This window comes from Mycobacterium sp. NGS16, from assembly GCF_059813225.1.
Map to the genome: position 1 here is coordinate 57,001 of NZ_JCALEE010000009.1, position 56,232 is coordinate 113,232.

Genomic DNA, 56,232 nt, shown 5'->3' on the forward strand with positions numbered 1-56,232 from the left:
GCCCAGCTGGCCGCGACCCTCGAGGAGCTCGACGCCGAGCGCGGCACCGGCGGCAATCACGCCTTCTATCTGTCGATTCCGCCGGCCGCCTTCCCGGTGGTGTGCGAGAAGCTGCACGCGTCCGGGCTGGCCCGCCCGCGGGAGGGCCGCTGGAGCCGGGTGGTGATCGAGAAGCCGTTCGGACACGACCTGGCCAGCGCGGTCGAGCTCAACAGCGTGGTCAACAGCGTCTTCCCGGAGGAGTCGGTGTTTCGCATCGACCATTACCTGGGCAAGGAGACCGTCCAGAACATCCTGGCGCTGCGGTTCGCCAACCAACTGTTCGACCCGATCTGGAACGCGCACTACGTCGACCATGTGCAGATCACCATGGCTGAGGACATCGGTCTGGGCGGCCGGGCCGGCTACTACGACGGCATCGGCGCCGCCCGCGACGTGATCCAGAACCACCTGCTGCAGTTGCTGGCGCTGACCGCGATGGAGGAGCCGGTCAGCTTCTCCCCCGCCGAGTTGCAGGCCGAGAAGATCAAGGTCCTCTCGGCGACCAAGCTGGCGCTGCCGCTGGATGAGACCACCTCCCGGGGGCAGTACACCGCCGGCTGGCAGGGCGGCGAGCACGTCGTCGGTCTCCTCGACGAGGAGGGCTTCGCCCACGACTCCCGGACCGAGACCTTTGCGGCCATCACCTTGGAGGTCGATACCCGGCGCTGGGCCGGCGTGCCGTTTTACCTGCGCACCGGAAAGCGGCTGGGCCGGCGGGTCACCGAGATCGCGCTGGTGTTCAAGCGGGCGCCGCACCTGCCGTTCGACGACACGATGACCGACGAGCTGGGCAAGAACGCCCTGGTGATCCGGGTGCAGCCCGACGAGGGCATCACCTTGCGGTTCGGGTCCAAGGTGCCCGGCCATCTGATGGAGGTCCGCGACGTCAACATGGACTTCTCCTACGGCTCGGCGTTCTCCGAGGATTCGCCGGAAGCCTACGAACGGCTGATCCTCGACGTGCTGCTCGGTGAGCCGTCGCTGTTCCCGGTCAATGCCGAAGTCGAATTATCTTGGGAGATCCTGGATCCGGTGCTCGAGAACTGGGCGGAGCACGGCGGACCTGAGCCGTACGTGGCCGGCACCTGGGGTCCCCGGTCGTCGTTCGAGATGCTGGCGCGCTCCGGGCGGGAATGGCGGCGGCCCTGATGATCATCGACCTGCCGGACACCTCCACCAACGCGATCAACAAGAAACTCGATGAGTTGCGCGAGCAGGTCGGTGCGGCCACAACCGGCCGGGTGCTGAGCCTGATCATCGCCTTGGGAAGCACCGAGAACGACCTGCTGCTCGACGAGTCCATCGCCGCGGCCAACATGGCCAGCCAGGAGCATCCCAGCCGGGTGATCGTGGTGATGACCGACGACACCGAGGCCCGCCACGCCCGGCTGGACGCCCAGCTGCGGATGTTCGGCGACGCCGGCGCCGGCGAGGTGGTGGTGCTGCGGCTGTCCGGCCCGCTCGCCGGGCACGCCGACGCGGTCGTGGTGCCGTTCCTGTTGCCCGACATCCCGGTGGTGGCCTGGTGGCCCGAGATCGCCCCGGCGGCACCGGCCGAGGACCCGCTGGGTGCGCTGGCGGTGCGGCGGATCACCGACGCCACCAACAGTCCCGATCCGCTGGCGGCGATCAAGGGCCGGCGCAGCGGCTACACCGCCGGAGACACCGATCTGTCGTGGAGTCGCATCACCTATTGGCGGGCGCTGCTGGCCTCGGCGATGGATCAGCCGCCGTATGAGCCGATCCGCTCGGCGCTGGTGTCCGGACTGCCGACCGAACCGGCGTTGGACATTCTGGCCGGCTGGCTGGCCAGCCGCATCGACGGGCCGGTGCGCCGCGCGGTGGGCGAGCTCAAGATCGAGCTGGTGCGCGACAGCGAGACCGTGGTGCTGAGCCGGCCGCAAACCGGGGTGATCGCCACCTTGAGCCGCACCGCTACTCCGGATGCGCTGGTTCCGCTGCCACGCCGGGTGACGGCCGAGTGCCTGGCTGAAGACCTGCGCCGGCTGGACCCCGACCCGATCTACGGCTCCGCGCTGGGCGGCCTCGAGGAAGTGGAGTACCTGTGACCGTAGCGACCTACCGCGACACCGATGAACTCATCGCCGCCGCCGGCGATCGGCTGGCCGATGCGATCGAGGCGGCCGTCGCCGCCCGGGGCCGCGCGCTGATCGTGCTGACCGGCGGCGGCAACGGTATCGCGCTGCTCAAGCGCCTCGGCGAGCACGCGGCACGGATCGACTGGACATGCGTGCACCTGTTCTTCGGCGATGACCGGTTCGTCCCGGCGGACGATGCCGAACGCAACGACAAGCAGGCCCGCGAGGCGCTGCTGGGCCGCATCGAGATCCCGGCCGCCAATGTGCACGCCATGCCGGCCAGCGACGGAGAATGCGGCGACGACCTCGACGCCGCCGCGCAGGCGTATCAGGAGGTGCTCGCCGCCAACGCCGAACCCGGCCAGCCCGCACCGGATTTCGACGTTCACCTGCTGGGAATGGGCCCGGAGGGCCATATCAACTCGCTGTTCCCCGACACCCCCGCGGTGCGCGAAACCACCCGCCTGGTGGTCGGGGTGCCTGACTCCCCCAAGCCGCCGCCGCGCCGTATCACGCTGACGCTGCCCGCCGTGCGCCGCTCCCGCCAGGTGTGGCTGGTGGTGTCCGGGGCGGCCAAGGCCGAGGCGGTGGCCGCGGCGATCGGCGGTGCGGACCCGGTCTCGGTGCCCGCCGCCGGCGCGACGGGGCGCGAGCAGACGGTGTGGCTGCTCGATCAGGCCGCGGCCTCGCAGCTGCCCGCGCAATCTCGCTGACCGGGACTCGACGCTGTTTGCCACCACGTCATAATGAGCGACATGGCAGACAGAGGGTCGAACACCGGGGAACGCAAGCGGCTCAAGACATTGGCGCAGGCGGCGTTGAACGCCGACGTGACCGTCGGGCAGCTCGAGGATGTGCTGGGTGGCCTGGGCAACACGATGAACGCCTTGAACAGTTCACTGGCCGGCCTCAACGCCACGGTCGAACGCCTCGGTGACGGCCTGGACCATCTTGACGAGACCATGGCCAGTCTCGACGACCTGGCCCGCCGCCTGGTTGCCCTGATCGAGCCGGTGGAGACCATCGTCAGCCGGATGGACTACCTCGTCGCCGTCGGCGAGACGGCGATGTCGCCGTTGGCGGCGACCGAGAACGCGGTGCGCGGCATGTTCAACGCGATGCGCAACCGGGTGGTGCGCTAGCCACCGCCTGCGCGGCGCCCGGCCGGCTCAGGCGTACTTGATCAGCAGGCCCACCGCGATGATCGAGGTCAGCCAGATGGCGATGACGAAGTAGGTCAGCCGGTCGAGGTTCTTCTCCACCACCGTCGAGCCGGACAGGCTGGACTGCACGCCACCGCCGAACAGGGTCGACAGGCCGCCACCCTTGGCGCGGTGCAGCAGCACCAGCAGAATCACCAGCAGGCTGGTGATCACCAAGAGGATCTGCAGCGTCAAGATCATGCCGCTACCCTACCGGTCGCCGCGCCGCATCAGGGCAGGGGCCCGCCGGCGGCCAGCGCGGCCAGCATGGCGAACTGCTCGCCGTCCAGCGACGCCCCGCCGACCAGCCCGCCGTCGACGTCGGGCTGGCCGATCAGCTCGCCGATGTTCTTGGCATTGACCGAACCGCCGTAGAGCACCCGGACCGTGTCGGCGATTTTGGGCGAGGCGAGCTTGCCCAGCTCCGCGCGCACCTCCGCACACACCTCCTGGGCATCGGCGGCACCGGCGACCCGGCCGGTGCCGATCGCCCACACCGGCTCGTAGGCGATGACACTCTGGGCGATCTGGTCGGCGGACAGGCCGGCCAGCGAGCCACGCAACTGGTCCAGGCAGTGCTCGACATGGCCACCGGCCTCCCGGATCTCCAGGTGCTCGCCGATGCAGATGATCGGGGTCAGGCCGTGTTTGAGCGCGGCGGCCGCCTTGGCGGCCACCAGCGCGTCGTCCTCGCCGTGGTAGCTGCGCCGCTCGGAGTGCCCGACGACGACGTAGCTGCAGCCCAGCTTGGCCAGGAACGCCCCGCTGATCTCACCGGTATAGGCACCGGAGTCGTGCGGCGAGAGGTCCTGGGCACCGAAGGTCAGCCGCAGCTTGTCCCCGTCAACCAGAGTCTGCACGCTGCGCAGGTCGGTGAACGGCGGCAGCACCGTCACGTCGACCTTGTCGTAGTACTTGTCCGGCAGCGAGAACGCCACCTTCTGCACCAGCGCGATCGCCTCGAAATGGTTGAGGTTCATCTTCCAGTTGCCGGCGATCAGCGGTTTGCGACTCATTGCGCCCCTCCGGTCTCCAAGGCCTGCAGGCCCGGCAGTGCTTTGCCCTCAAGGTATTCCAGCGACGCCCCGCCTCCGGTGGAGATGTGCGAGAAACCGTCTTCGTTCAGACCCAGGGCTCGCACCGCCGCGGCGGAGTCCCCGCCGCCGACGACGCTGAACGCGCCCTTGCCGGTGGCCGCCGCGATCGCCTCGGCCACGCCCTTGGTGCCGGCGGCGAATGCCGGGAACTCGAACACCCCCATCGGGCCATTCCAGAAGATGGTCTGGGCGTTCGACAGCAGCGCGGCGAACCGCTCCACCGAGCCGGGACCGATGTCCAGGCCCATCTTGTTCTCGCCGATGGCGTCCGCCGCGACGACCTCGCCGGTGGCGGCGGCGTCGAACTTATCGGCGACGACGATGTCCACCGGTAGCCGCAGCACGTCACCGTAGTCCTCCAACAGCTGGCGGCAGGTGTCGACCATGTCGGCCTCCAGCAGCGAGGTGCCCACCGGCAACCCCTGGGCCGCCAGGAAGGTGAAGCACATGCCGCCGCCGATGACGATGGAATCGGCCTTGGTCGCCAGCGACTGGATCACACCCAGTTTGTCGGAGACCTTGGACCCGCCCAGCACCACCGCGTAGGGGCGCTCGGTCGACTCGGTCAGCTGCTGCAGCACCTGGATCTCCGCGGCCACCAGTGTCCCGGCGTAGGACGGCAGCAAGGTGGCGACGTCGTAGACCGAGGCCTGCTTGCGGTGCACCACCCCAAAACCGTCGGAGACGAACGCCCCCGGTGAACCGTCCGGGGCGGCGACCAGCTCGGCCAGTGCCCGGGCCAGCGCGAGGCGCTCGTTGTCGTCCTTGCTGGTCTCGCGGGGGTCGAACCGGATGTTCTCCAGCAGCAGCACGTCACCGTCGGTAAGGCCTTCGGCGCGGGCCAGCGCATCGGTGCCGACCACATCACCGGCCAGCTGGACGTGGCGGCCCAGCTGCTCACCGAGCGCCTTGGCGACCGGCGCCAGCGACAGCTTCGGGTCGGGCTGGCCCTTGGGGCGGCCCAGGTGCGCGGTCACCACCACCTTGGCGCCGGCCTCGACCAGCGCGCGCAGGGTGGGCACCGAGGCGGTGATCCGGCCCGGGTCGGTGATCGTGTCACCGTCGAGGGGGACGTTCAGGTCGGAGCGCACCAACACGCCCCGACCCGAAACTCCCTCGGCGATCAGTTCTGAAACAGCCTTGACCGAAGACACAGCCACGATCGCGTTACAGCGACTTGCCGACGAGGGAGACCAGGTCGACCAGCCGGTTGGAGTAGCCCCACTCGTTGTCGTACCAGGAGACCACCTTGGCCTGGTTGTCGATCACCTTGGTCAGCCCGGCGTCGTAGAGCGAGCTGTGCGGGTCGGTGACGATGTCGCTGGAGACGATCGGGGCGTCGTAGTACTTCAGGATGCCCTTCATCGGTCCGTCGGCGGCGGCCTTCATCGCCGCGTTGATGTCGGCGATCGAGGCAGACTTGCTCAGCTCGGCGGTCAGGTCGGTGACCGAGCCGGTGGGGATGGGCACCCGCAGCGCGTAGCCGTCCAGCTTGCCCTTCAGCTCGGGCAGCACCAGGCCGATCGCTTTGGCGGCGCCGGTGGAGGTGGGCACGATGTTGACCGCGGCCGCCCGCGCCCGGCGCAGGTCGGAGTGCGGACCGTCCTGCAGGTTCTGATCCTGGGTGTAGGCGTGGACGGTGGTCATCAGGCCCTTGACGATGCCGAACTCGTCGTTGAGCACCTTGGCCAGCGGGCCCAGGCAGTTCGTGGTGCACGAGGCGTTGGAGATGATGTTCTGGCTGCCGTCGTACTTGTCGTCGTTGACGCCCAGCACGATGGTGATGTCCTCATCGGTGGCCGGCGCGGAGATGATCACCTTCTTGGCCCCGGCGTCCAGGTGACCCTTGGCCTTGGCGGCGTTGGTGAAGATGCCGGTGGACTCGACGACGACGTCGACGCCCAGGTCGCCCCAGGGCAGCGCGGCTGGGCCTTCTTTGACCTCCAGCGCCTTGATCTTGGTGTTGCCGACGACGATGGTGTCGTCGCCCTCGAGGCTGACGTCGTGGGGCAGCCGGCCCAGGATGGAGTCGAATTTCAGCAGGTGCGCCAGGCTGGCGTTGTCGGTCAGGTCGTTGACCGCGACGATCTCGATGTCGGTATTGCTGCCCTGGGCTTTCTGCGCGTCCAATGCCCTGAAGAAGTTGCGCCCGATGCGGCCGAAGCCGTTCACGCCTACCCGGACCGTCACTGGTCTCTCCTCGTGTCGCCTAGTTTGCTGGTGTACTCGACGCCAGCCTAGTGCGTGATGGAACCCACAGGTCCTTCGGTACGCCGGACCGGGAACTCGTCGCCGGGTTCGGGCCAGGGTTGGCGGCTGAGCATGTCGGCCACCGCCACGTAGCCGGCTTCGATCAGCCCGGATTGGGCGTCGAGGATGCGGTAGGCCTGCTCCTTGCGGTGAATGGGTTGGCCCTCCAACACGATCACCCGCAGGTCGCCGTCGGCGAAGCGGCAGCGGCGCTGCACCGCCGCCAGCAGCTGCTCGTTGTGCAGGTGACCCTCCCCGAAGTTCCACCCGATCAGCGGCCCGGCGATGATCTCGCCGTCGCGGATGCTGTAGTCGGCTTCGTTCTCGAGTGCTCGCGGCAGCAGCCCGTTGAGCGCGCGGCCGTGCAGGTGCATGGCGCGGAACGCTCCTGCGACCTTGTCGCCCACCAGCTCGGCGGTGGACCGGTCATAGAGCTTGGCCAGCTGGTTGATGACCAGCGCTGAGCTCTTGACGACGTTGGCTTCCAGGATGTCCTCGGCACCGGCGCGGAAGCACCACAAGCTGGTCGCCCAGTTCCCGGCGTAGTAGCGCATCGCCGGCAGGAACGAAATCTGCTGCGGGAACAAGTTTCCCGCGATCGGGAGGACCACCAGGCCGGTGAGCAACAGGGCTAGCAGCAGTGGCGAATGCAGGTCGTACACGCTGATTTCGGCGTGTTGGCCGAACAGGAAGAACAGCGAGAACAGAAAGAACACGTTCCATTCCAACGGCACTCCCATCGGGAGGTTGGAGATGATGTTGAGGTGAAAGATCACCATGAACGCGATCAGCAACCAGCGCCACGGGTGATCTGCGGCGACGAACACCAGCAGCGCCGGCACGATGAACTCGGCGGTGGTGCCCCCGACGTGCGCCATCAGCTGCGGAATCCGGGTGGGCCGCAGGTCGTTCACGTGATCGCGGTAGAGCAGCTGCTTGAAGCGGGTGAAGATTCTCGGCCGCAGTAGAGCGTTATTGCTCATCATCACCGCCACCACGTACGGGAAGTGATGGTTGAGCTTGGATGTCGCGGCGCCCCACCACAATCCGAGGAGGACGATCTTGAACGCGGCCATCTGATCGACGTAGGGGAACAAGAACACCAGCAGCGTCAACCCGTAGTGCTCGGCGCGGGCGGCCAGGAAGATGGTCTTGTCTCGCAGACCCAGCAGAACCAGGGCAACGATCAGCGGGACCACCAGTGTCGGGTTCAGCAGGCCCACCGGCCCGGGATCACCCTGTCCCGGTGACAGCAGCAGCCAGGTGCCGGCGACCAGCACGCTGGCATACAGCGCCACATCGGCGGCGCTGCGGGTGTCCCCACGGGTCAACGGCACCTTGCCCGGCCAGGGCGGCAGCCGGATCGTGTTGGGCCGCAACCAATACAACACACCACCGATCGGTGGCCAGAATCGGCCGGTCAGTGGTCCCGATCCGCAGCCCAGACCCAGGATCTCGAACAGCAGGCTGAAGACGACGGCCTTCTGATACACGATCGGCTGCGTCCACCATTCGGTGATCCGGCCCAGCCCGCCGAGGCCCGGGGTCACCGCGATGACCGCCGCCGCGCCGGCGGTGTAGGCCGCGATCTTGAGCAGGTAGAGCAGATAGACCGCAGACGGGGTGCCGAAACCCTGTTCGGCCCAGTGCCGGCTGCAGACCTGCACCCGGGCCGGCCACGGGGTGGTACGCCATGTCGCGGGGTCCACGTCGGGAACCGACGGTGCGATGAATCCCATGTTGGCCTCACTCCCCTGACTGGTACTTGTTCAGTTATAGCGATACGCGTCCGACGGTGAGGGCGATTCATTCACCGATCGGACCGCACCCGACCCACTGGTCACGCCGCCAGACGGCAGGGTGTTTGCCCGCCTTTCAGCGACAACTCCGACCAGTTCGGTTCCAGCACAGCAGTTGTCGCTGAAAGCCGGGCAATCACCACATAGTCGAGCCGCCCGGCCGCTCGTCACCGGAGCTGGATGCACGCATCCCCTGGCGACCCCTCAGGCGTCTTCGAGCAACTCCGGCGTGACAGCCGACTCGGTGTCCGGGATGCCGTCCTGCTTGGCCTTGCGGTCGGCCATCGACAACAGCCGCCGAATACGCCCGGCCACTGCGTCTTTGGTCATCGGCGGGTCGGCCAGCCGGCCCAGCTCCTCCAGCGAGGCCTGCCGGTGCTCGACGCGCAGCCGGCCGGCCGAGGCCAGATGATCGGGCACCGTGTCACCGAGAATGTCCAACGCGCGTTCCACCCGGGCCGCCGCCGCCACCGCGGCGCGCGCCGAGCGACGCAGGTTGGCGTCGTCGAAGTTGGCCAGCCGGTTGGCGGTCGCACGCACCTCGCGGCGGATCCGGCGCTCCTCCCAGACCAGCCGGGTGTCCTGGGCGCCCATCCTCGTCAGCAGCGCACCGATCGCCTCGCCGTCGCGCACCACCACCCGATCCGCTCCGCGCACTTCGCGGGCCTTGGCGCTGACCCCGAGCCGCCGCGCCGCACCGACCAGCGCCAGCGCCGCCTCCGGTCCGGGGCAACCGACCTCCAGGGCCGAGGACCGACCCGGCTCGGTCAGCGACCCGTGCGCCAAAAATGCTCCCCGCCAAGCCGCTTCGGCGTCGGCGACGCTGCCGCCGACGACTTGGGCGGGCAGGCCGCGCACCGGCCGGCCCCGCAGGTCCAGCAGCCCGGTCTGGCGGGCCAGCGCTTCCCCGTCCTTGGTGACGCGCAGCACGTAGCGGGTGTTTTTGCGCATCCCGCTCGCCGACAGCACGTGCACTATCGCGTTGTAGCCGTACAGGTCGAAGATGTCCTTGCGCAGTCGGCGCGCGATGACACCCAGATCCACCTCGGCTTCGACCACGACCCGGCCGGCCACGATGTGCAGCCCGCCGGCGAAGCGCAGCAATGCCGCGACCTCGGCGCGGCGCGCCGAGACCGAACTGACCACGAGACGGCTCAGTTCGTCCTTGACTTCGGCCGTCATCGCCACGACTTGTCACCTCCCGGCCCGAGCCCGCTCGGTCCACTCACGCCGGATTGCCGGCCCCCGCCCTCGGCCGGCGTCGCGACCGGTGTCGGGATCGTCAGCGACGATGCGCCGGTGTCCCGATCCCCGTCCAGCGCTGCCGCCAACTTTCCTGGGTCATGTAAAGGTGTACCAGGTCGGGCCACGTCGACGAACCGAACCTCCGCCGCGAACAAGGTCGCGGCCCGGCGCAGCTGTTCGCGTTCGCGCTCACTGGGCACCCGCCCGGCGTCGATGATGATGTGGTCGACGGTGAATCCGGGCGCATGCTGGGCCAACACGTGCAAGTGCCGCTCCACCGAGAATCCCGCGGTCTCCCCCGGTTCGGCGACCAGGTTGAGCACCAGAGCGCGCCGGGCCGTGGTGCTCTGCAGCGCCGTCGCCAGCCCGGGCACCAGCAGGTGCGGGATGACGCTGGTGAACCACGACCCCGGCCCCAGTACCACCAGGTCCGCGGACATGATGGCGTCGACGGCCTGGCGGGTGGCCGGCGGATTGCCCGGCAGCAACCGGACCCGGCGCACCTTGCCCGGGGTGGTCGCGATCGCCACCTGGCCCCGGATCACCTCGAACAGCCGCGGGTCGGCGTCGAGGCCGGAGACGTCGGCTTCGATCTGCAGCGCGATCGGGCACATCGGCAGCACCCGCCCCTTGACCCCCAGCATCCGGCCCAGCTCGTCGAGCGCCGCCACCGGGTCGGCCAGCACCTCGTTGAGGCCGGCCAGCAGCAGGTTGCCGATCGGGTGGCCGGCCAGCGCACCGGTGCCGCCGAACCGGTGCTGCAGGATGGTTGCCCACAGCCGTCCGGCGGGGCTGTCGGAGGCCAGCGCCGCCAGCGCCATCCGCAGATCGCCCGGCGGCACCACGTCCAGTTCACTGCGCAACCGGCCCGAGGAGCCGCCGTCGTCGGCCACGGTGACCACCGCGGTGACGTGCGGCGTGAGCCGACGGGCGGCCGACAGTGTCGCGTACAGGCCGTGCCCGCCGCCGAGCGCCACGATGCTCGGGTTGCCGTGGGCGGGCTCAACGCTCATTGGCGCCGCTCCTCCTCATCGCTTCGCAAGCTCCGCTGTGCATCGTCGCCGGCGCAACTCATTCGCGGCCCAGATCCCGGTGCAGCACCCGCACCGACAGCTCGTCCTTGTCGTCCTGGGTGTCCAACCGCGTCGCCAGCGCCTCCGCGATGGCCACACTGCGGTGTTTGCCGCCGGTGCACCCGATGGCCACGGTCATGTATCGCTTTCCCTCTCGTCGATAGCCGCCCACCACCAAGGACAGCAGCCGATGGTAGGCCTCGAGGAATTCGTCCGCACCCGGCTGGCTCAGCACGTAGTCGCGCACCGCCGGGTGCTGGCCGGTGTGCGGGCGCAGTTCGTCGACCCAGTGCGGGTTGGGCAGGAACCGCACATCCATCACCATGTCGGCGTCCATCGGCAGGCCGTACTTGTAGCCGAAGGACTCGACCGTAATGGAGGTGGGCGCGGTCACGGCGTCCCCGCCGAACATCTCCTCGATGCTGGCCCGCAACTCGCGCACACTGAGCACCGAGGTGTCGATGACCAGGTCGGCCACCGCGCGGACCGGTGCGAGCATGACCCGTTCGGCGGAGATGCCCTCGGCCAGCGTCTGTTGGCCCTGCAGCGGATGGCTGCGGCGGTTGTGTTCGTAGCGGCGAATCAGCACGTCGTCGCCGGCCTCCATGAACAGCACCCGCGGATTGATGCCGCGCGTCGCCAGCTCGTTGCGCACTGAGTCCAGGTCTCCGGTGAACCCGGCCGAGCGGACATCCATCACCACCGCCAGCTGGGTGATCCGTGAGCCTGCCGCCAAGCCCAGGTCCACCATCCGGGTGATCAGGTCTGGCGGCAGGTTGTCGGCGACGTACCAGCCCAGGTCCTCGAGCACCTTGGCCGCGGTGCCGCGCCCGGCGCCGGAGAGTCCGGTGACCAGCACCACGTCGATACCGGCGCCGTCACCGGGGCCGGCGACGTCGCGCTCCCGCACGCCTTTAGGTGTGTCCGTGGTCATCCCGACATCCGTTGCTGTTCAGCGGCGCCCGTCGCGCCGTCGGCCCCCAGCGCCTCGAGAACGGCCGCCGCGGTCGCCGCGCCGATTCCCGGGATCGAGGTGAGCTCCTCGACGGTAGCCTTTTTCAACCGTGCCACCGAGCCGAAATGCGAGATCAGCACCTTGCGCCGGTGCTCGCCGAGGCCCGGCACCGCGTCGAGCACCGAGGCGGTCATCCGCTTGGAGCGTTTGCTGCGATGGTAGGTGATGGCGAACCGGTGGGCTTCGTCACGGATCCGCTGCAGCAGATACAGGCCTTCGCTCTGCCTCGGCAGGATGACGGGGTCCGGCTCGGAGGGCACCCACACCTCCTCCAGGCGCTTGGCCAGGCCGATGGTCGCGACGTCGGTGATACCGAGCTCGGCGAGCACCGCTGCCGCGGCATTGACCTGCGGCGCGCCGCCGTCCACCACGTAGAGGTTCGGCGGATAGGCGAACTTTCGTGATTTGCCTTCCGGGGCAAGCACTTCAGGGTCCAGATGGCGACGGAACCGGCGGCGGGTCACCTCGGCGATCGAGGCCACGTCGTCGGAGCGGCCCTCGCCGGCGGCCTCGCGGATCGCGAAGTGGCGATAGTCCGACTTACGGGGCAGTCCGTCCTCGAACACCACCAGGGATCCGACCACGTCGGTGCCCTGCACATGGCTGATGTCCACGCATTCAATGCGCAGCGGCGCATCGGGCAGACCCAGTGCCTCCTGAATGTTCTGCAGCGCAGCGGATCTGGCGGTGAAATCCCCGGCTCGCTTCAACTTGTGTTGTTGCAGCGCTTCTTTGGCGTTTCGCTCGACGGTCTCGGCCAGTGCGCGCTTGTCACCGCGCAACGGCACCCGCAGCGACACCCGCGAGCCCCGCAGGTCTGACAGCCAGCTGACCAACTCCTCGGCGTTGGCCGGCAGGCAGGGCACCAGCACTTCGCGGGGCACCGGATTGGTCGGCTCGTCCGCGGATCCCCCCAGTTCGGCCTGATCGCCGTAGAACTGGGTGACGAACTGCTCGACGAGCTGCTCCAGGGAGTTCTCGGAATCGCCCGGATCGCCGGGCTTTTCGACGATCCAGCCACGCTGGCCGCGCACCCGCCCGCCGCGCACGTGGAACACCTGGACCGCCGCCTCCAACTCGTCGTCCGCGAAGGCCACCACGTCGGCGTCGGTGCCGTCACCGAGCACCACGGCCTGCTTCTCCAGGGCTCGTTTCAGCGCCGAAACATCGTCCCGCAGCCGCGCGGCCCGCTCGAAATCGAGTTGGTCGGAAGCGGCCAGCATCTCCTGTTCGAGGCTGCGAACCAGGCGGTCGGTCTTGCCGGCCAAAAAATCGCAGAAGTCGTCCACGATCCGCCGGTGTTCCTCGGCGCTGACCCGCCCGATACACGGTGCCGCGCACTTGCCGATGTAGCCCAGCAGGCAGGGCCGGCCGATCTGCCGGTGGCGCTTGAACACCCCCGCCGAGCAGGTGCGGGCCGGAAACACCCGCAGCAGCAGGTCCAGGGTTTCCCGGATGGCCCAGGCGTGTGAGTAGGGCCCGAAGTAGCGCACCCCTTTGCGGCGCGGCCCGCGGTAGACCATCAGCCGCGGGTACTCCTCGTTGAGGGTGACCGCCAATACCGGGTAGGTCTTGTCGTCGCGGTAGCGGACGTTGAACCGCGGATCGAACTCCTTGATCCAGTTGTATTCCAGCTGCAGCGCCTCGACCTCGGTGTTGACCACCGTCCACTCCACGCCTGCCGCGGTGGTCACCATCTGGCGGGTGCGCGGGTGCAGGCCGGCGACGTCGGCGAAGTACGACGTCAGCCGCGACCGCAGGCTTTTCGCCTTGCCCACGTAGATGACCCGGCCGTGCGGATCGACGAATCGGTAGACGCCGGGCTCGACGGGAATGGAGCCGGGCGCCGGGCGATAGGTCGCGGGGTCGGGCACGGCTACCAGGCTACTTTCTACGGCGAGCAGGCGTGAAAGCCCCTTTTGTCAGGCGAAACAGCGGGTTTCACCGGGGGCAGCTCCCGTTTGCGGGGGACTTCTCGCCAGGGGGCCGGTAACGCGCGATCAGGGCCCGCAGCGTACGCATGGCCGCCACGGCGTGCTCTTTGTCGGCGGACTGGATGGCCACCAGCGGAATGTATTCGTCGTCGGGCAGCTCCAGCCGGGCCCAGCGTTTGCCCGGCGGGAAGGACACGCCGACCACCTGCGACCACGGGATCAACCGATCGCCGAGCCCGTTGCACACCGACACCCCGGACGCTCCCGCCCGCACCCGGGCCCGCGTCCACAGCAGCAGCGAGCCGGCCACGATGACGCCCAGCACCACGACCGCCACCCGGTCGTAGGTGCGAAAGATCACCCCGCTGGAGCGGATCGTCAGCAGAAAGCTCACCACGACGTGGATCACGACGATCAGGATGGCTGCGCTCCACAAGCCGATGCGCATCAGGCGCGGGCGCACCTGCAGCTCCCACTGCTGGGGCCCGGACGGGCCCGTCACAGCACGGCGCGCAGGTCGCGCAGGGTCAGCGCCGTGCTCAGCGCGGCCGCGGCGGCTTGGGCGCCCTTGTCCTCGGCCGAACCGGGCAGCCCGGCGCGGTCCAGCGCCTGCTGCTCGTCGTTGACGGTGAGCACCCCGTTGGCCACCGGTGTTGCCGCATCCAGCGACACCCGCGTCAGGCCCTGGGTCACCGCGTCGCAGACGTAGTCGAAATGCGGTGTGCCACCGCGGATCACCACGCCGAGGGCGACCACCGCGTCGTGGTTGCGGGCCACCTCCTGGGCCACCACCGGGATCTCGATCGCCCCGAGCACCCGTACCACCGTGGGTTCGGCGACGCCGGCGTCGCCGGCAACCCTGACCGCACCGGCCAGCAGGGCATCACAGATCCGGGTGTGCCAGGTGCTGGCCACGATCGCCAGGCGCACACCGGAGGCGTCGAGCGCCGGCATGTCCGGCACACCGCTACCGCTCACAGCGCTCCGCCGAATTCGTCTGGCAGGTGCGAGGATTCGTCGAAGTCCTCCAGCCCTGTCAACTCGTGGCCCATCCGGTCACGTTTGGTCTTCAGGTAGCGGATGTTCTCGGCGTTGGCTCGCACCGGCAGCGGCACCCGCTCGATGATGTGCAGCCCGTAGCCGTCCAGGCCGACCCGCTTGGCCGGGTTGTTGGTGAGCAGGCGCATGGAACGGACCCCTAGGTCCACCAGGATCTGCGCCCCGATGCCGTAGTCGCGGGCGTCGGCCGGCAAGCCCAGCTTGAGGTTGGCGTCGACGGTGTCGTCGCCGGCGTCCTGCAGCTGGTAGGCCTGCAGCTTGTGCAGCAGCCCGATGCCGCGGCCCTCGTGCCCGCGCATATAGAGCACCACCCCGCGGCCCTCGTGGGCCACCATCGCCAGCGCGGCGTCGAGCTGCGGCCCGCAGTCGCACCGCCGTGAACCGAACACGTCGCCGGTCAGGCATTCGGAGTGCACCCGGACCAGCACGTCGTCGCCGTCGTTGTGCGGGCCGGCGATCTCGCCGCGAACCAGCGCGACGTGCTCGACGTCCTCGTAGATGCTGGTGTAGCCGACCGCCCGGAACTCACCGTGGCGGGTCGGGATGCGGGCTTCGGCGACCCGCTCGATGTGCTTTTCGTGTTTGCGGCGCCACTCGATCATGTCGGCGATCGAGATCATCGCCAGGCCGTGTTCGTCGGCGAAGACCCGCAGCTCATCGGTCTTGGCCATCGCGCCCTCGTCTTTTTGGCTGACGATCTCGCAGATCGCCCCGGCCGGCTGCAGCCCGGCCATCCGGGCCAGGTCGACCGCGGCCTCGGTGTGCCCGGGGCGGCGCAGCACCCCGCCGTCCTTGGCGCGCAACGGCACCACGTGACCGGGGCGGGTGAAATCGTCGGCGACACTGCCCGGGTCGGCCAGCAGGCGCATGGTCGTGGCCCGGTCCGAGGCCGAAATCCCGGTGCCCACATTGTTCTTGGCGTCCACGGTGACGGTGTAGGCGGTGCCGTGCTTGTCCTGGTTCACCGCGTACATCGGCAGCAGGCCGAGCTTGTCGCAGATCGCACCGTCCAGCGGCACGCACAAGTACCCGGAGGTGTAGCGCACCATGAACGCCACCAGTTCCGGGGTGGCCTTCTCGGCGGCGAAGATCAGGTCGCCTTCGTTCTCCCGGTCCTCGTCGTCGATGACGACGACGGCCTTGCCGGCCGCGATGTCGGCAACCGCCCGCTCGACGGTGTCCAACTTCGTCATCTATGCCACCTTGGGTCGTTCGCCGTCGGAGCGCAGCGGATACCTGACGCCCGAGCAGCGGCTTCAGTCAAGTATGAACTACCGCGCGAGCCCAGTCGTAATTCCACCCATCGCACCCAGCGGCGCAGCGTGCCCCGAGGCGGGGAAGCCGAAGCCGGCGACCGCCGCGTGCACCCGGGCGATCGGCGGGCCGAGCCGCTGGTGCTCAACGGTGCGAGCCGCGGAAAGGGGCCGGGTTCGCCGGGCCCGCACCCGCCGCCGACGGCGACGACGAAGCGGTGTGCCGTACTCGAACCTGAACCCGGACGGTGTGCTCGGTTCGGATTACCACGACTGCGCCCTGATACATGAGGGGATGAACCCACAACGCATCATCGACTCCGGCCGCGGCATCAGCCCGCCCTGGACCCCGACGATCGTCGATGCCGCCCAGCATTTCCTGTGCCGCGACAGCTGGTCCCTAATCCCGAGCCAGTAGCCGCTCGACGTATTTGGCGATGACATCCACCTCGAGATTGACCACCGTGCCGACCGGCGCGCGGCCCAGGGTGGTCAGCTCCAGGGTGGTCGGAATCAGCGAGACCTCAAAGAAGTCGTCGGGGTCGCGGCCGAGCGCCGAGACCGTCAGCGAGGTGCCGTCGACGGTGATCGAGCCCTTCTCCACCACGTAGCGGGCCAACGCGGCCGGCAGCGCGATGCGCACCACCTCCCAGTGCTGTCCGGGGGTGCGGGCCACCACGGTCCCGGTGCCGTCGACGTGGCCCTGCACGATGTGCCCGCCCAGCCGGCTGCCCAGCGCGGCCGCCCGCTCCAGGTTGACCCGGCCACCCACCTGCAGTTTGTCCAGGCTGGAGCGGTCCAGGGTCTCCCGCATCACGTCGGCGGAGAACCGGCCGCCGGGCAGCACCTCGACCACGGTCAGGCACACCCCGTTGACGGCGATCGAATCGCCGTGGCGGGCGTCGGAGGTGACGGTGGGTCCGGCGATGACCAGGCGCGCGGCGTCAGCCAGCTCTTCCCGGCCGACCAGCTCGCCCAGTTCTTCGACGATTCCGGTGAACATCACATCAGGCTATGTCGGTGGTAGACCGTCCCGGCAGGCCGGCCTCGATACGATGTCTGCCATGCGCAGACTTCTGATTGCCCTGGCAACCGCCACCACCGCCGCCGCGCTGTTCGCCGGCTGCTCATCCAAGGACAGCGGCGGCCCGTTGCCGGACGCGACGACGCTGGTCAAGGAGTCCGCCACCACCACCGCCGACCTCAAGAGCGCGCACCTGGCGCTGTCGGTAACCGGCCAGATCAAGAACCTGCCGGTCAAGACCCTCGAGGGTGACCTGACCAACGAGCCGACCACCGCCGCCAAGGGCAGCGCGACGATCACCATGCTGGGCAGCGACGTCGACGCCAAGTTCATCGTGATCGACGGCGACCTGTTCGCGGCGATCACCGGAGACGACTACGACAACTACGGCGCCGCCGACAAGATCTACGACGTGGCCGCGATCTTGAGCCCGGACAAGGGGTTGGCCAACATGCTGGCCAACCTCAAGGACCCGAAGGCGCAGGGCCGCGACACCATCAACGGCCAGAAGACGATCCGGGTCACCGGTGAGGCGCCCGCCGACGAGGTGAACAAGCTGGCACCGCAGCTCAAGGCCACCGCCCCGACACCGTGCACGGTCTGGATCCAGGAGGAGGGCGACCACCAGCTGGTGCAGGCCAAGCTCGACCCCAGCGCGGGTAACTCGATCCAGATGACGCTGTCGAACTGGAACGCCCCGGTCAGCGTCGACAAGCCGGCAGGAGCGTAATGCGGGTCAATCGCCGACTCGCGATCAGCGCAGGCAGCCTCGCGGTCCTGCTCGGCGCCCTCGACACCTATGTCGTGGTCACGATCATGCGCGACATCATGGCGCCGCAGCCGGCCGGTGTCGGCATCCCGATCAACAAGATCCAGCAGCTCACCCCGATCATCACCTGCTACCTGCTCGGCTACATCGCCGCGATGCCGCTGCTGGGCCGGGCCTCTGACCGGTTCGGCCGCAAGCTGCTGCTGCAGGTCAGCCTGGCCACCTTCGCGGTCGGCTCGGTGGTGACGGCGCTGTCGACGGACCTGTCGATGCTGGTGGTGGGCCGCACCATCCAGGGCATCGCCAGCGGCGCCCTGCTGCCGGTGACCCTGGCGCTCGGCGCTGACCTCTGGTCGCAGCGCAACCGGGCCGGGGTGCTCGGCGGGATCGGCGCCGCCCAGGAGCTGGGCAGTGTGCTCGGCCCGCTGTACGGCATCTTCATCGTCTGGTTGCTGCGCGACTGGCGCGACGTGTTCTGGATCAACGTGCCGCTGACCGCGATCGCCATGGTGATGATCCACTTCAGCCTGCCGTCGCGGGCCGAGGCCGCCGAAGACGGGGCTCCGCCCGAACGCGTCGACGTCGTCGGCGGCCTGCTGCTGGCGGTGGCGCTGGGCCTGGCCGTGGTCGGGCTGTACAACCCCGAACCCAGCGCCAAGCAGGCCCTGCCCGACTGGGGGCTGCCGGTGCTGGGGGCGGCCCTGGTGGCTACCGTGGTGTTCGCGGTCTGGGAGCGGTTCGCCCGCACCAAGCTGATCGACCCGACCGGCGCCCGCTTCGGGCCCTTTATGGCGGCGCTGGGCGCCTCGGTGTGTGCCGGGGCGGCGCTGATGGTGACGCTGGTCGACGTCGAGCTGTTCGGGCAGGGCGTCCTGGGCATGACACAGAACGAGGCCGCCGGGCTGCTGCTGCGGTTCCTGATCGCGTTGCCGGTGGGTGCGCTGATCGGCGGCTGGATCGCGACCCGGGCCGGGGACCGGTCGGTGACGTTCGTCGGCCTGCTGATCGCCGCCGGCGGCTACTGGCTGATCTCGAAATGGCCCGTTGATCTGCTGGCCTACCGGCACGATTTCTTCGGACTGTTCTCGCTGCCGGCCCTGGACACCGATCAGATGCTGGCCGGCTTCGGGCTGGGCCTGGTGATCGGCCCGCTGACGTCGGCGGTGATGCGGGCGGTGCCGCCCCGCGAACACGGCATCGCCGCATCCGGTGTGGTGGTGGCCCGGATGACGGGCATGCTGGTCGGGATGGCCGCCCTGTCGGCGTGGGGGCTGTACCGGTTCAACCAGATCCTGGCCGGCATCCCGAAGGTTCCCGGGGGCAGCCTGGCCGAGAAGATGGCCGCGACCGCGCACAACTCCAAGCTGGCGTTCGCCATGATGTACGGCGAGATCTTCGGGATCACCGCGCTGGTCTGTGTGGTGGGCGCCGTGCTCGGGTTGTTCATCGGCAGCAACGCCGACCACGCCGAGGACCCGGAGCTGCCCGAAGCGCAAGCCAGCCTCGCCCGCTGAAAGCGGCTCCCAGCCTCAGTTGGGGACCAGCGACAGCAGCAGGTCCGGGCCGATCGGCTCCACCGAGTCGTAGCGCCAGCGCAGCGCCCGGGCGATGCTGGGCACCCCGACGTCGTCGACGGCGGTGATCGGCCCGCCGAGCAGGATCGGCGCCACATAGGCCAGGATGCGGTCGATCGCCCCGGCCCGCAGAAACGCGCCGGCCAGCGTGGGCCCGCCCTCCAGGAGCACGTCGGTGCGGTCCGAGAGCGCCCGCAGCACCTCGGCCGGGTCATGGGTCCGAATCACCATGGTGCGCGAATCATCGTTGAGCACATGCGCGTCGGCGGAGATCTCCCGCTGCCCCACCACCACCCGCAGCGGCTGCCGGTCGGCCAGGGTGCCGTCGGGCAGCCGGGCGGTCAGCGTCGGATCGTCGACGAGCACCGTGCCGGTGCCGACCACGATGGCGTCGGCGGCGGCGCGGCGGCGGTGCAGATCGGCCCGGGCGGCCTCGCTGGTGATCCACTGGCTGGATCCGTCGGCAGCCGCGCTGCGGCCGTCGATGCTGGTGGCGTACTTCCAGGTGACGTGCGGTAAGCCGGTGCGCTGTTTGTGCAGCCATTCCCGCAGCGGCCCGGCGCGCACCGCGTCGGCCTGCACGCCGGCGAGCACCTCGAGCCCGGCCGCGGCCAGTCGCGCCGCCCCGCCCGCCGCCTCCGGGTTGGGGTCGTCGACGGCGTAGGCCACCCGGGCCACCCCGGCGGCCAGCAGGGCGTCCACGCACGGCGGGGTGCGGCCGTGGTGATTGCAGGGCTCCAGCGTGACGACCACCGTGCCTCCGGCGGCCAGCTCACCGGCGCGGCGCAGCGCCACCACCTCGGCGTGGGCCTCCCCGGTCGGGCCGGTGCCGCCGACGCCGACCACCCGCCCGTCCCGGTCGAGGACAACCGCGCCCACCGGCGGGTTGGGATAGGTCTTGCCCTTGACCCGCTGCGCCTGCTCGATGGCGAGCAGCATCGCGGCATCGTGGCCGGCGGCGTCGGTGGCCGGCTTGGTGCTCATGCGCGCAGATGCGGCGACGCGGTGAGGGCTTGGCGGCGCAGCGATTCCACCGCAGCGGCCGGGTCCTCGGCGCTGTAGACGGCCGAGCCGGCGACGAAGCAGTCCACGCCGGCCTCGGCGGCCTGTTCGACGGTGTCGGTGTTGATGCCGCCGTCGATCTCCACCAGGATGCTCAACTCCCCGGCGTCGACCAGCTTGCGGACCGCACGCACTTTGCCGAGCACCTCGGGGATGAAGGACTGTCCGCCGAAACCGGGCTCCACCGACATCACCAGCAGGGTGTCGAAGTCGCGCAGGATCTCCAGGTAGGGCTCCAGCGGGGTGCCCGGTTTGATGCTGAGGCCGGCTTTGGCGCCGGCGGCCCGGATGTCGCGGGCCACCGCGATCGGGTTGTCGGTGGCCTCGGCGTGGAAGGTGACGTTGTGGGCGCCGGCTTCGGCGTACGGCGGCGCCCAGCGGCCCGGGTCCTCGATCATCAGATGGCAGTCCATCGGGATGTCGGTGGCCTTGAGCAGACTTTCCACCACCGGCAGGCCGATCGTCAGATTGGGCACGAAGTGGGCGTCCATCACGTCGACGTGCAGCCAGTCCGCGCCCTTGACGGCGGCGGCCTCCTCGGCGAGCCGGGCGAAGTCCGCCGACAGGATCGACGGGGCGATCATGGGTCGTGACACGAGCCTCAGCCTACTTGCAGCGCCGCGGCGAACATGGCGTCGGTGCCGTGCCGGTGCGGCCACAGCTGCACGTGCGGGCCGTCCCCGAGCTGATCGGCCGGTGCGAACAGCGGCCGGGTGTCCAGGGCGGTCACCGGGTGCCGCCGCAGCGCATCGGCCACCACGCCGACCGTTTCGGCCAGGTGCGGCGAGCACGTCGCATACAGCACCACGCCCCCGGGCCGGGTCAACGTGATCGCCGCGGACAGCAGTTCGCGCTGCAGTTTCGCCAGCTCCGGAATGTCGGCGGGCTGGCGGCGCCACCGCGCTTCGGGGCGGCGTCGCAGCGCGCCCAGACCGGTGCAGGGCACGTCGACCAGCACCCGGTCGAAGCCGGGTTGGAGTCCGGTGTCGCGGCCGTCGGCGGTCAGCACCTGCACGTCGAGGCCGCGGGTGTTCTCCGCGACCAGCGCGGCGCGCTGGGGCGCCTGCTCCACGGCGGTCACCCGGGCCCCGGTCTCGGCTGCCAGCGCCGCCAGCAGTGCGGTCTTGCCGCCCGGCCCGGCACACAGGTCCAGCCACCGCCCGGTGTCGCCGTCCACCGGGGCCAGCGCGCATGCGCGGGCCACCAATTGACTGCCCTCGTCCTGGACCAGGGCTTGGCCGCCGCGTACCGGCGGCAGCCGCCCCGGGTCGCCGCCGGACAGATACACCGCATACGGCGAATACCGGCCCGCGGTGCCGTCCACGGCGGCGGCCAGCTCGGCGGCGGTCAGGACGCCGGGCCGGGCGGCCAGGTGCACCTGAGGACGCTCGTCGTCGCCGGCCAACACCGCGTCGAGTTCCCCGGCGGCCGGTCCCAGCGCATCGGCGAAGGCCTGCGCGATCCAGCGCGGGTGCGCGCGGGTGAACGCTGCGTGGCCGATGGGATCGGTGGCCGCATCCGGGGCCAGCTCCGCGGTCCAGGACGCTTCGTCGCGGGTGCTGATGGTACGCAGTACGCCGTTGACGAAACCTGCTCGTGCCGAGTCGAATTCGATGGCCGCCTGTTCGACCGTGGTGGACACTGCGGCATGCGCGTCGACCCGGGTGCGCAGCAGCTGGTAGCTGCCCAGCCGCAGCAGGTCCAGCAGCACCGGGTTGATCGCATCGGGTGAACGCTGCGCCGCCGCTCCGATGATCGCGTCGAGCAGTCCGCGGACCCGGCAGGTTCCATAGGTCAGCTCGGTGGCGAAAGCCGCGTCGCGGCCGGTGATTCCGCGTTCGGACAACAACGCCGGCAGCGCCAGGTTGGCGTAGGCGTCTCGCTGCGAGACCGCCTGCAGCACGTCGAAGGCGGCGCGCCGCGCCGGATCCAGAGGTTTACGACGCGGTGGGCGCGGCCCGCCGGCGGGCCGCTGCGGACGACGCGGCGGGCGGGTCATGACGCGCGCACGGTCGAGTCGAGCCGGGCGCCGCGCGCCCAGTCGGCGGCGTTCATCGGTTTCTTCCCGGGCGGCTGAACCTGCCCCAACCGGACCGGCACCGATCCGGTGCCGACCCACACGCTGCGTCGGTCGATCTGAATGACCCCGGGCGACAGGTCTTTTGGACCGTCATCAGCGGAGTCGGCGATGGCCACCGGGCCGAGTTTGACGCGCAGGTCACCGATCACCGTCCAGGCTCCGGGTGCCGGGGTGACGGCCCGGATGCGGCGCTCGATCACGGCAGCGGGCAGCTCCCAGCGCACCCGGGCGTCGTCGACGCTGATCTTCGGCGCGTAGCTGACCCCCTCCCGCGATTGCGGCACCGCGTTCAGCGCCCCGTCGGCGATCCCGTCGAGGGTGGCCGCCAGCAGTTCGGCACCCGAGACCGCCAACCGCCCGAGCAGCTCACCGGCGGTGTCATCGGGCCGGATCGTCTCGGTGACGACCCCGTATACCGGCCCGGAATCCAGTTCCGGCTCGATCCGAAACGTCGTCGCACCGGTCACCTCGTCACCGGCGGCGATGGCCGCCTGCACCGGCCCGGCACCCCGCCAGGCCGGCAGTAGCGAGAAATGCAGATTGACCCAGCCGTGCCGCGGTAGCGCCAACAAGCCGTCGCGCAGCAACGCCCCGTAGGCGACCACCGGGCAGCACTCCGGCGCGAGTTCGGCCAGCTCGGCGACGAACTCGGCCGAGTTCGGCTTGTCCGGCCGCAGCACCGGGATGTCGTGGTCGAGGGCGAAGCGCGCCACTGGAGACGGCTGCAGGTGCCCCCGCCGCCCGGATGCCGCATCGGGGCGAGTCAGTACCGCGACCACCTCGTGGCGCGGCGAGTCGATCAGCCGTCGCAACGACGGCAACGCGGTGTCCGGGGTGCCGGCGAAGACGATGCGCACCGGGACAGTTTAAGGAAGCGGCAGGGCGCCGCGACCGCTACCGCACGCCCTCATCGCGGGCCTGGATCATGCCGCGCCACAGCTCGTGGGCTGTCCGCACGCTCTGGTCCAGTGGTTGCGCGGTGTCGATGCGCTGCGCGGTGTCCCACTGGAAGTCTTGGGCGGAGAGCGCGGCCGCGATCTGCGGTGTCGCGTCGGAGTTGCCCGGCGCCCGGTTCCTGATCCGGTCGGCGGCGACATCAGCCGGTACCGCACAGCGGATCTCAGCCACCGCTGCGTGTTTGGCGACGGCCAGGCGGTGGGCATCGGCACGGATCTTCGCGTCGCGCCAGGTGCCGTCGAGGATGACCGACTGGCCACCGTCCAGGTACCGACCCGCCCGATGCAGCATCGCCTCGTAGACGGCTGCGACGTTGGCCGGGGCATACAGACCCGCGCCGAGGCTGCCCGGCTCGCCGCTGAGCCGCCCGGAGCTGCGCAGCTCCTGACGCACATCGTCGGTGGACAGCACCACCGCCCCCACCTGTTCGGCCAGCTTTCGGGCCAGCGTCGACTTTCCGGTTCCAGGACCGCCACCGACGAGCACCAGCCGAACCGCGCCGTTCTCCAAATGGCGCAGGGCGATGTCCAGGTGGGCGGCCGCGGCCGCCTCGGCCCCCGCTCTGCGCTGCGTCAGCCGTACGCAGTCCACTTTGGCTCGCACCACCGCCCGGTAGGCGAGATAGAAATCCCGCAGTGACGACGGCGCGGTGTCGCCCGCATGCGCGGCGTAGCTGTCCAGAAAGGTGTCGCCAAGGTCCTTGCGTCCGAGGAATTCCAGATCCATCGCAAGGAAGGCGGCGTCATCGATGCCGTCGATGTAGCGCAACTCGTCGCTGAACTCCAGGCAGTCGAGTAGCACCGGCTGGTTGTCGGCCCAGAAGATATCGTCGGCGAGCAGGTCGGCATGGCCGTCGACGATGCGCCCCTGCTCGACCCGCTGGGCGAACAAACAGGCCCGGCCGGCAACGTATTCGGCGGCCAGCGCCTGCACACGCCGCACGGTCTCGGACGGCACCGCGGTGTCGGCGTGACGTTGCAGGGTGGGGAAATTGTCATCCCAGCGCCGCCGGATCGCCTCGGGCGTGCCCTGCAGGCTGATGCGGGGGCCGCGTTCGGCTCGCTGATGAAAATCGGCCAGCAGGGCCGCGATGCTGTCGAGCACGTGCTCGACGGGCTCACCACGCTTCACCATCGAAGCGAGGCGATCCTCGTCGTGATAGCGGCGCATCACGATGATCGGTTCGGAAGCGGCGCCGGCGGGGTCACTTAGATGCGCGATCCCGAAATAGCTGTCCGGGGAGAGTCGGCTGTTCAGCTCTACTTCGCGCGCGCACGCCTGCTCACGCTGCGCGGCCGCCCGGAAATCGAGGAAGTCGGTCTGCACCGGCTTCTTGGCCTTGAAGGCCCGTTCGCCGGCCACCACCACCACGCCGGTGTGCGTTTCATAGGCCTGGATGTAGGGCGCCGCTTGCGGCGCGTCCGCGTCGCCGTGTGTCGCGAAATCCATGCCGTCCAGTGTTCACCCTCGCGGCCAGGTCACCGAGCGGGCCGGCTGGTAACGGCGGCAGACCCGTGGGAAAGGGGCCGGTCGCGGGCCCAATGGCGCGGCCCGAAGTGCTAACGGCCCTTCCGTCGGCTTGGGAGTCGAGCAATCATGGAAGGCAGTTAGAGATCGGAGGCCAGGATGTCTGCCCCGATGGTGGAGACCGAGACCGTCAAGGATGCGGTGCGGGCGGCATGCCGTGCCCCGTCGCTGCACAACATCCAGCCGTGGCGGTGGGTGTTCGACGGTGCTGCGCTGCAGTTGTTCCTCGACCCGGGCCGGGTGCTGCCAACCGACCGGGCCGGGCGTGAGGCGATCATCGGTTGCGGTGCGGCGCTGGACCACCTTCGGGTGGCCATGTGCGCCACCGGCCTGCGCGCCGGCATCGAGCGGTTCCCCAATCCCAACGATCTCAATCATCTGGCGTCGATTCGATTCGCTCGGATGGAGTACGTCACCGACGGTCACCGCCGTCAGGCAGCAGCGATCTGGCAGCGCCACAGCGACCGCCTACCGATGCAGTCTCCGACGGACTGGCAACTGTTCGAACCGGTGCTGCGCAACCGCCTCGGCCAGCACGACGTACGCCTGGATGTACTGCCTGAGGACGCCCGGCCCCGCCTGGTGCAAGCATCACAACTCGCGGAGTCCTTGCGGCTCTACGATTCGGCTTACCACGCCGAGTTACGCCGGTGGACAGTGCCGTTCGCCGAATCCGCGGGCATTCCCTACAGCGCGTTGGCGTCGGCCGATGAAGGTAGCCGGGTCGATGTGGGCCGCGCGTTTCCGGCCGCCCACCACCCGGAACGACGAGTTCGGATCCAGCAGGACCAGGCGACGATCGTGGTGCTGTCGACCGGGAGCGATTCCCGCGCCGCCGCGCTGACGACCGGCGAAGCACTCTCGGCGGTTCTGCTGGAATGCACGATGGCCGGCCTGGCCACCTGCCCGCTGACCCACCTCACCGAAGTTCAGGTGTCCCGGGAGATCGTCGAGACGCTGGTGGGCGGCAACGCGGTACCACAGGTGTTGATCCGGATCGGGCACGCGCCCGCAACCGACGAACCACCACCGGCCACCCCGCGCCGCCCGCTCGAGGACGTCCTGGAGATAACCGGCGGGTAGCGGCCGGCGGCGGTCAGCCGATATGCAGCGGGTCGATCTGTACCCGCACCGGATGGTGCGACCCGCGGGCGCTGAGCACCCCGATGCCGTGGCGCAGTGCCGCCGAGAGCGCCAGGCCATGATCGCGGCCGACCCGGGCCAGCATCCGGATCACCGGTAGTTCGTCCGGGACACCGGCCGGGCGCCGCACCCCCGGCGGCAGCGGCACCGGGCCGAGCACGTCAGCGCCGTCGGGCAGCCGTGCCTGCTCCAGGAGCGCGGTCACCGACTCCGGGTCGCCGTCGAGGGCGGCCATGTGCACCGCCGGCGGCAACCCGACTTCCGTGCGCGTGGCCAGCTCGGCCTCGGCGTGGCCGACCGGATCCCACCGGATGAGGGCCTGCACGGTCGGGATCGACGAGTCGGCGACGACCGTTACCACCCCGCCCGCGTCACGGTCACGTACCAGCGCCGCCGCCGCCATCCAGCGTCGCAACGTGTCCTCGGCGGCACGCAGGTCCTGCCGGCCCAGCAGCGCCCAGCTGTCCAGGAGCAGCGCCGCTCCGTATCCCTGCGGGGCCCGCGGCTCGGCGCCGGGCGTGGCGATCACCAGGGCGGGGCCGTCGGCGGTGCGATCGACGATGGTCTCGCCGGCGGAGGTGACGACCGCGGTGCCCGGGAAGGCGCGGCCGAGTTCTTCGGCGGTGCGGCGGGCGCCGACGACCACCGCCCGCACGGCATCCGAGCCGCAGCGCGCGCACCGTAGCGCCGGGTCGACCCGGCCGCACCAGCGGCAGACGGCGGCACCGCCGCGGTCCGGCAGCGACAGCGGGCCGGTGCAGTGCCGGCATCGGGCGATGGTGCGGCAGCGTCCGCACGCCAGCGACGGCACATACCCGCGCCGCGGCACCTGCACCAGCACCGGTGCACCGGCGGCCAGCGCGCTGCGCGCGCTCTGCAGCGCGACCGAGGGCAATCGGGCGGTGCGTGCGGCGGCGTCACGCTCCTCGGCGTATCCGGTGTCATCGAGGGCCACCACCCGCGGCGCTGCCGCCCGCAGCACCGTCCGCGGCGCCACGAGGTCGTGCGCCCACCCGGCCCGTACCAGCGCGTGTGCTTCGGCGGTGCGCGTGTACCCACCGATCAGTGCGGCGCAGCCCGCCAGGTGCACGCGCAGCATCGCCACCTCGCGGGCGTGCGGGTAGGGCGCTCGTGGCTCAGCGAGACTGTCATCGCCGTCGTCGAAGACCATGACCAGTCCCAGGTCGGCCAGCGGGGCGAACACCGCACTGCGGGTGCCGATCACCAGCCGGGCCCCGCCGCGCAGTACTGATAACCAGCGTCGGTACCGGGTGGCCGGCCCCAGGCCGGCCGATAACGCGACGACCGCGGACTCGTCGATCCGGGCCGTTGCGGTCCGGCACAAGGCGTCGATGTCGCGTTGGTCGGGCACGATCGCTAGGGCCGTGCGTCCGGCTCGAATCGTCTGTGCAGCAGCCTCGACGAACCGGTCGGCCCACGAATCGCCCGGCAGCACCTGCCACACCGCACGCGCCGCGCGGCCCTCCCCGAGCGCCGCCAGGAACGGTCCGCCCGCCCGGTAGCGCTGCCAGCCGGCCGGATCGACCGGTGCGAGCACGGGGGCCGGCACCGGTGGCACCGCCTCGCGTTCTACCCGGGCGTGCCGCGGCGGTACCGCCAGCCGCAACACGTCGGCCCGGCTGCCGCAGTAACGGGCTGCGACCGCCTCCACCAGCCGGCGGACCTCGGCGGTGAGCACCGGTTCGGCCGAGATCACCCGCTCCAACCGGCCCAGCCGCCCGGCATGGTCGGTATCGGCGCGGCGCTCCCAGATGAAGGCGTCGACCAGCCGGCCGTGGAAGCGCACCCGCACCCGTGCTCCGGGCTGGGCGTCCTCGGACTGCTCCGGGGCGACCAGATAGTCGAACTCGCGATCTAGGTGCGGCACCGAGAGCATCGGCAGCACCCGGGCGATGGGCTCGCTGTCAACGCTCACCACGCAGGTGTAGCAGACTCCGCCGACCGCGGCAGCCGCTGGTTCACAAGCCGGGCGGTCTGTGGATCGGCGACCGCACCGTTATCGGCGCGCAATTACCTTGCGGCGGTATGCCCGAGGAGCGTGGGGCGCATGCGGCGGCGGCGCGCGCCCGCGAAGCATCACTGGTCTGCCGGCAGCAGGCCGCGGCGCCAACCGATCAGCTGCTGTCGGTGACGCTGCGCGGCGCGGTCGATCAACTCCACGAGGGCCGGCGGCGTCTGGACGCCATCGGCGCCGAGATTCGCGAGGTGCTGGGCGATCCGCGCCGGGCGGCCTTGGACACCCCGGCCGGCGCCCGCCAGTTCCAGCTCTTTCTGGCCGCCAAGACCCGCGACATCCGCCGGGTCGTCGCCGACGCCGTCGCGGACAACCGGGCCCGTACCGCGCGGCTGCGCTCAGTCGGCGACGGCTATCGCGTCGCAGCCAAGGATCGCGATCGGCTCAACCGGCAGCTGCTCGCCGACGACATCAGCCGGGTGGAGAACGCCGCCGAGGCGATCAGCGCCGCCGAGATGATCCGCTACGACAACGCGCTCCGGGTCCGGGATGCGCTTGGGGTCAACGCCGCTCACGGCCCGGTGCTGCTGATCAGTTATGACCCGGCCGCGTTCGGTGGCCGGGGCCGGGCCGCCATCGCGATCGGCGATCCCGACACCGCCGACAACACCACTGTGCTGGTACCGGGGGCGCACAGCAGCGTCCGCGACGGCTACCTGTCGCACCCGGACGGGGTGAACCTCTACCGTGAGGTCGCCCGTGCCGATCCCACTCGATCGAATTCGGTCGTTGTGTGGATGGGCTACCGCGCCCCGGACAGCCTGTTGGATCCCGCGGTGGCACAACCGGATTCAGCGCGAGCCGGCGGCCGCCTGCTGGCCGCCGACGTCAACGCCCTGCGGGCGGCGCACCGCGGCGCGGCGCATATCACGGTGATCGGGCATTCGTACGGTTCGACGACGGTGGCCGACGCCGCGGCCGGCTTCGGGATGCGGGCCGACGACGTGGTGCTCGTCGGTTCGCCCGGAACCGACCTGGCGCGCAGCGCCAAGGATTTTCACCTGCCGGCGACAGGGCATGTGTATGTGGGTGCGGCATCCTCGGACCCGATCACCGGATTCGCCGGTGAACCGCAACTGCCGCTGCCCGGAACGGCGGCCACCGTCGGGCTCGGCCGTGATCCGGCCGCCGACGGCTACGGCTCGACTCGGTTCAAAGCCGAGGCCCCTGGCCTGTCCTGGCCGATGGCCGACCACAGCTCCTACTTCGCACCGGGCACCGAATCGCTGTTCAGCATCGGCGATATCGCCTCGGGCCACGGCGACGCGCTGGCACACGACCACATGACCGCACCGCACCGTCGTCGGCTTCCCGCATTCGACCCCGAACGGCTGCGTCCGGGCACCGGAGGCCACCGGCATTGACCGCCAGTGGGTTTCAGCCAGCGGCTGTCTGTTCGGCCCGCTGCGACCGGCCGAAGAAGAAACCGGCCGTGATGAGCAGTTGCGCCGCGGCATAGGCCCACCAGATCGGCACGGCCAACACCTCGTTGCCCAGCACGAACCGGCTGATCGCGATCATGGCGTCCGACACCGCGAACAGCACCGCGCCCACCGCGGTCCAACGGGTGGGCAGCTTCGCCAGCAGAGCTGCGCACACCATGGCACCGAGCACCACGACGTAGACGGTCACCGGCACCGTCATCTGTTCGCGGACCAGGCCGGGCCAGAACCACACCAGCAGAGCCAGGCAGCTCACCGCGATCAAGCCCACCCCGAGGAGCCTGCTTCGCGACACCGCTGCCAGCGGAACCAGCGCCCCCAGAAAACACAAGTGCGCCAACAGAAATGCCGTCAGCCCGGCCACGAACGACGGCTCCCACCACGGGATGGCCAGCAACCAGTCGCCGGCCGCCGACAAGATCAGCGCGGGGATCAGCCAGCGCGCCTCGCGCAGGATCGGGTGCGCGGCCGCGGCAACGGCCAGCAGCACCGCCATCGCCGCCTTGAACGCCGGTTGGCCGATCCAGTGCCCCGTCAACGCCTCCCCCGGCGCTGACCGCAACGCCAGCACGGTCAGAAAGACGCCGTAGCCCGCACCGACCCAACCGGCCGCGGCCCAGGCGGTGGGGACCAGCCGCGTTGCGTACGGTGTTCTCATGCCGCTCACCGAGGATGACTCCGCTATCGATCCCATAGTGCTGAAGGTACTGGACGCCGTCCCCTTCCGACTCACACTTGCCGACGGTGTCGAGGCGGCGCGCCGCCAGATGCGTGACCTGCCACGCCGGCCGGTCTACCCCGACCTGCCCAGCGAGGACCGGGTCATCGACGGCCCGGCCGGGAACCTGCCGGTGCGTATCTACCGGCCACCGAGCGCGGGCAACGGCCCCGCAGCCGTGGTGGTGTTCTTCCACGGCGGCGGTTTCGTCGCCGGCGACCTCGACACCCACGACGGCACCGCCCGCCAGCACGCGGTCGACGCCGACGCGGTCGTGGTGTCGGTGGACTACCGGTTGGCGCCCGAGCACCCATTCCCCGCTGCCGTGCAGGACGCCCTGGCGGCCACCGAGTGGGTGGCAGCGCACGCCGCCGAACTGGGCGTGGACCCGGCCCGGCTGGCGGTGGCCGGGGATTCGGCCGGCGGCAACCTGGCTGCGGTGGTGGCTCAACTGGCCCGCGACGCCGGCGGGCCGGCGATCTGCTTTCAGCTGCTGTGGTACCCGGCCACCACCTACGACATCACGTTGCCGTCGTTCAGCGAGAACGCCGACGCACCGATCATCGACCGTGACGCGATCGCCGCGCTGACGCTGGCCTATGCCGCCGGCGTGGACCTGAGCGATCCGCCGCCGACGCTGGCCCCCGCGCGTGCCGCGAATCTGGCCGGCCTGCCGCCGGCCTACATTGCGGTGGCCGGCCACGACCCGTTGCGCGACGACGGCATCCGCTACGGCGAGCTGCTCTCCGCGGCCGGGGTGCCGGTGCAGGTGCACAACGCCACCACGCTGGTGCACGGCTACCTAGGCTATGCCGGGGTGATCCCGGCGGCTACCGAGGCCACCGACCGCGGGCTGGCGGCGCTGAAAGCGGCCCTGCACGGTTGATATCCGATGCGGCTGAACCAGGTCACCCTCGGCTGCACCGACATCGACCGGTCGGAGCGGTTCTACCGGCTGCTGGGTCTGCGGCTGATCGTCAAGACTGACGATTACCTGCGGTTCGAGTGCCCGGCCGGGGACAGCACCTTTTCGGTGGAACGGGTCACTACGGTGCCGGCCGACGAGCAGGTGACGATCTACTTCGAAACCGACGACGTCGACGGCGAATACCGGCGCCTGCGCGACGTGGTCGAGTTCAGCCAGCCGCCCACCGACATGCCCTGGCTGTGGCGAGAGGCCAGGCTGCGTGATCCCGACGGGCACCCGCTGTGCCTGTTTCACGCCGGGGACGCCCGCCGGAATCCACCGTGGCGGCTCGGCCGGCCAGATTCGCCGTAACACGGCACCGGCCCGCTGTTCGGCGCGCGACCGTCGAGCGGTAGCAGCGACGAGGAGCCGAGCACTGCGTCGACGGTTTCTGACCGCTGCCGCCCACCGCCGAACGTGAAGCTGGTTTCACGTTCGGCGCCGAGTGTGAAGCTGCCTTCACGTTCGGCGGGGGTGAGGCAACCTAAATGGCGCGCTTGAGGTCGTCGACCTTGTCCAGCCGCTCCCACGGCAGGTCGATGTCGGTGCGGCCGAAGTGACCGTACGCCGCGGTCGGCGCGTAGATCGGGCGCAGCAGGTCCAGATCGCGCACGATCGCGCCCGGGCGCAGGTCGAAGACCTCGGGCACGATCTTCTCGATCTTGACCGGGTCGACGGTGGCGGTGCCGAACGTCTCGATGAACAGACCGACCGGGGCGGCCTTGCCGATGGCGTAGGCGACCTGCACCTCGACGCGCTGCGCCAGGCCTGCGGCGACGATGTTCTTGGCAACCCAGCGCATCGCGTAGGCGGCCGAGCGGTCCACCTTCGACGGGTCCTTGCCGGAGAAGGCGCCGCCGCCGTGCCGGGCCCAGCCGCCGTAGGTGTCGACGATGATCTTGCGGCCGGTCAGGCCGGCGTCACCCATCGGCCCGCCGACGACGAACTTGCCGGTCGGGTTGATCAGGATGCGGGTCGACGAGGAATCCAGCGTCTCGTGGGCGAGTTCGGCCAGCACGGTGTTGATGACGTGCTCGCGCAGGTCGGGGTCCAGGGTGTTGACCAGGTCGATGCCCTCGGCATGCTGGGTGGAGATCACCACGGTGTCCAGCCGGGTCGGGACGTCATCCTCGTACTCGATGGTGACCTGGGTCTTGCCGTCCGGGCGCAGGTAGTCCAGCGTGCCGTTCTTGCGCACCTCGGTCAGCTTCCGCGACAGCCGGTGGGCCAGCGCGATCGGCAACGGCATCAGCTCCGGGGTGTCGGCGATCGCGTAGCCGAACATCAGGCCCTGGTCGCCGGCGCCCTGGGAGTCCAGCGGGTCGGCCGCGCCTTCGACGCGGGCTTCGTGGGCGGTGTCGACGCCCTGGGCGATGTCGGGCGACTGTGCACCGATGCCGATGTTGACGCCACAGGTCTCGCCGTCGAAGCCCTTGTCTGACGAGTCGTAGCCGATCTCCAGGATGCGCTCACGCACGGTGTTGGTGATGTTGGCGAACGCCTCCCGGGCGTTGGTCGTCACCTCCCCGACCACGTGGACCTGGCCGGTGGTGACCAGGGTTTCCACCGCAACCCGCGACCGCGGGTCGTCGGCGAGCAGTGCGTCGAGCACCGAGTCGCTGATGGCGTCACAGATCTTGTCGGGGTGTCCCTCGGTCACCGACTCACTGGTGAACAGCCGACCCTTTTCGCTCACAATGTCACCCTTCCGTGCATCTTCCGCACTGTAAAAAGTTAGGCCGGGAAAATATATCGTCTGTGTCCTCTGCGGACTGAGCGCTGTCCCCCGCCTGCGTCACAACCCCCGGCTCGCTACCGTAGCAGCGTCCTCATCTGTCCTGCCCCTGCAGGAATGCCGCGACCGCGTCGACGATGCGACTGGCCATCAGTGTCTTGGAACCCGGCTCCAGCGCGGACTCGGTTCCGTCGGCGGCCAGCAGCCACCCGTCGTTGTGGTCCACCTCGAAGGCGCGGCCGTCCCCGACGGCGTTGACCACCAGCAGATCGCAACCCTTGCGGCGCAGTTTCGCCCGCGCGTGAAACAGTACGTCGCCGTTCTCATCGCCGGTCTCGGCGGCGAAACCGACGATCGCGGCCATATTGGGCAGCTGCCCCTCATCGCGTGCTCGCACCGCGCCGGCCAGCACGTCGTCGTTGCGGATCAGGTCGATGGTGGGGGCCCCGTCGTCCTCCCCCGGACCCTTCTTGATCTTGGCCGGCGCCATGCGGGCCGGGCGGAAGTCGGCGACGGCGGCGGCCATCACCAGCACCTGCGCCTCGGGGGCGTGTTTGGTCACCGCGTCGTGCAACTGCTGGGCCGAGCTGACCCGCACCACGTGCACACCCGCCGGGTCGATCAGCCCCGCGGTGTGGGCGGCGATCAGGGTGACCTCGGCGCCACGCTGGGCGGCCACCCGGGCCACCGCATAGCCCTGTTTGCCCGAGCTGCGGTTGCCGATGAACCGGACCGGGTCGATCGGCTCCCGGGTGCCGCCGGCGGTCACCAGCACCTTGCGCCCGGCCAGGTCGTAGGGCAGCGCGTCGCCGCGCTCGAGCAGCAGCGAGGCGAAGGTGTTGATCTCCTCGGCCTCGGGCAGCCGGCCCGGTCCGGTGTCGGTGCCGGTCAGCCGGCCCGAGGCGGGTTCAAGCACCACCGCGCCGCGTTCCCGCAGGGTCGCGACGTTGGCGACGGTGGCCGGATGCTGCCACATCTCGGTGTGCATCGCCGGGGCGAACAACACCGGGCAGCGCGCGGTGAGCAAGGTGGCGGTGAGCAGGTCGTCGGCGCGGCCGGCGACCGCACGGGCCAGCAGGTCCGCGGTGGCCGGCGCCACCACCACCAGGTCGGCCTGCTGGCCGATGGCGACGTGCGGGACCTGCGGAACATCGTCGAAGACGCCGGTGTGCACCGGCTGACCGGAGAGCGCCTCGAAGGTGGCGGCCCCGACGAACTGCAGTGCGGATTCGGTCGGCACCACCTGCACCTGGTGGCCGGCCTCGGCCAGCTGGCGGACCACCGTGCACGCCTTGTAGGCGGCGATGCCGCCGGAGACGCCGACGACGATCCGCTTAGCGTTCACGGGTACCGGCCCCGAACCTCTGCTACTCGCCTTCGGTGTATTCGAGCAGGTCGCCGTGGATCTCGCGCAGCGCGATCGACAGCGGCTTCTCCTGCAGGCCGGGCTCGACCAGCGGCCCGACGTATTCGAGGATGCCCTCACCGAGCTGGTTGTAGTAGTCGTTGATCTGCCGAGCCCGCTTGGCCGCGTAGATCACCAGCGCGTACTTGCTCGACGCCCGCTGCAGCAGCTCGTCGATGGGCGGGTTGGTGATGCCGAGCGGCGTGTCGTAACCGCCGATCAACGCCGGGTCGAACTCGTCGGTGTCGGTGGCCGTCTCGGCCGGTGCGGTACTCACTAAGACATTCTCCTGGCTATTTGAGGACTGAGGCTGGCTGTGGGTCGGTCACGCCTGCTGACGGTGGTCCGGGTCAGGCCGGACCTGGTGCGGACTCCACCAGCAAGGATACCAATTCTGAGCAGGCGGTTTCCAATCGAGCGTTGACGACGACCGCGTCGAAGTCCCCCTGCGCCGCCAGCTCGGTGCGCGCAGTGGCCAGCCGGCGTTCCATGACCTCCGCGGATTCGGTGCCACGCCCGACCAGCCGGGCCCGCAGCGTCTCCCAGTCCGGCGGGGCCAGGAAGACGGTGATGGCTTCCGGCAAGGCCTTCTTGATGGCTCGGGCCCCGGCCAGATCGACCTCGATCAGGACGGGCCGGCCGGACCTGGTCGCCTCGGCGACCGGGGCGGCCGGGGTACCCGATCGCTGCAGGCCACCGTGGATGTCGGCCCACTCGAGCAGCGCGTCCGATTCGATCAGCCGCTCGAACTCCTCTGACGTCACGAACCGGTAGTCGACCCCGTCCACCTCGCCGGGCCGCGGCGCCCGGGTAGTGGCCGACACGCTGAAATACAGGTCCGGTACCCGCTCCCGCAGGCAACGGACCAGGCTCGACTTACCGACCGCGGATGGACCGGACAGCACCACCACACGCCCCGTGGGTCGGCTGTCCGGTCCTCCACCGGCATTCACCGACAGGTCAGGAGAAGTCGAACTTCTCCAGCAGCGCCTTGCGCTGCCGGTCGCCCAGGCCGCGCAGCCGGCGGGTGGGGGCGATCTCCAGCTCGGTCATGATCTCCTGCGCCTTGACCTTGCCGACCTTCGGCAACGCCTCCAGCAGCGCGGAGACCTTCATCTTGCCCAGGACCTCGTCGGTCTCGGCGTCCTTGAGCACCTGCTTGAGATTGGTGCCGCCACGCTTGAGCCGGTCCTTGAGCTCCGCTCGGGCCCGACGCGCGGCCGCCGCCTTCTCCAACGCGGCGGCGCGCTGCTCGTCGGTCAACTGGGGAAGGGCCACGATTCCTCCGTCTCGTCATCATCGACCACGTCGATGTTCTTCTTGTCTCGGCCGGGTACTCCCGTCAGAGACGACGACCGTACCCACGCCGTCTGACGAAATCTAACCCCACCCCCCGTTTCCGGCTACAAATCCCCAGCGTGCGGCGGCTGCGGACGGCCATCCGCTCGGCGTCGCCCAAGGTCGGACGACCGGTCCCCCAGCGGCCGCGTCCACCCCGCGCCGATCGCAAAAACCTGCTTCTAGCTGGTCTTTTGTCGGGGCCGGGTGGGCCGGGCAACCTGCTGGACAAGGCCGTATGCGGCGCCGTGCAGGCCGGTGGGACCCCGGCAGCATTGAATTCGCACCTCACGGCGTGTCGGGCGTGTCGACCAACCCCAGCTACCGGACGTAGTTGCCGGCACCGAAGCGGCGCGGCGCCGGCCGCAATCCCACCGCTACCGACTACCACACCTGCGGGAAGCGACCGCAATCGGACCGAAGCCGCCGGCACGCGTCACCCTAGGCATTTCTGAGGGAAATCGTATCTCCCACTGCCCGTTGGCATTTCACAGCCGGACCGGATTGCATTGACAGCCTCTTCGAGGGTTCCCTCGATTGGATCGAGGCAGCGAGAACGTCAAGGGAGTTGATTTCATGAGCATCCGACGCGTGCTGTGTGCCGCCGCGCTGTCGGCGGGCGTCGCCGTGACCGGCCTGCTCGGTGTGGCGAACGCCGCACCCGATATCGCCACCACCAAGGAGACCCCGACCCCCCAGCCGGCCCCCGGCGTCAAGCTCAACCACCACGACCAGAAGAAGCTCGACAAGTACCTCAAGAAGCACCCGGAGATCGCCGTCCCCCACGCGGGCGCGCACTGATTCTTGACGCGCAGCGGCGGGTCACCGTATCGGTGGCCCGCCGCTGAACTTCGGCTTACCCAGCACGTCCGCCGGGCTGGGATGGCACAGTGGCGGGGTGGCAGAGGTTCCGCGGCGGACGCTGCATCGTGGGGCGAAGTTGGCCGGCCTGCCGTTGGGGGCCGCCGGGCGAACGGTGCTCGGGTGGGGACGCAAGCTGGCCGGCGCCGACGCGGAGTTGATCGCCGAGCAGTTCTCGGCCCGCAGTGCCGAGCAGGTTTTCGCGGTGCTCGGCGACCTCAAGGGCGGCGCGATGAAGTTCGGCCAGGCCATGAGCATCTATGAGGCGGCCATCCCTGAGCGGTTCGCCGAACCCTATCGGGAGGCGCTGACCCGGTTGCAGGCGTCGGCGCCGCCGATCCCGGCCAAGCAGGTGTATCGGGTGCTGGACGGCCAGCTCGGTCTGCGCTGGCGTCAGCGGTTCGCCGAGTTCGACGACGAACCGGTGGCGGCGGCCAGCATCGGACAGGTGCACCGGGCGGTGTGGCATGACGGCCGGGTGGTGGCGGTCAAGGTGCAGTACCCGGGCGCGGACACGGCGCTGCTCTCGGACCTGCGGCAACTCTCCCGGTTCAGCCGGCTCATCGATCCGCTGTTCCCCGGGCTCGCGGTGCGGCCAATGCTCGATGAGCTGCGCGCACGAATGACCGAGGAGCTCGACTATCGGCACGAAGCCGACAATCAGCGTGCGTTCGCCGCCGCGTTCACCGGCGACCCGGAGTTTCTGGTGCCGGCGGTGGTGGCGTCCGCGCCCAAGGTGCTGATCACCGAATGGGTCACCGGCCGCCCGCTGGCGAAGCTGATCGGAGGCGGTGACCAAGACGCCCGGAACGAGGCCGCCCGGCTGCTGTTCGAGTTCTGCGCCGCGTCGATGTCACGTACCGGGCTGGTGCACGCCGACCCGCATCCGGGCAACTACCAGCTCACCGGCGACGGCCGGCTGGCGGTGCTCGACTTCGGTGCGGTCGCGCCAGCTCACCGGTCGGCGCTGCGGTACCTGGACAACATCGCGCTGGCCGGTCTCGTCGACTCGGCGCTGCTGAGCGAGCTGCCCGCGGAGCCGCGCTCGGTGGTGCTGGCCGAAGTCGCCGAGACCCTGCGGGAGATCGGGTTCAGTCCGTCGCGCACCGAGGTCCAGCCGGAGGACGTGCTGGCGCGCTTCGGCCCGCTCACCGAGCCGCTGATGGTGCCGCGGTTCCGGTTCAGCCGCGGCTGGCTGCAGAGCGCCACGCCGCGGATGCCCGGCCTGGCCCGCGGCGAGGACGTCCTCGGCGGCGCGACGTTGGGCCTCCCGGCCGAGCATGTGCTGATGTTGCGCACGCTGGTCGGTCTGGCGGCGGTGGCCTGTCAGCTCGAGGCCGAGGTCGCCTTGCGCGATATCGTGACCCGCTGGTATCCGGGCTTCGCCGAACCGACGATCCCGCCCCGGCTGGCCGGCGCGCTGGGCCTGGATTGACGCCGGCCCTAGCCGGCCAGATAAGCCACCGCATCGCGTAACCGCGCGGCGGCGTCGCGCAGCGCCGCGACGCCGGGGCCGGCGCGCAGCACCTCGCGGGAGACCGCGGGCAACAGCGTGCCCGGAGCGGCCCCGCCCAGCCCGGCCAGCGCCTCGGGGCGCCCGCCTTGGGCCCCGATGCCCGGGATCAGCACCGGCCCGCCCAGGGCGCTCAGGTCGGGCACCTCGCGCAGCGTGGCGCCGACCACCACCCCGACCGAGCCGGGTCCGGCGCCGGCCTGGTTCACGTCAGCAACGGCGTCGACGATGGTCTGCGCTACGCTGCGCCCGTCGGTCTGGGCGCGCTGCACGCTCGCGCCTTCCGGGTTGGAGGTGGCGGCCAGCACGAACACCCCGCGGCCGTGGGCGGCGGCGGTGTCCAGCAGCGGCTGCAGCGACCCGAAGCCCAGGTACGGCGAGGCGGTCACCGCGTCGGCGGCCAGCGGTGACTCGCCGGCCCAGGCCGCCGCGTAGGCGGCCATCGTCGAGCCGATGTCACCGCGCTTGGCGTCCGCCAGCACCAGCACGCCGGCCTCGCGCAGCGCCGCGATGGTGCGCTCCAGCACCGCGTAGCCGGCCGAGCCGTAGGCCTCGAAGAACGCCACCTGCGGCTTGACCACCGCGAACCCGGCGAACGCCGCCACACAGGTCTCGCTGAACGCGGCCAGCCCGTCCGCTGTCGCGGGCAGGCCCCAGCCGCTCAGCAGTTCCGGGTGCGGGTCGATGCCCAGGCACAGCGGCCCGCGGGCCGCGGTCGCTTCGGCCAGCCGGGCTCCGAAACTCATTAGTGCCCGCCGAGCGCGCTGTGCAGCTCCTGCAGGGAGCGCACCCCGATATCGCCCCGGATCCCGGCCTCAATGCCCTGTACCGCCGCCGCGGCGCCCTGCACGGTGGTCACGCAGGGGATGTTCACGCTGACCGCGGCCGAGCGGATCTCGTAGCCGTCCACCCGCGGACCGGAGTTGCCGTAGGGGGTGTTGATCACCAGGTCGACCTCGCCGGCCCGGATCGCGTCCACGGCCGATGACACCGGACGCTCCGGGCTGGGCTCCTCGAAGTTCTTGCGCACCACCTCGCACGGAATCCCGTTGCGGCGCAGCATCTCCGCGGTCCCCTCGGTGGCCAGGACCCGGAAACCCAGGTCGGCCAGCCGTTTGACCGGGAACACCAGCGAACGCTTGTCGTGGTTGGCCACCGACACGAAAACCGTACCGTCGGCGGGCAGCGACCCGTAGGCGGCGGTCTGGCTCTTGGCGAACGCGGTGCCGAAGTCGCGGTCGATGCCCATCACCTCGCCGGTGGATTTCATCTCCGGACCCAGCAGCGAGTCGATGCCGGAGCCGTCCGCGCGGCGGAACCGGTGGAACGGCAGCACCGCCTCCTTGACCGCGATCGGGGCGTGCGGGCCGACGGTGGCCCCGTCCCCGGAGGCGGCCAGCAGGCCCTCGGCCCGTAGCCCGGCGATGGTGGCGCCCAGCATGATTCGTGCGCAGGCTTTGGCCAGCGGTACCGCGGTGGCCTTGGACACGAACGGGACTGTCCGGCTGGCCCGCGGGTTGGCCTCCAGCACGTAGAGCACGTCGTCTTTGAGGGCGAACTGCACGTTGAGCAGCCCCACCACCCCGACGCCCTGGGCGATGGCCTCGGTGGCGCGGCGCACCTTCTCGATGTCGCTGCGACCCAACGTCACCGGCGGCAGCGCGCACGCCGAGTCGCCGGAGTGGATGCCGGCCTCCTCGATGTGCTCCATGATCCCGCCGATGTAGACCTCGGTGCCGTCGCACAGGGCGTCGACGTCGATCTCGATGGCGTCTTCGAGGAACCGGTCGACCAGCACCGGATGCTCGGGTGTCAGCAGCGCCGCCCGGGTGATGTAGCCGCGCAACGTCTCCTCGTCGTAGACGATCTCCATGCCGCGCCCACCCAGCACGTAGGACGGGCGGACCAGCACCGGGTAGCCGATATCGGCGGCGATCCGCTTGGCCTGCTCGAAGGTGGTCGCGGTGCCGTAGCGCGGCGCCGGCAACCCGGCGCCTGCCAGCACGTCGCCGAACGCGCCGCGGTCCTCGGCCAGATCGATGGCCTCCGGGCTGGTGCCGACGATGGGCACCCCGGCATCAGCCAGCCGCTGGGCCAGCCGCAGCGGGGTCTGTCCGCCCAGTTGCACGATGACGCCGACCACGCCGGGGCCGCCCTGACCGGACTGCTGTTCGGCGTAGTACACCTCGAGCACGTCCTCGAACGTCAACGGCTCGAAGTAGAGCCGGTCGGCGGTGTCGTAGTCGGTGGAGACCGTCTCGGGGTTGCAGTTGATCATCACCGTCTCGAACCCGGCCTGGCTCAAGGTGGTCGCAGCATGCACGCAGCTGTAGTCGAACTCGATGCCCTGGCCGATCCGGTTGGGCCCGGAACCCAGGATCAGCACCTTGGGTTTGCTGTCCTGGGGGGCCACCTCGGTCTCGGCGGCCGGGTCGAGCTCGAAAGTGCTGTAGTGGTACGGCGTTTTGGATTCGAACTCCGCCGCGCAGGTGTCGACGGTCTTGAACACCGGGTGGATCCCCAGCCGGGACCGCAGCAGCCGCACCCCGTCCTCGCCGGCCAGCTCCGGACGCAGTACGGCGATCTGATGATCCGACAGGCCGCTGTATTTGCAGCGCCGCAGCAGATCCGCATCCAAAACGGGGGTCGCGACGACCTCGGCGCGCAGCGCCACCAGGCCGTTGATCTGCTCGACGAACCATGGGTCGACCCCGGAGGCCTCGGCGACCTGCTCGACACTCGCGCCGAGCCGCAGCGCCAGTTCGATGTCGTAGAGCCGGCCCTCGGTGGGCGTGCGCAGCCTGTCGAGGGCGGCCTCGGCCCCACCGTCGGGGTCGGGTTTGGTCCAGAACCCGGCCCGCTCGGTCTCCAGCGAACGCATCACCTTGCCGAGTGATTCGATAAAGTTGCGGCCCAACGACATCGCTTCGCCCACCGACTTCATCGTGGTGGTCAGCCGCGGGTCGGCGCCGGGGAACTTCTCGAACGCGAAGCGCGGTGCTTTGACCACCACGTAGTCCAGCGCCGGCTCGAAGCAGGCCGGGGTCTCCTTGGTGATGTCGTTGACGATCTCGTCGAGGGTGTAGCCGATGGCCAGCTTGGCGGCGATCTTGGCGATCGGGAAGCCGGTGGCCTTCGACGCCAGCGCGGAAGACCGGGACACCCGCGGGTTCATCTCGATCACGATGAGCCGGCCGTCTTTCGGGTTCACCGCGAACTGGATGTTGCAGCCCCCGGTGTCCACCCCGACCTCGCGCAGGATCGCGATGCCCAGGTCACGCATCCGCTGGTATTCCCGGTCGGTCAGCGTCATCGCCGGGGCGACGGTCACCGAGTCGCCGGTGTGCACGCCCATCGGGTCGACGTTCTCGATCGAGCAGACCACCACGACGTTGTCGTTGCCGTCGCGCATCAGCTCGAGCTCGAATTCCTTCCAGCCGTAGATCGATTCCTCGATCAGCACGTTGGCCGTCGGCGATGCGGCCAGACCGTCTCCGGCCATCCGGGCCACCTCGTCGAGGCTGGCCGCCAGACCGGAGCCCAACCCGCCCATGGTGAACGAGGGCCGGACCACGACCGGCAGGCCGAGCTCGGCGACGGTGTCCTCGACCTCGGCCATGGTGTAGCAGACCCGGGAGCGGGCCGACTCGCCGCCGACCTTGGCGACGATGTCCTTGAACTGCTGGCGGTCCTCGCCACGCTGGATGGCCTCGAAGTCGGCGCCGATCAGCTCCACGCCGTAGCGTTCCAGCACCCCGTGCTCGTGCAGCGCGACCGCGGTGTTCAGCGCGGTCTGCCCGCCCAGGGTGGCCAGCAGGGCGTCGACCTTGTTGCCGCGTTCGGCCTGCTGGGCGAGTACCTTTTCGACGAACTCCCAGGTGATCGGCTCGACGTAGGTGTTATCGGCATACTCCGGGTCGGTCATGATGGTGGCCGGATTGGAGTTGACCAGGCTCACCTGCAGGCCCTCGGCCTTGAGCACCCGGCACGCCTGGGTGCCGGAGTAGTCGAATTCACAGGCCTGTCCGATCACGATCGGCCCGGAGCCGATCACCAGGACATGGCGCAGGTCGGCGCGGCGCGGCATTACTTCTCCCCTGCCATCAGGTCGACGAACTGGTCGAAAAGGTATTCCGCGTCGTGCGGACCGGCCGCGGCTTCGGGGTGGTACTGCACCGAGAAGGCCCGGCCGTCAACGAGTTTCACGCCCTCGACCACCCCGTCGTTGGCGCAGGTGTGGCTGACCACCGCCGGACCGAAATCGGTGTCGAAGCGCTGGCCCGCTTCTCCCTCCAAGGCGAAGCCGTGGTTCTGCGCGGTCACCGCCACCCGGCCAGTGGCGTGGTCGATCACCGGGATGTTGATGCCGCGGTGGCCGAACGTCATCTTGTAGGTGCTCAGCCCCAACGCCCGGCCCAGGATCTGGTTGCCGAAACAGATTCCGAACAGCGGGATTCCGGCGCCGATCACCTCGCGGGTCAACGCCACCATCGCCTCGGCGGTGGCCGGGTCCCCGGGGCCGTTGGACAGAAACACCCCGTCCGGCTTCAACGCGGCGATCGCGGCGAAGTCCACCGTCGCCGGCAGCACGTGACTGCGGATTCCGCGCCGGGCGAAGTTACGCGGTGTGTTGGTTTTGATGCCCAGATCCAGGGCGGCGACGGTGAACCGGTGTGCGCCGTCGGGTTCCACCACATATGCGGCGTCGGTGCTGACCTGCCCGGCGAGGTCGGCGCCGAGCATGGACGGCTGCTCGCGGACCCGGTTCACCAGTTCCTCGGCCGGGGCGAGCGCGTCACCGGAGAACACCCCGGCCTTCATCGAGCCGTGGTTGCGCAGGTGGCGCACCACGGTGCGGGTGTCGACGCCGGCCACCCCGACGATGCCCTGGCGCACCAGTTCGTCGTCCAGGGTGCTGCTGGCCCGCCAGTTCGAGGCCCGCGGCGACGGGTCACGGACCACGTAGCCGGCCACCCAGATCTTCTCGTCCCGGCTCTCACCGTCCTCGCGGTTCCAGCCGGTGTTGCCGATCTGCGGGGCGGTGGCCACCACGATCTGCCGGTGGTAGCTGGGGTCGGTCAGCGTCTCCTGGTACCCGGACATGCCGGTGGAGAACACCGCCTCCCCCAGGCTCTGGCCGACGGCTCCGAACGGCCGTCCGGTGAAGATCCGGCCGTCCTCAAGGACCAGGGCGGCACGCGCGTTCATGTGTTGTCACCTTCCAGCCAGCGGGTGTAGTCGGCACGGTCGTCGGCGCGGAAGCCGGTGTCCATTTCGGTGCCCGACGGCAGGCGCCAGCGGATCGCCAGCACACCGTCGTGGGGTCGGGTGGGCAACGAGGGGATGGTCCGGCCCGCGATACCGCGTTCGGTGCGCACCGCGACCACCGAATCCTGCGGAATCCAGATCGGCCGGGCTCCACTGCGCTGCACCATGATTCCCTCCGGGTAGCGGGTCAGCACTGCCTTGGTGCGATAACCCAGGTCGCCCACGACCACCCGGTCGTTCCACTTCGGCGCCAGCGTGCAGCCCAGATACAGGCCGCGGGTGGGGGCGACCGAGGGCGGGCCTACGGTGTCGGGCACCGCCGGCAGCGTGCCGATCAGGGCCTCCTGCAACTGGCCGCGGCGCCGCCAGCCGCGCATCATCAACCGGATCACCACCCCGATCAGCACCACCAGCAGGAACGCGAAGATCAGCGAGGCGACCATCGTGGGCGTGTTCATGCCGGGCTCTTCCCGTCCCGGGCGGTGATCCGGCCGCGCAGCAGCGTCGCGGTGACGGTCGCCGGAAGGGTCATCTCCTCATACGGGGTGTTGGCCGACCGGCTGGCCAACTGTTCGCCGGTCACCACCCAGCTCGCCTCCGGGTCCACCACGGCCAGATTGGCCGGTTCGCCCACTTGCAGCGGACGGCCCTGATCGGGCAGCCCGACGATCTCCGCGGGCCGCTCGCTCATCACCCGGGCCACGTCCCGCCAGGTCAACAGGCCGGGCTGCACCATGGTGGCCACCACCACCGACAGGGCGGTCTGCAGACCGAGCATCCCGGGCCGGGCGGAGGCGAACTCACAGGTCTTCTCGTGCTCGGCGTGCGGGGCGTGGTCGGTGGCCACGCAGTCGATGATTCCCTCGGCCAGGGCCCGGCGCAGCGCGGCCGCATCGGCGGCCTCACGCAGCGGCGGGTTGACCCGGTTGCGGCCGTCGTAGTCGGCCAGCCGGGTGTCGTCGAGCATCAGGTGATGCGGCGTGACCTCGGCGGTGACGGAGATGCCTTGTGCCTTCGCCCATTTGAGGAGCTCGACGGTTCCGGCGGTGGACGCGTGGCAGATGTGCAGGCGGGCACCGGCATCGCGGGCCAGCAGGACATCGCGGGCCACGATCGACTCCTCGGCGGCCCGGGGCCAGCCGGCCAGCCCAAGCCGGGCGGCGTTGGGCCCCTCGTGGGCGACCGAGCCGACGGTCAGCCGGGGTTCCTCGGCGTGCTGGGCGATCAGCACCCCCAGGCCGGTGGCGTACTCCAGGGCGCGGCGCATCACCAACGGGTCGGCCACGCAGACCCCGTCGTCGGAGAACATCCGGACCCCGGCAGTGCCGGCGGCCATCATGCCCATCTCGGTCAGCTGGGTTCCGCCGAGTCCGACGGTGACGGCGCCGACCGGGTGCACGTCGACCAGGCCGACCTGCTGGCCGCGCGCCCAGACGTGGTCGGTGACCACCGGGGAGTCGGCGACGGGTTCGGTGTTGGCCATCGCGAACACCGCGGTGTAGCCACCGAGAGCCGCTGCCGCCGAACCGGTTTCGATGTCCTCGGCGTACTCGCGACCCGGTTCCCGCAGATGGGTGTGCAGGTCCACGAAGCCCGGCAGCAGCACTTGACCGGGTGCGTCGACAATGTCGCATCCGGCCGGGGCAGCCAGTCCGGTAGCGATCTCGGCGATCTGGCCGTCGTGCACCAGCACGTCGACCTGATCGCCCTCGCCGTAGCACCGCACCCCGCGGATCAGCACGCTCATGACGCTGCGTCCTCTCCGGCCGACCCGGCGGACTCACTGCCCACCAGTAGATGGAACAGCACCGCCATCCGCACATGTACGCCGTTGGAAACCTGTTGCAGCACTGCGGATTGTGACGAGTCCGCGACCGACGAGGCGATCTCCATGCCGCGCAGCATCGGGCCGGGGTGCAGCACCACCGCGTCGTCGCCCAGCATCGCCCGGCGCTTCTCGCTCAGCCCGTAACGCACCGAGTATTCGCGCGCCGACGGGAAGAAGCCCCCGGTCATCCGCTCGGCCTGCACCCGCAGCATCAGCACCGCGTCGGCGGCCGGCAGCTCGGCGTCGAAGTCATAGCTCACCGTCACCGGCCAGTCGGCCACCCCGACCGGCAGCAGGGTCGGCGGGGCCACCAGCACCACCTCGGCGCCGAGCGTGGCCAGCAGCTGCACATTGGAACGGGCCACCCGGCTGTGCACGATGTCGCCGACGATCACCACCCGGCGGCCCTCAATGCCGCCGAGCCGCTGACGCAGGGTCAGCGCGTCCAGCAGGGCCTGGGTGGGGTGTTCGTGGGTGCCGTCACCGGCGTTGATCACCGCCGGGCCGCCGTCGTCGGCGTTGCGCGTCCACTCGGCCAGCAGGTGCGCCGCACCCGAGGCCGGGTGGCGTATGATCAGCGCGTCGGCGCCGGCGGCCCGCAAGGTGAACGCGGTGTCGCGCAGCGACTCCCCTTTGTTCACCGAGGATCCCGACGCCGACACGTTGATCACGTCGGCGCTCATCCACTTGCCGGCCACCTCGAAGGAGACCCGGGTGCGGGTGGAGTTCTCGTAGAACATGGTGATCACCGTGCGTCCGCGCAGGGTGGGCAGCTTCTTGACCTCGCGCCCGACCAGGGCCTGGGCGAACCGGTCGGCGTCATCGAGGATGGCGGTGGCCTGGTCAAGGCTCAGATCGCCGGCCGCGAGCAGATGCCTGGCGGTCATCGGGTGATCACCACCGCGTCGCGGCCGTCGTGTTCGGCCAGCAGCACGTGCACGCTCTCACCGCGCGCGGTCGGCACGTTCTTGCCGACGTAGTCGGCGCGCACCGGCAGTTCCCGGTGGCCGCGGTCGACCAGCACCGCCAGCTGCACGATCCGGGGCCGGCCCTGATCGCGCAGCGCATCCAGCGCGGCCCGCACCGACCGGCCGGCGTAGAGCACATCGTCGACCAGGATCACCAGCGCGTCGTCGATGCCGCCGGCCGGGATGGAGGTCGATTCCAGCGGCCGCGGCGGCTGGCGCATCAAGTCGTCGCGGTACAAGGTGATGTCGAGGGCACCGTGGCCGACCTCAACCCCGCAGAATTCGCTGATCTTGGCGGCCAGGCGATCGGCCAGGGTGACACCGCGGGTCGGAATGCCCAGCAGCACCACCCGCGGGGCACCCGGGGTGTCCGGGTCGTCTAAAGCGGTCTTCTCGATGATCTGGTGCGCGATACGAGAGATCGTGCGACCCACGTCCGACGAGGACATCAATTCCCGGTCGGTGCTGGAATTACCGGCAGCGCCCATGCGAAACCGCAGGACCTCCTTCTCCGCCTCGCGGGACGGATCGTTAAAGGATGTCGAACTGCCGGGTAGCCTAGCATCCGCTCGGCTCCCACCGGTCTGCCGCCGCCCCCGGAACGCCGTACCGCTCCGTCAGCTTCCGATTGGGACGAATCCGCTGCCTGGCCGTCGCCGGCGTTAACGTCATCGCGGATCGCGCTGAACTTCGTCAGGTACGTAAGTCCTCTCGGAGGCGCGAACTTGGTGCCTCAGTCGGGCGGGTTGGGAACGGATGCGCCATCAGCGCCCGGTGTTCCCGGCGTTCCGTCGGCCCCGCCGTTGCCTCCCGTGCCGCCGGGGTTCTGAGTTGTGCTTCCGCCATTACCGCCGTTACCGCCGGCACCGTTGCCGTTGGGGCCGACCTGGCCTCCGTTGCCGCCGTTACCGCCGGTGCCACCGGCCAACGCACCAGAGCCACCGTCTCCGCCGTTGCCGCCGACGCCCCCGATGCCGCCGTCTGCGCTTCCGCCGTTCCCGCCGGTCCCACCCTGGCCATAGGAACTGGCTACAGACCCAGTACTTATACCAGTGCCGCCATTGCCGCCGTTGCCGCCGTCACCACCCTGGCCTCCGGTGCCGGCACCGCCGCCGCCACCGCCACCACCACCGGCACGCATTGAGCCGGCGGAGCTGTTGCCTTCTCCGCCCCGGCCGCCGGTGCCGCCCACTCCACCGTCGCTGGCACCGCCGTTGCCGCCGGCACCACCGTTGCCGCCGTTGCCGCTGGAACTCAGACCAGTGCCGCCGCCCATGCCGCCCGCACCGCCGTGGCTGGCAACCCCACCATCAGTGCCATCGCCGCCGTTGCCGCCGTCACCACCGGTCCCGCCGTTACGGCCGCCGCCCAAGGGGCTACTCATGCCGCCGTCGCCACCGTTGCCGCCGGCCCCGGCCACGCTGCCGGCACCGCTGGCCGCACCGCCATTACCGCCGTTGCCGCCTGCACCGCCGTCACGGGCGCTACCCGCCGCGCTGCCCGGGGCACCGCTACCACCGTCACCGCCCCTGCCCGCGGTGCTGTCAATACCGTCGGCCGCGCCGCCATTGCCGCCGTTGCCGCCCGCGCCGCCATCGCGTGCGCTGCCCACGGCACTGCCGACGCCGCCGGCGCCACCGTGACCACCGTTGCCCGCTGCGCTGCCAGCGCCGCTGGCCGAGCCTCCGTCGCCGCCGTTACCACCGACCCCACCATCGCGGCCGCCACCCAGACCGCCGCCGGCGCCGCCGTTACCACCGTCGCCGCCATTGCCGGCGGTGCTGTTGTCACCGGTAGCTGCGCCGCCGCTGCCGCCGTTGCCACCGGGGCCGCCGTCACTGCTGCCTGTGCTGCCCGCGTTAACGCCGCCCTTGCCGCCATTACCGCCGTTACCAGCGTTGCTGTCGGCACCGGTGGCCGCGCCGCCATTGCCGCCGTTACCACCGGGGCCGCCGTCTCGGCCCATCCAAACGCTGGTCTGGCTGCTGTTTCCACCGTCACCGCCAACACCGCCGGTGCTGCCGACTCCCTCAGCGCTGCCGCCGTCACCACCGTTGCCGCCCGCGCCGCCGGCGTTACCGGTGGCGTACCAGCCCGGTGAGCGACCGCTGACACCACCGCTACCGCCGGCACCACCGCTTCCGCCGTCGCCAACCGAGTTTCCGCCGTTGCCGCCGTTGCCACCATCGCCGTTGGTGCTGAACAACATTCCGCTACGGCCACCGGCGCCGCCATTGCCGCCGTCGCCCGCGTGCAGGCCATCCAGCCCAGCCCCGCCGTCGCCGCCGGTACCACCGTTGCCGATCCAGCCACCCGCGCCACCGGCACCGCCATCGGCCCCGGCGCCACCGCCACCGCCGGCACCACCGTTGCCCAGCCAGCCGCCGGCACCGCCGGCGCCGCCGGCCACACCGGCTTCGTCGCTGCTCCAACCGGTGCCGCCGTCACCGAAGATCCAGCCGCCATTACCGCCGTCAACATGGGTCTCGGTCCCGTCGACGCCGTTGCAGATCAGGCCGCAGGCGCCGCCGAAAGCGAAGAGCGGGTTGATGAAGTCGTTGAACTGCACACCGGACGGGCTCTCGATCCACTCCTGCATCGCGGTGTGCAGCGGCAGATAGACGTCGTTCTGGAACCAGTCGGCGAAATCGGTGCCGACAGCCGCGCCGGGCAGGTCATCACCGTTGAACAACGACGCGAGGTCGACTGTCGACGCCGACTCCAGCCCGCTCCAGTAGCCGGGGTCGAACACCACTCCCCATACAGCGGGATCCAACAGGTCGGTCAGGAAGTCATCGAAGTCAGCCTGGGCTACCGGCGCCAATCCGAATGCCGCCAACGCCCCGACGGACGCTCCGGCAGCAGCCACTCGCCGCGCCGACGCAGATCCATTTTCCTTAAGCCAACCTGAGATTTTCACCCTGTGTTCCTATCACGGAAGCGGGAGCACCGCATTTCGAGTGTGAGCCCAGGCCAACCACCGCCGCGCCGCTAATCTGGGCCGGGTGAATCTCGATCCGAATCAGGCGTCCCTCCGGGAGGCCTGCGACGCCGGCCTGCTGGCCGGCGTGGTGACCGTCGTCTGGCAGCGCGGCCAGGTGCTCCAGGTGAACGAGATCGGCTATCGCGACGTCGGGGCCGGCCTTCCGATGACCCGCGACACCGTGTTCCGGATCGCCTCGATGACCAAACCGATCACGGTCGCCGCGGCCATGTCCCTGGTCGATGAGGGCCGGCTGCGGCTGAGTGACCCGATCGCCACCTGGCTGCCGGAGTTCGCCGCGCCGAGCGTGCTGGTCGACCCGGCCGGACCGCTGGACAAGACCACGCCGGCCCGGCGGGCGCTCACCATCGAGGACCTGATGACGCACCGCTGCGGGATCGGCTACGGGTTCTCGGTGCCCGGCCCGATCGCGCGGGAGTATCAGCGGCTGCCGTTCGGGCGCGGCCCGGAGGCCTGGCTGAGCGCGCTGGCCGCGCTGCCGCTGGTCGATCAGCCCGGCGACCGGGTGACCTACGGGCACGGCATCGACGTGCTGGGCGTGGTGCTGTCCCGGATCGAGGGCAAGCCGCTGCCGCAGGTGCTCGACGAGCGGATCCTGGGGCCGCTGGGGATGGCCGACACCGGGTTCTGCGTCTCCCCCGAGCTCCGCGGGCGCAGCGCCACCATGTACCGGCTCGACGGCGACATGTTGCGCGACGACGCGATGGGACCGATGCCGATCACCATGCCGGCGTTCCCGAACGCGGGCGGCGGGCTGATGTCGACCGCGGATGATTACCTGGCGTTCGCGCGAATGTTGCTGGCCGACGGCGTGTTCGACGGCACCCGGGTGCTCTCGGCGGAATCGGCGGCCGCGATGCGCACCGACCGGCTCACCGACACCCAGAAGCGCCACCCGTTTCTGGGGGCCCCGTTCTGGGTCGGCCGCGGCTTCGGGCTCAACCTGTCGGTGGTCACCGATCCGGCGCGTTCTCAACCGCTGTTCGGGCCGGGGGGTGCCGGCGCGTTCAGCTGGCCGGGCGCCTACGGCACCTGGTGGCAGGCCGATCCGGCCGCCGACCTGATCCTGATCTATCTGGTGCAGAACGCCCCGACGCTGTCCACCGAGATGGCCGCTGCTGTCGCCGGCAATACCGCGATCGCGAAACTGCGGGTGGCGCAACCGAAGTTCGTGCGGCGCACCTATCGGGCCCTGGGGTTGTAGCGCATCCTCATCAGATCATCGCGATCGGCGAGACCTTAACGCCGGCCTCCAGCGCGCCGGCCAGCTCGCGCGCGGTGTCGTAGTCGAAGACGACGTGACCGCAGATGATGTCGACATCGCGTTTGATGCGTTGCAGCGGATTGTCCACGAAATGCACGCTGGCGCCGGAGGCTTCGAGCAGATCAGCGATCACGGCGCGGGATTCGTGCACGATGTGGGCGGCCGCGGCGCGGGCCTGCGCCCGGACCGACCGGCTGATCCGTTCGCGGCCATCGACCGCGTCCTGAAGCCGGGCCACCGTGGCGTCGCGCAGCCCGCGCAACGCTCCCAACCGCACCCGCGCATCCCCGAGGCGGATCTGCGCAGCGGGCTGATTCTTCTGCGCCGCACCGGAATACGCCAATACTCGCTCCTCGAGTCGCTGGGCGTAGAGGTCGGCGACCCGTTCGGCCGAGCCCAGCGCGGGCATCGCGGCCACCAGTGCCAACGCCGGGACCATCGGCCACCGGTAGGCGGAGCCGTCATGCAAGGCGGCCCCCGGCGCGGTGCCCGAGTAGATGTCGGCGACTTTGACCAGCCGGTGCTGGGGTACCCAGACATCCTCGATGACGACGTCGTTGGAACCGGTCGCCCGCATTCCGGCGGTGTGCCACACATCTTCGATGCGGATATCGGACGCCGGTAGCAGCACCAGCGCCGGGTAGGGCCCGTCGTCTGGTCCGCAGATCGCTCCGACCAGGATCCAGTCGGCATCGGCCACCCCGGTGGCCCAGGACCATCGCCCGGACAGCCGGATGCCGTCGCCGTCGGGGGTGCCGCGTCCGGTCGGCGCCAACGGCGCGGGACACAGCACCGGACCGGAGGCGAACACCTCGTCCTGTGCCTGCTCACCGAAGAGTGCGAGCATCCAGTTGTGCAGGGTGTAGAACCCCAGCGTCCAGGCACTGGAGGCGCACCCGTGCGCCATGCGGCGGATCGGTTCGAGGATCTCGGGAAACTCTGCCTGCTGTCCGCCGTAGCGTGCCGGCAGCAGCAGCCCGGGCAGCCCGGAGCGCCGGTAGTCGTCGATGGTGGCAGCCGGCAGCCGGCGCAGTTCCTCGGCTTCGGCGGCACGTTCGGCCAAACGATCGATGAAGTCCCCCGTCAGTACCGCCGCCGCCCGCACCATGCCCGGGACCGTACCATACCTTTTGGTATGGCGATTAGTGGCGCAGCATCACGTCCAGGAACTGTTCACGGCGGCCGACGGCGCGTGGACTGGGCCGCGAGCCGGACAGGTGCAGAAAGCCGATGCCGGCGGCGAACGTGGCATTAGCGCGCATATCAGCCTCATCGGGGTCGAAGCCGTCATCGAGAAAGACCTGACGGACCGCCTTGAGCACGCGCCGATCCGAGGTGCGCACCGCCTCGGCGACGTTCTCCTCCGAGCGCGCCCATTCGCGCATCGCCCGTTCCAGCATCCAGTGCCGCGGACCGACCAGCGAGGTCATCATGCGCGAAAGTCGTTCGCGCGGAGGCAACTCCTCCAGCGCGTCGAAGTCACCGCGGTCCTCGTCGCGGACCGCGGCCCAGGTGTCGACCAGCGCCTGGCGATAGGCCTTCATGTCGGCAAAGTGCCAGTAGAAGCTGCCCTTGGTGACGCGCAGGCGCCGGCAGAGCCGGTCGATGGTCAGGGCCTTGAGCCCGTCCTCGGCCAGAATGCGGAACCCGGCTTGCACCCAGTCCTGCACGGACAGTCGCGGATTGGTGGTGGCTTCGGCCATGCCGACACACGGTACTGACCCGGGCCGGCGCTGCCTAGGGCTTGCCCGGTTGTCGCCGTTATACGCCGGTGTGCAGGCCCGCTTGCTGCAGTGCGCGACGCGCGTAGGCGCGCACGTCGGCGTCGCTGTCCTTGACCGCGAGGCTCAACGCGTCGCGTGCGGCGACCTCCGAGGCGGCCCAGCGCGTCAAGCCCAGCACCGCGGCTTTGCGCACGTCGAGGTGCGCATCTTCGAGAGCCACGGTCAGGCGCGGCACCGCCACCGCTGCGCGCGCACCGGCCAGCGCGCGGGCCGCGCCGACCCGCACCTGCCACGCCGACTCGCCCCGTGCCGTCTCGACGGCGGCGATATCGGCGTCGCCGCAACCGACTTCGCCGAGGGCGGCCAGTGCTGCGGCGCGCACCAGCGGGTCCGGGTCACCGATCAGGGCCCGAACGGTCTGCGCCCCGGCCCGCAACGTCGCACACGCATTGGCGACCGCGATGCGCACCTCACGGTTGGCGTCCTGGGCGGCCGCGGCCACCGCCGTCGCGTCGTCGGCCGAGACCAGCGCACGCACCGCCTCGATGCGCACCCGGTGGTCGGGATCGGCCAGCGCGGCGCGATACCGCGCCGGGTCACCGACCCGGCGGCTGGACAGCAGATACACCACGCAGGCGCGCACCACCGGGTCTGCGGAGTTCCGGTGCACGCCGGCCGCTGCCGGGTCGGCCAGCACCTCGACCAGTTCACGCGCACCGTCGGCGGCGGTGCGGCGCACCGCGGCGTCCTCGTCGGCGAGCGCGTCGAACAACGCGGATTCGTATCCGCCCGGGGTGTGTTCGGTCAGGGCGGCGACCGCGGTACGGCGCACCGCCGGATCCGGGTCAGCCAGGAATTCGGCCAGGTCGGCCAAGGCGGGTTCTTCCAGGGCGACGACCACCGCGATCCGGGGCGACGGCGGCTGGGCAGAAGCCGGTGCCGGGACACGTGATCGTGCCGTCGCCGGAGCCTGGCCGCCCAGCAGCGGCGGCTGCGGCACCGCCTGCACCGACTGGTCGGCCGGGGGCAGCCGATCGAACTCGGGCACCGCAACGAAATACGGAGCCACCGGGCGTTTGAGGAACTCCATCGCCCCGTCGGCCCGCTTGCGCACGTTGAGGTGATAGCCCCACTGCCCGTCGTCGCGGCCGGGCAGATCGGCGCGCTCGTGGTAGAGGCCCCAGCGCGACTCGGTGCGCGTCAAAGATGTGCGGGCCGCCAGCTCGGCGCAGTCCCGGATGAACGACACCTCGACCGCCCGCATCAACTCGTGCGGGGTGCGGGCGCCCATCTCGGCGATCTCGCCGCGCATCCGCTCGAAGGTGTGCACCGCCAGCGACAGCTTCGCGGCGGTCTTGGGCGGCGCCACATAGTCGTTGACGAACCGGCGCAGCTTGTACTCCACTTGCGGTTGCGGGGGGCCGTCGGGGTGGCGCAGCGGGCGATAGATCAGCTCGTGGGCATCGGCAAGCTGATCGGCCGGAAGATCCTGCGGCGCCGAGATATCGGCCAGGGTGGACGCCGCGTGCGCGCCGGCCAGGTCGCCGAACACGAACGCGCCGATCATGTAGTTGTGCGGCACGCAGGCCAGATCGCCCGCCGCGTACAGGCCCGGCACGGTGGTGCGGGCGTGTTCGTCGACCCACACCCCCGAGGCGGAATGCCCTGAGCACAGGCCGATCTCCGAGATGTGCATCTCCACGTCATGGGTGCGGTAGTTGTGGCCGCGGTTGGCGTGAAAAGTCCCGCGGGTGGGCCGCTCGGTGGTGTGCAGGATGTTCTCCAGCGCCGAGAGCGTCTCATCGGGCAGGTGCGACACCTTCAGGTAGATCGGGCCCCGCGCGGAATCGATCTCCGATTTGACCTCGGCCATCATCTGGCCGGACCAGTAGTCGGAGTCGACGAACCGTTCTCCCAGCGCGTTGACCTGATACCCCCCGAACGGGTTGGCCACATAGGCGCATGCCGGGCCGTTGTAGTCCTTGATCAGCGGGTTGACCTGGAAGCATTCGATGCCGGACAGTTCGGCGCCGGCGTGATAAGCCATCGAGTAGCCGTCGCCGGCGTTGGTGGGGTTCTCATACGTGCCATACAGATAGCCGGAGGCCGGGAGGCCCAGCCGCCCGCACGGCCCGGTGGCCAGCACTACCGCCTTGGCGCCGACGGCGACGAATTCGCCGGTGCGGGTATGCAAGGCGGCCGACCCGACCGCGCGGCCGTTCCGGGTGAGCACCCGTACCGGCATCAACCGGTTCTCGATGCGGATCTTCTCGCGCATCGAGCGCTGCCGCAGCACCCGGTAGAGCGCTTTTTTGACGTCCTTGCCCTCGGGCATCGGCAGCACGTAGGACCCGGAGCGGTGTACGCGGCGCACCGCGTACTCGCCGTGCTCGTCCTTCTCGAACTTCACCCCGTAGCGCTCCAGGCGCTGCACCATCGCGAAGCCGCGGGTGGCGGTCTGATACACGGTGCGCTGGTTGACGATGCCGTCGTTGGCCCGGGTGATCTCGGCGACGTAGTCTTCGGGTTCGGCCTTGCCCGGGATGACGGCGTTGTTGACCCCGTCCATGCCCATCGCCAGCGCGCCGGAGTGCCGCACGTGCGCTTTCTCCAGCAGCAGCACCTGTGCGCCGTGCTCGGCGGCGGTGAGTGCGGCCATGGTGCCGGCGGTTCCGCCGCCGATCACCAGCACATCGCAGTCCAGCCGCAGCGGCTGGGTGACATCAGGTATCTGAATCATGAATGGTCCAATGCGGCTAGAAGCTCAGTGCGCAGCGCGGGTTCGGTTCGGCGGCTGCGGGGTTCGGGGACGTCGACCAGGGCCCGCAGCGGCTGCCCGGCGCGGCCCAGCACCGCCACCCGATCACCCAGCGCCAGCGCCTCGTCGACATCGTGGGTAACGAACACGACCGTGGTGGGATGCGCTTGCCAGGTGTCGATCAGCAATGCCTGCATGGCGGCGCGGGTCGCGCTGTCCAGCGCGCCGAACGGCTCGTCCATCATCACCGCACGGGGTGCGCCGGCCAGCCCGCGGGCCAACTGGACCCGTTGGCGCATCCCGCCGGAGAGGCTTTTCGGCAGGTAGTCGGCGAACCCCTCCAGACCCAACTCGGCGATCCACCGCTCGGCCTCGGCCCGGCGCCCGGTGCGGGGCACACCGCGCAGCCGCAGCGCCAGCTCGATGTTGGAGCGCACCGAGCGCCACGGCAGTAACGCGTTGTCCTGGAACACCATCCCGCGGTCTCCGGAGGTGGTGGTGACCGCGATCTGGTCGGCCAGGATTCTGCCGTGCTCGGGGGCCAGCAATCCGGCCAGGGCACGCAGCAGGGTGGACTTGCCGCACCCGGACGGTCCGGTCAATACCAGGATCTCGCCGGGTCGCACCGCCAAGCTCAACTCATCGATGACCGGGGTGCCGGTGTAGGACAGCCGGACCCGGTCCAGGGTCAGGCTCATGCCGGCGGTCATCGGCCGTTCTCCGCGCCGCGGGGCAGCCAGCGGGTCAGCCGGCGCCCGACCAGCTCGACGGTCGCCGACGTGGCGAATCCGAGCACGCCGATAGTGATGATGCCGACGAACACATCCGGGTACGCCAGCACGGTGTAGGCCTGCCAGGTGCGGTATCCGATGCCGAGCCGGCCGGAGATCATCTCCGCGGAGATCACGCAGATCCAAGACACCCCCATGCCGACCGACAGGCCGCCGAACAGGCTGGGCAGAATTCCGGGAAACACCACCTGGCTCAACACATCCCAGCGTCCACCGCCCAGGGTGCGCACCGAGTCCTCCCACAAGGTCGGCAGTGCGCGCACCGCATGCCGGGTGCTGACCAGAATCGGGAAGTAGGCCGCCAGGAATGTGATGAATACGATGCCCTGTTCGCCGGCCGGGAACAGCAGGATCGCCACCGGGACGACGGCGATCGCCGGGATGGGCCGGACCAGTTCGGTGAGCGGGC

Annotated in this window: 52 protein-coding genes (2 of these 52 cut by a window edge); 14 read left to right on the forward strand and 38 right to left on the reverse strand. The window is 70.2% G+C overall.

The annotated features are described in order from the left end of the window. The 4 genes in view from zwf to AC5Y4Q_RS18055 are tightly spaced (at most 33 nt apart) and all read left to right on the forward strand, a layout consistent with a single transcriptional unit that may run on beyond the window. Window positions 1-1,191, forward strand: the 3' portion of a protein-coding gene (gene zwf / locus AC5Y4Q_RS18040) for a glucose-6-phosphate dehydrogenase (RefSeq protein WP_064921481.1). 366 nt of this gene lie to the left of the window's left edge; the window shows 1,191 of its 1,557 coding nt (coding positions 367-1,557); its start codon lies beyond the left edge, outside the window; it ends in the stop codon at window positions 1,189-1,191. Then, window positions 1,191-2,111, forward strand: a complete 921-nt coding sequence (gene opcA, locus AC5Y4Q_RS18045; protein WP_064921508.1) for a glucose-6-phosphate dehydrogenase assembly protein OpcA — start codon at window positions 1,191-1,193, stop codon at window positions 2,109-2,111. Before zwf ends, opcA begins: the two co-directional genes overlap by 1 nt. Continuing rightward, window positions 2,108-2,854, forward strand: a complete 747-nt coding sequence (gene pgl, locus AC5Y4Q_RS18050; RefSeq protein WP_499959852.1) for a 6-phosphogluconolactonase — start codon at window positions 2,108-2,110, stop codon at window positions 2,852-2,854. The genes opcA and pgl overlap by 4 nt, the downstream gene beginning before the upstream one ends. A gap of 33 nt (window positions 2,855-2,887) precedes the next feature. Beyond that, window positions 2,888-3,283, forward strand: a complete 396-nt coding sequence (locus tag AC5Y4Q_RS18055; protein ID WP_064921483.1) for a hypothetical protein — start codon at window positions 2,888-2,890, stop codon at window positions 3,281-3,283. 27 nt (window positions 3,284-3,310) lie between these two features. Here the strand turns inward: AC5Y4Q_RS18055 and secG are convergent, their stop codons facing one another. From secG to AC5Y4Q_RS18115, 12 genes are all read right to left on the reverse strand, one after another. After that, complete coding sequence (gene secG / locus AC5Y4Q_RS18060) at window positions 3,311-3,544, reverse strand: preprotein translocase subunit SecG (protein WP_046188054.1); 234 nt, start codon at window positions 3,542-3,544, stop codon at window positions 3,311-3,313. A 29-nt stretch (window positions 3,545-3,573) separates the two neighbouring features. Continuing rightward, on the reverse strand, window positions 3,574-4,359 hold the full coding sequence (gene tpiA / locus AC5Y4Q_RS18065) for a triose-phosphate isomerase (RefSeq protein WP_064921484.1): 786 nt from the start codon (window positions 4,357-4,359) through the stop codon (window positions 3,574-3,576). Beyond that, entirely contained in the window at window positions 4,356-5,594 is a 1,239-nt protein-coding gene (locus AC5Y4Q_RS18070) for a phosphoglycerate kinase (protein ID WP_064921485.1), read from the reverse strand. The genes tpiA and AC5Y4Q_RS18070 overlap by 4 nt, the downstream gene beginning before the upstream one ends. Before the next feature lie 13 nt (window positions 5,595-5,607). Further along, the gene (gene gap / locus AC5Y4Q_RS18075) at window positions 5,608-6,630 is read right to left on the reverse strand and encodes a type I glyceraldehyde-3-phosphate dehydrogenase (RefSeq protein WP_064921486.1); all 1,023 of its coding nucleotides are present in this window, start codon (window positions 6,628-6,630) and stop codon (window positions 5,608-5,610) included. A gap of 47 nt (window positions 6,631-6,677) precedes the next feature. Further along, complete coding sequence (locus tag AC5Y4Q_RS18080; protein WP_499959856.1) at window positions 6,678-8,429, reverse strand: DUF3556 domain-containing protein; 1,752 nt, start codon at window positions 8,427-8,429, stop codon at window positions 6,678-6,680. A 264-nt stretch (window positions 8,430-8,693) separates the two neighbouring features. Then, window positions 8,694-9,671 (reverse strand): DNA-binding protein WhiA, encoded by a 978-nt coding sequence (gene whiA, locus AC5Y4Q_RS18085; protein ID WP_109535646.1) that lies wholly within the window; start codon window positions 9,669-9,671, stop codon window positions 8,694-8,696. Beyond that, window positions 9,668-10,747, reverse strand: a complete 1,080-nt coding sequence (locus AC5Y4Q_RS18090) for a YvcK family protein (RefSeq protein ID WP_499959857.1) — start codon at window positions 10,745-10,747, stop codon at window positions 9,668-9,670. The genes whiA and AC5Y4Q_RS18090 overlap by 4 nt, the downstream gene beginning before the upstream one ends. Before the next feature lie 58 nt (window positions 10,748-10,805). After that, complete coding sequence (rapZ, locus tag AC5Y4Q_RS18095) at window positions 10,806-11,741, reverse strand: RNase adapter RapZ (RefSeq protein WP_064921490.1); 936 nt, start codon at window positions 11,739-11,741, stop codon at window positions 10,806-10,808. Further along, complete coding sequence (gene uvrC / locus AC5Y4Q_RS18100) at window positions 11,738-13,696, reverse strand: excinuclease ABC subunit UvrC (RefSeq protein WP_064921491.1); 1,959 nt, start codon at window positions 13,694-13,696, stop codon at window positions 11,738-11,740. Before uvrC ends, rapZ begins: the two co-directional genes overlap by 4 nt. Before the next feature lie 67 nt (window positions 13,697-13,763). Continuing rightward, window positions 13,764-14,204: a PH domain-containing protein gene (locus AC5Y4Q_RS18105; RefSeq protein ID WP_064921509.1), complete on the reverse strand. Its 441-nt coding sequence runs from the start codon at window positions 14,202-14,204 to the stop codon at window positions 13,764-13,766. A gap of 50 nt (window positions 14,205-14,254) precedes the next feature. Next, window positions 14,255-14,710, reverse strand: a complete 456-nt coding sequence (gene ribH, locus AC5Y4Q_RS18110; protein ID WP_064921492.1) for a 6,7-dimethyl-8-ribityllumazine synthase — start codon at window positions 14,708-14,710, stop codon at window positions 14,255-14,257. A gap of 20 nt (window positions 14,711-14,730) precedes the next feature. After that, on the reverse strand, window positions 14,731-16,008 hold the full coding sequence (locus tag AC5Y4Q_RS18115) for a bifunctional 3,4-dihydroxy-2-butanone-4-phosphate synthase/GTP cyclohydrolase II (protein WP_064921493.1): 1,278 nt from the start codon (window positions 16,006-16,008) through the stop codon (window positions 14,731-14,733). Window positions 16,009-16,288: 280 nt separating this feature from the next. Here AC5Y4Q_RS18115 and AC5Y4Q_RS18120 point away from each other — a divergent pair, with 280 nt between their 5' ends. Next, window positions 16,289-16,486 (forward strand): DUF732 domain-containing protein, encoded by a 198-nt coding sequence (locus AC5Y4Q_RS18120; protein ID WP_065019351.1) that lies wholly within the window; start codon window positions 16,289-16,291, stop codon window positions 16,484-16,486. On the opposite strand, the gene AC5Y4Q_RS18125 is transcribed toward AC5Y4Q_RS18120, so the two are convergent. Continuing rightward, window positions 16,469-17,071, reverse strand: a complete 603-nt coding sequence (locus AC5Y4Q_RS18125; protein WP_064921495.1) for a riboflavin synthase — start codon at window positions 17,069-17,071, stop codon at window positions 16,469-16,471. The two genes, AC5Y4Q_RS18120 and AC5Y4Q_RS18125, sit on opposite strands and share 18 nt — an antisense overlap. A gap of 52 nt (window positions 17,072-17,123) precedes the next feature. Between AC5Y4Q_RS18125 and AC5Y4Q_RS18130 the strand changes: the two genes are divergently transcribed. Both AC5Y4Q_RS18130 and AC5Y4Q_RS18135 read left to right on the forward strand, forming a co-directional pair. After that, window positions 17,124-17,822: an LppX_LprAFG lipoprotein gene (locus AC5Y4Q_RS18130; protein ID WP_064921496.1), complete on the forward strand. Its 699-nt coding sequence runs from the start codon at window positions 17,124-17,126 to the stop codon at window positions 17,820-17,822. Beyond that, the gene (locus AC5Y4Q_RS18135; RefSeq protein WP_064921497.1) at window positions 17,822-19,375 is read left to right on the forward strand and encodes an MFS transporter; all 1,554 of its coding nucleotides are present in this window, start codon (window positions 17,822-17,824) and stop codon (window positions 19,373-19,375) included. Before AC5Y4Q_RS18130 ends, AC5Y4Q_RS18135 begins: the two co-directional genes overlap by 1 nt. 15 nt (window positions 19,376-19,390) lie before the next feature. On the opposite strand, the gene ribD is transcribed toward AC5Y4Q_RS18135, so the two are convergent. From ribD to AC5Y4Q_RS18160, 5 genes are read right to left on the reverse strand one after another with little or no spacing between them, the layout of a single operon-like run. Next, a complete protein-coding gene (ribD, locus tag AC5Y4Q_RS18140) occupies window positions 19,391-20,419 on the reverse strand; it encodes a bifunctional diaminohydroxyphosphoribosylaminopyrimidine deaminase/5-amino-6-(5-phosphoribosylamino)uracil reductase RibD (RefSeq protein ID WP_499959861.1) in 1,029 nt (342 codons plus the stop codon). Beyond that, window positions 20,416-21,081: a ribulose-phosphate 3-epimerase gene (gene rpe / locus AC5Y4Q_RS18145; RefSeq protein WP_064921499.1), complete on the reverse strand. Its 666-nt coding sequence runs from the start codon at window positions 21,079-21,081 to the stop codon at window positions 20,416-20,418. Before rpe ends, ribD begins: the two co-directional genes overlap by 4 nt. 17 nt (window positions 21,082-21,098) lie before the next feature. Continuing rightward, a complete protein-coding gene (locus tag AC5Y4Q_RS18150; RefSeq protein ID WP_499959863.1) occupies window positions 21,099-22,496 on the reverse strand; it encodes an RsmB/NOP family class I SAM-dependent RNA methyltransferase in 1,398 nt (465 codons plus the stop codon). After that, the gene (fmt, locus tag AC5Y4Q_RS18155; protein ID WP_064921501.1) at window positions 22,493-23,434 is read right to left on the reverse strand and encodes a methionyl-tRNA formyltransferase; all 942 of its coding nucleotides are present in this window, start codon (window positions 23,432-23,434) and stop codon (window positions 22,493-22,495) included. Before fmt ends, AC5Y4Q_RS18150 begins: the two co-directional genes overlap by 4 nt. Before the next feature lie 37 nt (window positions 23,435-23,471). After that, window positions 23,472-24,983: a bifunctional aminoglycoside phosphotransferase/ATP-binding protein gene (locus tag AC5Y4Q_RS18160; RefSeq protein ID WP_064921502.1), complete on the reverse strand. Its 1,512-nt coding sequence runs from the start codon at window positions 24,981-24,983 to the stop codon at window positions 23,472-23,474. A gap of 177 nt (window positions 24,984-25,160) precedes the next feature. Between AC5Y4Q_RS18160 and AC5Y4Q_RS18165 the strand changes: the two genes are divergently transcribed. Further along, window positions 25,161-26,144 (forward strand): Acg family FMN-binding oxidoreductase, encoded by a 984-nt coding sequence (locus AC5Y4Q_RS18165; protein ID WP_064921503.1) that lies wholly within the window; start codon window positions 25,161-25,163, stop codon window positions 26,142-26,144. A 13-nt stretch (window positions 26,145-26,157) separates the two neighbouring features. Here AC5Y4Q_RS18165 and AC5Y4Q_RS18170 read toward each other — a convergent pair whose 3' ends face one another. After that, window positions 26,158-28,101 carry a primosomal protein N' gene (locus AC5Y4Q_RS18170; protein WP_064921510.1) on the reverse strand — a complete coding sequence of 648 codons (1,944 nt, stop codon included), beginning with the start codon at window positions 28,099-28,101 and terminating at the stop codon, window positions 26,158-26,160. Between the two features lie 149 nt (window positions 28,102-28,250). On the opposite strand from AC5Y4Q_RS18170, the gene AC5Y4Q_RS18175 reads away from it, so the two are divergent. Beyond that, the gene (locus AC5Y4Q_RS18175; protein WP_064921504.1) at window positions 28,251-29,603 is read left to right on the forward strand and encodes a DUF4226 domain-containing protein; all 1,353 of its coding nucleotides are present in this window, start codon (window positions 28,251-28,253) and stop codon (window positions 29,601-29,603) included. Between the two features lie 13 nt (window positions 29,604-29,616). Here AC5Y4Q_RS18175 and AC5Y4Q_RS18180 read toward each other — a convergent pair whose 3' ends face one another. Beyond that, window positions 29,617-30,339, reverse strand: a complete 723-nt coding sequence (locus AC5Y4Q_RS18180; RefSeq protein ID WP_064921505.1) for a lysoplasmalogenase — start codon at window positions 30,337-30,339, stop codon at window positions 29,617-29,619. Here AC5Y4Q_RS18180 and AC5Y4Q_RS18185 point away from each other — a divergent pair. Together AC5Y4Q_RS18185 and AC5Y4Q_RS18190 are read left to right on the forward strand one after the other, a co-directional pair. Beyond that, on the forward strand, window positions 30,338-31,285 hold the full coding sequence (locus tag AC5Y4Q_RS18185; protein ID WP_499959866.1) for an alpha/beta hydrolase: 948 nt from the start codon (window positions 30,338-30,340) through the stop codon (window positions 31,283-31,285). The genes AC5Y4Q_RS18180 and AC5Y4Q_RS18185 overlap by 2 nt on opposite strands. 6 nt (window positions 31,286-31,291) lie before the next feature. Continuing rightward, complete coding sequence (locus AC5Y4Q_RS18190) at window positions 31,292-31,678, forward strand: VOC family protein (RefSeq protein WP_064921507.1); 387 nt, start codon at window positions 31,292-31,294, stop codon at window positions 31,676-31,678. A 172-nt stretch (window positions 31,679-31,850) separates the two neighbouring features. Here AC5Y4Q_RS18190 and metK read toward each other — a convergent pair whose 3' ends face one another. From metK to mihF, 5 genes are all read right to left on the reverse strand, one after another. After that, entirely contained in the window at window positions 31,851-33,062 is a 1,212-nt protein-coding gene (metK, locus tag AC5Y4Q_RS18195) for a methionine adenosyltransferase (protein WP_125225372.1), read from the reverse strand. 133 nt (window positions 33,063-33,195) lie between these two features. Next, the gene (gene coaBC / locus AC5Y4Q_RS18200) at window positions 33,196-34,446 is read right to left on the reverse strand and encodes a bifunctional phosphopantothenoylcysteine decarboxylase/phosphopantothenate--cysteine ligase CoaBC (protein WP_499959869.1); all 1,251 of its coding nucleotides are present in this window, start codon (window positions 34,444-34,446) and stop codon (window positions 33,196-33,198) included. A 22-nt stretch (window positions 34,447-34,468) separates the two neighbouring features. After that, on the reverse strand, window positions 34,469-34,783 hold the full coding sequence (rpoZ, locus tag AC5Y4Q_RS18205) for a DNA-directed RNA polymerase subunit omega (RefSeq protein WP_064919949.1): 315 nt from the start codon (window positions 34,781-34,783) through the stop codon (window positions 34,469-34,471). Window positions 34,784-34,856: 73 nt separating this feature from the next. Then, window positions 34,857-35,459, reverse strand: a complete 603-nt coding sequence (gene gmk, locus AC5Y4Q_RS18210; RefSeq protein WP_064919948.1) for a guanylate kinase — start codon at window positions 35,457-35,459, stop codon at window positions 34,857-34,859. A 7-nt stretch (window positions 35,460-35,466) separates the two neighbouring features. Continuing rightward, on the reverse strand, window positions 35,467-35,784 hold the full coding sequence (gene mihF / locus AC5Y4Q_RS18215; RefSeq protein WP_003932123.1) for an integration host factor, actinobacterial type: 318 nt from the start codon (window positions 35,782-35,784) through the stop codon (window positions 35,467-35,469). A 636-nt stretch (window positions 35,785-36,420) separates the two neighbouring features. Here mihF and AC5Y4Q_RS18220 point away from each other — a divergent pair. Further along, the gene (locus AC5Y4Q_RS18220; protein ID WP_499959872.1) at window positions 36,421-36,645 is read left to right on the forward strand and encodes a hypothetical protein; all 225 of its coding nucleotides are present in this window, start codon (window positions 36,421-36,423) and stop codon (window positions 36,643-36,645) included. 97 nt (window positions 36,646-36,742) lie between these two features. Beyond that, window positions 36,743-38,140, forward strand: coding sequence for an ABC1 kinase family protein (locus AC5Y4Q_RS18225; RefSeq protein WP_125225370.1), 1,398 nt, complete (start codon window positions 36,743-36,745; stop codon window positions 38,138-38,140). A gap of 8 nt (window positions 38,141-38,148) precedes the next feature. Here AC5Y4Q_RS18225 and pyrF read toward each other — a convergent pair whose 3' ends face one another. From pyrF to AC5Y4Q_RS18265, 8 genes are all read right to left on the reverse strand, one after another. Then, window positions 38,149-38,964 (reverse strand): orotidine-5'-phosphate decarboxylase, encoded by an 816-nt coding sequence (gene pyrF, locus AC5Y4Q_RS18230; protein ID WP_064919945.1) that lies wholly within the window; start codon window positions 38,962-38,964, stop codon window positions 38,149-38,151. After that, complete coding sequence (gene carB / locus AC5Y4Q_RS18235; protein WP_125225369.1) at window positions 38,964-42,305, reverse strand: carbamoyl-phosphate synthase large subunit; 3,342 nt, start codon at window positions 42,303-42,305, stop codon at window positions 38,964-38,966. Before carB ends, pyrF begins: the two co-directional genes overlap by 1 nt. After that, the gene (gene carA / locus AC5Y4Q_RS18240; RefSeq protein ID WP_064919943.1) at window positions 42,305-43,426 is read right to left on the reverse strand and encodes a glutamine-hydrolyzing carbamoyl-phosphate synthase small subunit; all 1,122 of its coding nucleotides are present in this window, start codon (window positions 43,424-43,426) and stop codon (window positions 42,305-42,307) included. The genes carB and carA overlap by 1 nt, the downstream gene beginning before the upstream one ends. Next, window positions 43,423-43,944, reverse strand: a complete 522-nt coding sequence (locus tag AC5Y4Q_RS18245) for a PH-like domain-containing protein (RefSeq protein WP_064919942.1) — start codon at window positions 43,942-43,944, stop codon at window positions 43,423-43,425. The genes carA and AC5Y4Q_RS18245 overlap by 4 nt, the downstream gene beginning before the upstream one ends. Continuing rightward, window positions 43,941-45,233 (reverse strand): dihydroorotase, encoded by a 1,293-nt coding sequence (locus AC5Y4Q_RS18250; RefSeq protein ID WP_065018931.1) that lies wholly within the window; start codon window positions 45,231-45,233, stop codon window positions 43,941-43,943. The genes AC5Y4Q_RS18245 and AC5Y4Q_RS18250 overlap by 4 nt, the downstream gene beginning before the upstream one ends. Next, complete coding sequence (locus tag AC5Y4Q_RS18255; protein WP_064921308.1) at window positions 45,230-46,201, reverse strand: aspartate carbamoyltransferase catalytic subunit; 972 nt, start codon at window positions 46,199-46,201, stop codon at window positions 45,230-45,232. Before AC5Y4Q_RS18255 ends, AC5Y4Q_RS18250 begins: the two co-directional genes overlap by 4 nt. Then, window positions 46,198-46,770, reverse strand: a complete 573-nt coding sequence (gene pyrR, locus AC5Y4Q_RS18260) for a bifunctional pyr operon transcriptional regulator/uracil phosphoribosyltransferase PyrR (RefSeq protein WP_064921309.1) — start codon at window positions 46,768-46,770, stop codon at window positions 46,198-46,200. Before pyrR ends, AC5Y4Q_RS18255 begins: the two co-directional genes overlap by 4 nt. A 245-nt stretch (window positions 46,771-47,015) precedes the next feature. Then, the gene (locus tag AC5Y4Q_RS18265; RefSeq protein WP_499959874.1) at window positions 47,016-49,151 is read right to left on the reverse strand and encodes a PGRS repeat-containing protein; all 2,136 of its coding nucleotides are present in this window, start codon (window positions 49,149-49,151) and stop codon (window positions 47,016-47,018) included. Window positions 49,152-49,287: 136 nt separating this feature from the next. Between AC5Y4Q_RS18265 and AC5Y4Q_RS18270 the strand changes: the two genes are divergently transcribed. Next, on the forward strand, window positions 49,288-50,490 hold the full coding sequence (locus AC5Y4Q_RS18270) for a serine hydrolase domain-containing protein (RefSeq protein ID WP_064921311.1): 1,203 nt from the start codon (window positions 49,288-49,290) through the stop codon (window positions 50,488-50,490). 10 nt (window positions 50,491-50,500) lie between these two features. On the opposite strand, the gene AC5Y4Q_RS18275 is transcribed toward AC5Y4Q_RS18270, so the two are convergent. The 5 genes in view from AC5Y4Q_RS18275 to AC5Y4Q_RS18295 are tightly spaced (at most 58 nt apart) and all read right to left on the reverse strand, a layout consistent with a single transcriptional unit that may run on beyond the window. Further along, a complete protein-coding gene (locus tag AC5Y4Q_RS18275; RefSeq protein ID WP_064921312.1) occupies window positions 50,501-51,658 on the reverse strand; it encodes an acyl-CoA dehydrogenase family protein in 1,158 nt (385 codons plus the stop codon). 34 nt (window positions 51,659-51,692) lie between these two features. Then, window positions 51,693-52,253, reverse strand: coding sequence for a TetR/AcrR family transcriptional regulator (locus AC5Y4Q_RS18280; protein ID WP_064921313.1), 561 nt, complete (start codon window positions 52,251-52,253; stop codon window positions 51,693-51,695). Window positions 52,254-52,311: 58 nt separating this feature from the next. Beyond that, window positions 52,312-55,014 (reverse strand): fumarate reductase/succinate dehydrogenase flavoprotein subunit, encoded by a 2,703-nt coding sequence (locus AC5Y4Q_RS18285; protein ID WP_125225663.1) that lies wholly within the window; start codon window positions 55,012-55,014, stop codon window positions 52,312-52,314. Beyond that, complete coding sequence (locus AC5Y4Q_RS18290) at window positions 55,011-55,742, reverse strand: ABC transporter ATP-binding protein (protein WP_125225664.1); 732 nt, start codon at window positions 55,740-55,742, stop codon at window positions 55,011-55,013. The genes AC5Y4Q_RS18285 and AC5Y4Q_RS18290 overlap by 4 nt, the downstream gene beginning before the upstream one ends. Continuing rightward, a protein-coding gene (locus AC5Y4Q_RS18295) for an ABC transporter permease (RefSeq protein WP_064921316.1) crosses the window boundary here: on the reverse strand, window positions 55,739-56,232 show its 3' portion. Its footprint extends 355 nt past the window's final position; 494 of the gene's 849 nt are visible here — the last part of the coding sequence; its start codon lies beyond the right edge, outside the window — the gene reads right to left on this strand; the stop codon is at window positions 55,739-55,741. Before AC5Y4Q_RS18295 ends, AC5Y4Q_RS18290 begins: the two co-directional genes overlap by 4 nt.

What these genes read in the sequence shown, in the direction of transcription:
- opcA (WP_064921508.1), top strand. Translation starts at nt 1,191, where the DNA reads ATGATCATCGACCTGCCGGACACCTCCACCAACGCGATCAACAAGAAA.
- AC5Y4Q_RS18055 (WP_064921483.1), top strand. Translation starts at nt 2,888, where the DNA reads ATGAGCGACATGGCAGACAGAGGGTCGAACACCGGGGAACGCAAGCGG.
- secG (WP_046188054.1), bottom strand. Translation starts at nt 3,544, where the DNA reads ATGATCTTGACGCTGCAGATCCTCTTGGTGATCACCAGCCTGCTGGTG.
- tpiA (WP_064921484.1), bottom strand. Translation starts at nt 4,359, where the DNA reads ATGAGTCGCAAACCGCTGATCGCCGGCAACTGGAAGATGAACCTCAAC.
- AC5Y4Q_RS18080 (WP_499959856.1), bottom strand. Translation starts at nt 8,429, where the DNA reads ATGGGATTCATCGCACCGTCGGTTCCCGACGTGGACCCCGCGACATGG.
- whiA (WP_109535646.1), bottom strand. Translation starts at nt 9,671, where the DNA reads ATGACGGCCGAAGTCAAGGACGAACTGAGCCGTCTCGTGGTCAGTTCG.
- AC5Y4Q_RS18090 (WP_499959857.1), bottom strand. Translation starts at nt 10,747, where the DNA reads ATGAGCGTTGAGCCCGCCCACGGCAACCCGAGCATCGTGGCGCTCGGC.
- rapZ (WP_064921490.1), bottom strand. Translation starts at nt 11,741, where the DNA reads ATGACCACGGACACACCTAAAGGCGTGCGGGAGCGCGACGTCGCCGGC.
- AC5Y4Q_RS18105 (WP_064921509.1), bottom strand. Translation starts at nt 14,204, where the DNA reads ATGCGCATCGGCTTGTGGAGCGCAGCCATCCTGATCGTCGTGATCCAC.
- ribH (WP_064921492.1), bottom strand. Translation starts at nt 14,710, where the DNA reads ATGCCGGCGCTCGACGCCTCCGGTGTGCGCCTGGCGATCGTGGCCAGC.
- AC5Y4Q_RS18115 (WP_064921493.1), bottom strand. Translation starts at nt 16,008, where the DNA reads ATGACGAAGTTGGACACCGTCGAGCGGGCGGTTGCCGACATCGCGGCC.
- AC5Y4Q_RS18125 (WP_064921495.1), bottom strand. Translation starts at nt 17,071, where the DNA reads ATGTTCACCGGAATCGTCGAAGAACTGGGCGAGCTGGTCGGCCGGGAA.
- AC5Y4Q_RS18130 (WP_064921496.1), top strand. Translation starts at nt 17,124, where the DNA reads ATGTCTGCCATGCGCAGACTTCTGATTGCCCTGGCAACCGCCACCACC.
- AC5Y4Q_RS18135 (WP_064921497.1), top strand. Translation starts at nt 17,822, where the DNA reads ATGCGGGTCAATCGCCGACTCGCGATCAGCGCAGGCAGCCTCGCGGTC.
- ribD (WP_499959861.1), bottom strand. Translation starts at nt 20,419, where the DNA reads ATGAGCACCAAGCCGGCCACCGACGCCGCCGGCCACGATGCCGCGATG.
- rpe (WP_064921499.1), bottom strand. Translation starts at nt 21,081, where the DNA reads ATGATCGCCCCGTCGATCCTGTCGGCGGACTTCGCCCGGCTCGCCGAG.
- AC5Y4Q_RS18150 (WP_499959863.1), bottom strand. Translation starts at nt 22,496, where the DNA reads ATGACCCGCCCGCCGCGTCGTCCGCAGCGGCCCGCCGGCGGGCCGCGC.
- AC5Y4Q_RS18160 (WP_064921502.1), bottom strand. Translation starts at nt 24,983, where the DNA reads ATGGATTTCGCGACACACGGCGACGCGGACGCGCCGCAAGCGGCGCCC.
- AC5Y4Q_RS18165 (WP_064921503.1), top strand. Translation starts at nt 25,161, where the DNA reads ATGTCTGCCCCGATGGTGGAGACCGAGACCGTCAAGGATGCGGTGCGG.
- AC5Y4Q_RS18170 (WP_064921510.1), bottom strand. Translation starts at nt 28,101, where the DNA reads ATGCTCTCGGTGCCGCACCTAGATCGCGAGTTCGACTATCTGGTCGCC.
- AC5Y4Q_RS18175 (WP_064921504.1), top strand. Translation starts at nt 28,251, where the DNA reads ATGCCCGAGGAGCGTGGGGCGCATGCGGCGGCGGCGCGCGCCCGCGAA.
- AC5Y4Q_RS18185 (WP_499959866.1), top strand. Translation starts at nt 30,338, where the DNA reads ATGCCGCTCACCGAGGATGACTCCGCTATCGATCCCATAGTGCTGAAG.
- AC5Y4Q_RS18180 (WP_064921505.1), bottom strand. Translation starts at nt 30,339, where the DNA reads ATGAGAACACCGTACGCAACGCGGCTGGTCCCCACCGCCTGGGCCGCG.
- AC5Y4Q_RS18190 (WP_064921507.1), top strand. Translation starts at nt 31,292, where the DNA reads ATGCGGCTGAACCAGGTCACCCTCGGCTGCACCGACATCGACCGGTCG.
- AC5Y4Q_RS18220 (WP_499959872.1), top strand. Translation starts at nt 36,421, where the DNA reads ATGAGCATCCGACGCGTGCTGTGTGCCGCCGCGCTGTCGGCGGGCGTC.
- pyrF (WP_064919945.1), bottom strand. Translation starts at nt 38,964, where the DNA reads ATGAGTTTCGGAGCCCGGCTGGCCGAAGCGACCGCGGCCCGCGGGCCG.
- carB (WP_125225369.1), bottom strand. Translation starts at nt 42,305, where the DNA reads ATGCCGCGCCGCGCCGACCTGCGCCATGTCCTGGTGATCGGCTCCGGG.
- carA (WP_064919943.1), bottom strand. Translation starts at nt 43,426, where the DNA reads ATGAACGCGCGTGCCGCCCTGGTCCTTGAGGACGGCCGGATCTTCACC.
- AC5Y4Q_RS18245 (WP_064919942.1), bottom strand. Translation starts at nt 43,944, where the DNA reads ATGAACACGCCCACGATGGTCGCCTCGCTGATCTTCGCGTTCCTGCTG.
- AC5Y4Q_RS18250 (WP_065018931.1), bottom strand. Translation starts at nt 45,233, where the DNA reads ATGAGCGTGCTGATCCGCGGGGTGCGGTGCTACGGCGAGGGCGATCAG.
- AC5Y4Q_RS18255 (WP_064921308.1), bottom strand. Translation starts at nt 46,201, where the DNA reads ATGACCGCCAGGCATCTGCTCGCGGCCGGCGATCTGAGCCTTGACCAG.
- pyrR (WP_064921309.1), bottom strand. Translation starts at nt 46,770, where the DNA reads ATGGGCGCTGCCGGTAATTCCAGCACCGACCGGGAATTGATGTCCTCG.
- AC5Y4Q_RS18275 (WP_064921312.1), bottom strand. Translation starts at nt 51,658, where the DNA reads ATGGTGCGGGCGGCGGCGGTACTGACGGGGGACTTCATCGATCGTTTG.
- AC5Y4Q_RS18280 (WP_064921313.1), bottom strand. Translation starts at nt 52,253, where the DNA reads ATGGCCGAAGCCACCACCAATCCGCGACTGTCCGTGCAGGACTGGGTG.
- AC5Y4Q_RS18285 (WP_125225663.1), bottom strand. Translation starts at nt 55,014, where the DNA reads ATGATTCAGATACCTGATGTCACCCAGCCGCTGCGGCTGGACTGCGAT.
- AC5Y4Q_RS18290 (WP_125225664.1), bottom strand. Translation starts at nt 55,742, where the DNA reads ATGACCGCCGGCATGAGCCTGACCCTGGACCGGGTCCGGCTGTCCTAC.